General features: G+C 68.7%; 56 protein-coding genes, 3 tRNA genes and 1 riboswitch (2 of these 60 cut by a window edge). Of the genes, 28 read left to right on the top strand and 31 right to left on the bottom strand.

Translation table 11 applies throughout. The annotated features are described in order from the left end of the window. From ACIA58_RS10160 to ACIA58_RS10135, 6 genes are all read right to left on the bottom strand, one after another. Positions 1-1,142, bottom strand: partial view of a DUF5682 family protein gene (locus tag ACIA58_RS10160; RefSeq protein ID WP_396403238.1) — the 5' portion only. It extends 1,021 nt beyond the left edge of the window; the window shows 1,142 of its 2,163 coding nt (coding positions 1-1,142); its start codon is at positions 1,140-1,142; its stop codon lies off the left edge, out of view. Further along, positions 1,139-2,221 (bottom strand): AAA family ATPase, encoded by a 1,083-nt coding sequence (locus ACIA58_RS10155; RefSeq protein WP_396403237.1) that lies wholly within the window; start codon positions 2,219-2,221, stop codon positions 1,139-1,141. Before ACIA58_RS10155 ends, ACIA58_RS10160 begins: the two co-directional genes overlap by 4 nt. After that, the gene (locus ACIA58_RS10150) at positions 2,218-3,621 is read right to left on the bottom strand and encodes a DUF5691 domain-containing protein (RefSeq protein ID WP_396403236.1); all 1,404 of its coding nucleotides are present in this window, start codon (positions 3,619-3,621) and stop codon (positions 2,218-2,220) included. The genes ACIA58_RS10155 and ACIA58_RS10150 overlap by 4 nt, the downstream gene beginning before the upstream one ends. Next, positions 3,618-4,916 carry an SWIM zinc finger family protein gene (locus tag ACIA58_RS10145; protein ID WP_396403235.1) on the bottom strand — a complete coding sequence of 433 codons (1,299 nt, stop codon included), beginning with the start codon at positions 4,914-4,916 and terminating at the stop codon, positions 3,618-3,620. Before ACIA58_RS10145 ends, ACIA58_RS10150 begins: the two co-directional genes overlap by 4 nt. Before the next feature lie 201 nt (positions 4,917-5,117). After that, positions 5,118-7,583 carry an MFS transporter gene (locus tag ACIA58_RS10140; protein ID WP_396403234.1) on the bottom strand — a complete coding sequence of 822 codons (2,466 nt, stop codon included), beginning with the start codon at positions 7,581-7,583 and terminating at the stop codon, positions 5,118-5,120. A 269-nt stretch (positions 7,584-7,852) separates the two neighbouring features. After that, positions 7,853-8,725, bottom strand: coding sequence for a LysR family transcriptional regulator (locus tag ACIA58_RS10135; RefSeq protein WP_396403233.1), 873 nt, complete (start codon positions 8,723-8,725; stop codon positions 7,853-7,855). A gap of 78 nt (positions 8,726-8,803) precedes the next feature. Between ACIA58_RS10135 and ACIA58_RS10130 the strand changes: the two genes are divergently transcribed. Then, positions 8,804-9,703: a TIGR03564 family F420-dependent LLM class oxidoreductase gene (locus tag ACIA58_RS10130; protein WP_396403232.1), complete on the top strand. Its 900-nt coding sequence runs from the start codon at positions 8,804-8,806 to the stop codon at positions 9,701-9,703. Positions 9,704-9,742: 39 nt separating this feature from the next. Continuing rightward, the gene (locus ACIA58_RS10125; protein WP_396403231.1) at positions 9,743-10,804 is read left to right on the top strand and encodes a serine hydrolase domain-containing protein; all 1,062 of its coding nucleotides are present in this window, start codon (positions 9,743-9,745) and stop codon (positions 10,802-10,804) included. A gap of 23 nt (positions 10,805-10,827) precedes the next feature. Here ACIA58_RS10125 and ACIA58_RS10120 read toward each other — a convergent pair whose 3' ends face one another. Then, positions 10,828-11,004, bottom strand: a complete 177-nt coding sequence (locus ACIA58_RS10120) for a hypothetical protein (protein ID WP_396403230.1) — start codon at positions 11,002-11,004, stop codon at positions 10,828-10,830. Positions 11,005-11,233: 229 nt separating this feature from the next. Here ACIA58_RS10120 and ACIA58_RS10115 point away from each other — a divergent pair, with 229 nt between their 5' ends. Continuing rightward, positions 11,234-11,725, top strand: coding sequence for a DNA polymerase ligase N-terminal domain-containing protein (locus ACIA58_RS10115; protein ID WP_396403229.1), 492 nt, complete (start codon positions 11,234-11,236; stop codon positions 11,723-11,725). Here the strand turns inward: ACIA58_RS10115 and ACIA58_RS10110 are convergent, their stop codons facing one another. The 4 genes from ACIA58_RS10110 to ACIA58_RS10095 form a co-directional block, all read right to left on the bottom strand. Next, complete coding sequence (locus ACIA58_RS10110; protein ID WP_396403228.1) at positions 11,726-12,373, bottom strand: nitroreductase family protein; 648 nt, start codon at positions 12,371-12,373, stop codon at positions 11,726-11,728. A 23-nt stretch (positions 12,374-12,396) separates the two neighbouring features. Further along, entirely contained in the window at positions 12,397-13,014 is a 618-nt protein-coding gene (locus tag ACIA58_RS10105) for an L-threonylcarbamoyladenylate synthase (RefSeq protein ID WP_396403227.1), read from the bottom strand. 17 nt (positions 13,015-13,031) lie between these two features. Continuing rightward, a complete protein-coding gene (locus tag ACIA58_RS10100) occupies positions 13,032-13,610 on the bottom strand; it encodes a class F sortase (RefSeq protein WP_396403226.1) in 579 nt (192 codons plus the stop codon). 71 nt (positions 13,611-13,681) lie between these two features. Further along, the gene (locus ACIA58_RS10095) at positions 13,682-14,497 is read right to left on the bottom strand and encodes a DUF4397 domain-containing protein (RefSeq protein WP_396403225.1); all 816 of its coding nucleotides are present in this window, start codon (positions 14,495-14,497) and stop codon (positions 13,682-13,684) included. Positions 14,498-14,712: 215 nt separating this feature from the next. Between ACIA58_RS10095 and ACIA58_RS10090 the strand changes: the two genes are divergently transcribed. After that, positions 14,713-15,498 (top strand): hypothetical protein, encoded by a 786-nt coding sequence (locus ACIA58_RS10090; protein ID WP_396403224.1) that lies wholly within the window; start codon positions 14,713-14,715, stop codon positions 15,496-15,498. A 4-nt stretch (positions 15,499-15,502) separates the two neighbouring features. Then, entirely contained in the window at positions 15,503-17,005 is a 1,503-nt protein-coding gene (locus ACIA58_RS10085) for an MFS transporter (RefSeq protein ID WP_396403223.1), read from the top strand. A gap of 15 nt (positions 17,006-17,020) precedes the next feature. Here ACIA58_RS10085 and ACIA58_RS10080 read toward each other — a convergent pair whose 3' ends face one another. Then, a complete protein-coding gene (locus tag ACIA58_RS10080) occupies positions 17,021-17,794 on the bottom strand; it encodes a DNA alkylation repair protein (protein ID WP_396403222.1) in 774 nt (257 codons plus the stop codon). After that, positions 17,746-18,489, bottom strand: coding sequence for an SDR family oxidoreductase (locus tag ACIA58_RS10075; protein WP_396403221.1), 744 nt, complete (start codon positions 18,487-18,489; stop codon positions 17,746-17,748). Before ACIA58_RS10075 ends, ACIA58_RS10080 begins: the two co-directional genes overlap by 49 nt. A gap of 232 nt (positions 18,490-18,721) precedes the next feature. Here ACIA58_RS10075 and ACIA58_RS10070 point away from each other — a divergent pair, with 232 nt between their 5' ends. Together ACIA58_RS10070 and ACIA58_RS10065 are read left to right on the top strand one after the other, a co-directional pair. After that, positions 18,722-19,072 carry an STAS domain-containing protein gene (locus ACIA58_RS10070; protein WP_396403220.1) on the top strand — a complete coding sequence of 117 codons (351 nt, stop codon included), beginning with the start codon at positions 18,722-18,724 and terminating at the stop codon, positions 19,070-19,072. A gap of 56 nt (positions 19,073-19,128) precedes the next feature. Next, a complete protein-coding gene (locus tag ACIA58_RS10065; protein WP_396403219.1) occupies positions 19,129-19,854 on the top strand; it encodes a polyprenol monophosphomannose synthase in 726 nt (241 codons plus the stop codon). Here ACIA58_RS10065 and ACIA58_RS10060 read toward each other — a convergent pair. Both ACIA58_RS10060 and ACIA58_RS10055 read right to left on the bottom strand, forming a co-directional pair. Beyond that, complete coding sequence (locus tag ACIA58_RS10060; RefSeq protein ID WP_396403337.1) at positions 19,851-20,198, bottom strand: metallopeptidase family protein; 348 nt, start codon at positions 20,196-20,198, stop codon at positions 19,851-19,853. The two genes, ACIA58_RS10065 and ACIA58_RS10060, sit on opposite strands and share 4 nt — an antisense overlap. 20 nt (positions 20,199-20,218) lie before the next feature. Next, positions 20,219-21,139 carry a hypothetical protein gene (locus ACIA58_RS10055; protein ID WP_396403218.1) on the bottom strand — a complete coding sequence of 307 codons (921 nt, stop codon included), beginning with the start codon at positions 21,137-21,139 and terminating at the stop codon, positions 20,219-20,221. A gap of 119 nt (positions 21,140-21,258) precedes the next feature. Here ACIA58_RS10055 and ACIA58_RS10050 point away from each other — a divergent pair, with 119 nt between their 5' ends. The 5 genes from ACIA58_RS10050 to ACIA58_RS10030 all read left to right on the top strand — a co-directional run bounded on the left by ACIA58_RS10050 (position 21,259) and on the right by ACIA58_RS10030 (position 23,531). Continuing rightward, positions 21,259-22,443 carry an ImmA/IrrE family metallo-endopeptidase gene (locus ACIA58_RS10050; protein WP_396403217.1) on the top strand — a complete coding sequence of 395 codons (1,185 nt, stop codon included), beginning with the start codon at positions 21,259-21,261 and terminating at the stop codon, positions 22,441-22,443. A 180-nt stretch (positions 22,444-22,623) separates the two neighbouring features. Then, positions 22,624-22,696 (top strand) — tRNA-Glu (locus tag ACIA58_RS10045). Between the two features lie 59 nt (positions 22,697-22,755). Then, positions 22,756-22,832: transfer RNA gene (locus ACIA58_RS10040), tRNA-Asp, on the top strand. Positions 22,833-22,878: 46 nt separating this feature from the next. After that, a tRNA-Phe gene (locus ACIA58_RS10035) sits at positions 22,879-22,954 on the top strand. Between the two features lie 322 nt (positions 22,955-23,276). Continuing rightward, a complete protein-coding gene (locus ACIA58_RS10030) occupies positions 23,277-23,531 on the top strand; it encodes a hypothetical protein (protein WP_396403216.1) in 255 nt (84 codons plus the stop codon). Positions 23,532-23,848: 317 nt separating this feature from the next. On the opposite strand, the gene ACIA58_RS10025 is transcribed toward ACIA58_RS10030, so the two are convergent. Further along, positions 23,849-24,100, bottom strand: a complete 252-nt coding sequence (locus ACIA58_RS10025; protein WP_396403215.1) for a hypothetical protein — start codon at positions 24,098-24,100, stop codon at positions 23,849-23,851. Between the two features lie 233 nt (positions 24,101-24,333). Next, entirely contained in the window at positions 24,334-25,074 is a 741-nt protein-coding gene (locus ACIA58_RS10020) for an aminoglycoside phosphotransferase family protein (RefSeq protein WP_396403214.1), read from the bottom strand. Between the two features lie 362 nt (positions 25,075-25,436). On the opposite strand from ACIA58_RS10020, the gene ACIA58_RS10015 reads away from it, so the two are divergent. Together ACIA58_RS10015 and ACIA58_RS10010 are read left to right on the top strand one after the other, a co-directional pair. Then, entirely contained in the window at positions 25,437-26,567 is a 1,131-nt protein-coding gene (locus ACIA58_RS10015; RefSeq protein WP_396403213.1) for a hypothetical protein, read from the top strand. After that, on the top strand, positions 26,564-27,793 hold the full coding sequence (locus tag ACIA58_RS10010) for a hypothetical protein (RefSeq protein WP_396403211.1): 1,230 nt from the start codon (positions 26,564-26,566) through the stop codon (positions 27,791-27,793). The genes ACIA58_RS10015 and ACIA58_RS10010 overlap by 4 nt, the downstream gene beginning before the upstream one ends. Here the strand turns inward: ACIA58_RS10010 and ACIA58_RS10005 are convergent. The 4 genes from ACIA58_RS10005 to ACIA58_RS09990 all read right to left on the bottom strand — a co-directional run bounded on the left by ACIA58_RS10005 (position 27,728) and on the right by ACIA58_RS09990 (position 31,631). Beyond that, positions 27,728-28,216, bottom strand: a complete 489-nt coding sequence (locus tag ACIA58_RS10005) for a GNAT family N-acetyltransferase (protein ID WP_396403209.1) — start codon at positions 28,214-28,216, stop codon at positions 27,728-27,730. The two genes, ACIA58_RS10010 and ACIA58_RS10005, sit on opposite strands and share 66 nt — an antisense overlap. A 174-nt stretch (positions 28,217-28,390) precedes the next feature. Then, positions 28,391-29,467: a serine hydrolase domain-containing protein gene (locus ACIA58_RS10000; RefSeq protein ID WP_396403208.1), complete on the bottom strand. Its 1,077-nt coding sequence runs from the start codon at positions 29,465-29,467 to the stop codon at positions 28,391-28,393. 78 nt (positions 29,468-29,545) lie between these two features. After that, on the bottom strand, positions 29,546-30,166 hold the full coding sequence (locus ACIA58_RS09995) for a tyrosine-protein phosphatase (protein WP_396403207.1): 621 nt from the start codon (positions 30,164-30,166) through the stop codon (positions 29,546-29,548). Positions 30,167-30,206: 40 nt separating this feature from the next. Then, the gene (locus tag ACIA58_RS09990; protein ID WP_396403206.1) at positions 30,207-31,631 is read right to left on the bottom strand and encodes a DHA2 family efflux MFS transporter permease subunit; all 1,425 of its coding nucleotides are present in this window, start codon (positions 31,629-31,631) and stop codon (positions 30,207-30,209) included. A 92-nt stretch (positions 31,632-31,723) separates the two neighbouring features. Here ACIA58_RS09990 and ACIA58_RS09985 point away from each other — a divergent pair, with 92 nt between their 5' ends. Beyond that, positions 31,724-32,386: a TetR/AcrR family transcriptional regulator gene (locus ACIA58_RS09985; protein ID WP_396403205.1), complete on the top strand. Its 663-nt coding sequence runs from the start codon at positions 31,724-31,726 to the stop codon at positions 32,384-32,386. A gap of 80 nt (positions 32,387-32,466) precedes the next feature. Beyond that, positions 32,467-32,652, top strand: a complete 186-nt coding sequence (locus ACIA58_RS09980) for a YegP family protein (protein WP_396403204.1) — start codon at positions 32,467-32,469, stop codon at positions 32,650-32,652. A 62-nt stretch (positions 32,653-32,714) separates the two neighbouring features. On the opposite strand, the gene ACIA58_RS09975 is transcribed toward ACIA58_RS09980, so the two are convergent. After that, positions 32,715-33,077: a YciI family protein gene (locus ACIA58_RS09975; RefSeq protein ID WP_396403203.1), complete on the bottom strand. Its 363-nt coding sequence runs from the start codon at positions 33,075-33,077 to the stop codon at positions 32,715-32,717. Between the two features lie 101 nt (positions 33,078-33,178). On the opposite strand from ACIA58_RS09975, the gene ACIA58_RS09970 reads away from it, so the two are divergent. Continuing rightward, positions 33,179-34,135 carry a pyridoxal-phosphate dependent enzyme gene (locus ACIA58_RS09970; RefSeq protein WP_396403202.1) on the top strand — a complete coding sequence of 319 codons (957 nt, stop codon included), beginning with the start codon at positions 33,179-33,181 and terminating at the stop codon, positions 34,133-34,135. 271 nt (positions 34,136-34,406) lie between these two features. Then, a riboswitch (cyclic di-AMP (ydaO/yuaA leader) is annotated at positions 34,407-34,598 on the top strand. Beyond that, complete coding sequence (locus ACIA58_RS09965; RefSeq protein WP_396403201.1) at positions 34,598-35,449, top strand: C40 family peptidase; 852 nt, start codon at positions 34,598-34,600, stop codon at positions 35,447-35,449. Its footprint overlaps the riboswitch before it by 1 nt. A 161-nt stretch (positions 35,450-35,610) precedes the next feature. Here the strand turns inward: ACIA58_RS09965 and ACIA58_RS09960 are convergent, their stop codons facing one another. Further along, on the bottom strand, positions 35,611-36,267 hold the full coding sequence (locus ACIA58_RS09960) for a response regulator (RefSeq protein ID WP_396403200.1): 657 nt from the start codon (positions 36,265-36,267) through the stop codon (positions 35,611-35,613). After that, a complete protein-coding gene (locus ACIA58_RS09955) occupies positions 36,264-37,475 on the bottom strand; it encodes a sensor histidine kinase (RefSeq protein WP_396403199.1) in 1,212 nt (403 codons plus the stop codon). The genes ACIA58_RS09960 and ACIA58_RS09955 overlap by 4 nt, the downstream gene beginning before the upstream one ends. A gap of 143 nt (positions 37,476-37,618) precedes the next feature. Here ACIA58_RS09955 and ACIA58_RS09950 point away from each other — a divergent pair, with 143 nt between their 5' ends. The 3 genes from ACIA58_RS09950 (at position 37,619) to ACIA58_RS09940 (ending at position 39,736) form a co-directional block, all read left to right on the top strand. Next, entirely contained in the window at positions 37,619-38,509 is an 891-nt protein-coding gene (locus tag ACIA58_RS09950) for an ABC transporter ATP-binding protein (RefSeq protein ID WP_396403198.1), read from the top strand. Between the two features lie 27 nt (positions 38,510-38,536). Then, complete coding sequence (locus ACIA58_RS09945; RefSeq protein ID WP_396403197.1) at positions 38,537-39,346, top strand: ABC transporter permease; 810 nt, start codon at positions 38,537-38,539, stop codon at positions 39,344-39,346. A gap of 204 nt (positions 39,347-39,550) precedes the next feature. Further along, complete coding sequence (locus ACIA58_RS09940; protein WP_130387089.1) at positions 39,551-39,736, top strand: DUF3073 domain-containing protein; 186 nt, start codon at positions 39,551-39,553, stop codon at positions 39,734-39,736. A gap of 174 nt (positions 39,737-39,910) precedes the next feature. On the opposite strand, the gene purM is transcribed toward ACIA58_RS09940, so the two are convergent. Both purM and purF read right to left on the bottom strand, forming a co-directional pair. Further along, a complete protein-coding gene (purM, locus tag ACIA58_RS09935; protein WP_396403196.1) occupies positions 39,911-40,984 on the bottom strand; it encodes a phosphoribosylformylglycinamidine cyclo-ligase in 1,074 nt (357 codons plus the stop codon). Positions 40,985-41,067: 83 nt separating this feature from the next. Then, on the bottom strand, positions 41,068-42,630 hold the full coding sequence (gene purF, locus ACIA58_RS09930; RefSeq protein WP_396403195.1) for an amidophosphoribosyltransferase: 1,563 nt from the start codon (positions 42,628-42,630) through the stop codon (positions 41,068-41,070). Between the two features lie 264 nt (positions 42,631-42,894). Here purF and ACIA58_RS09925 point away from each other — a divergent pair, with 264 nt between their 5' ends. Then, on the top strand, positions 42,895-43,875 hold the full coding sequence (locus ACIA58_RS09925) for a LuxR C-terminal-related transcriptional regulator (RefSeq protein ID WP_396403194.1): 981 nt from the start codon (positions 42,895-42,897) through the stop codon (positions 43,873-43,875). A 463-nt stretch (positions 43,876-44,338) separates the two neighbouring features. Here ACIA58_RS09925 and ACIA58_RS09920 read toward each other — a convergent pair whose 3' ends face one another. From ACIA58_RS09920 to ACIA58_RS09905, 4 genes are read right to left on the bottom strand one after another with little or no spacing between them, the layout of a single operon-like run. Further along, positions 44,339-45,709, bottom strand: coding sequence for an NAD(P)(+) transhydrogenase (Re/Si-specific) subunit beta (locus ACIA58_RS09920; protein WP_396403193.1), 1,371 nt, complete (start codon positions 45,707-45,709; stop codon positions 44,339-44,341). Then, entirely contained in the window at positions 45,706-46,011 is a 306-nt protein-coding gene (locus ACIA58_RS09915) for an NAD(P) transhydrogenase subunit alpha (RefSeq protein ID WP_396403192.1), read from the bottom strand. The genes ACIA58_RS09920 and ACIA58_RS09915 overlap by 4 nt, the downstream gene beginning before the upstream one ends. After that, positions 46,008-47,132: an NAD(P) transhydrogenase subunit alpha gene (locus tag ACIA58_RS09910; protein ID WP_396403191.1), complete on the bottom strand. Its 1,125-nt coding sequence runs from the start codon at positions 47,130-47,132 to the stop codon at positions 46,008-46,010. Before ACIA58_RS09910 ends, ACIA58_RS09915 begins: the two co-directional genes overlap by 4 nt. Before the next feature lie 43 nt (positions 47,133-47,175). Continuing rightward, on the bottom strand, positions 47,176-48,510 hold the full coding sequence (locus tag ACIA58_RS09905) for a dipeptidase (protein WP_396403190.1): 1,335 nt from the start codon (positions 48,508-48,510) through the stop codon (positions 47,176-47,178). Between the two features lie 117 nt (positions 48,511-48,627). Between ACIA58_RS09905 and ACIA58_RS09900 the strand changes: the two genes are divergently transcribed. Then, positions 48,628-49,563, top strand: coding sequence for a hypothetical protein (locus ACIA58_RS09900; protein ID WP_396403189.1), 936 nt, complete (start codon positions 48,628-48,630; stop codon positions 49,561-49,563). Here the strand turns inward: ACIA58_RS09900 and ACIA58_RS09895 are convergent. Then, the gene (locus ACIA58_RS09895) at positions 49,560-50,975 is read right to left on the bottom strand and encodes a serine/threonine-protein kinase (protein ID WP_396403188.1); all 1,416 of its coding nucleotides are present in this window, start codon (positions 50,973-50,975) and stop codon (positions 49,560-49,562) included. The two genes, ACIA58_RS09900 and ACIA58_RS09895, sit on opposite strands and share 4 nt — an antisense overlap. A gap of 168 nt (positions 50,976-51,143) precedes the next feature. On the opposite strand from ACIA58_RS09895, the gene ACIA58_RS09890 reads away from it, so the two are divergent. The 5 genes from ACIA58_RS09890 to ACIA58_RS09870 all read left to right on the top strand — a co-directional run. Next, complete coding sequence (locus ACIA58_RS09890; RefSeq protein ID WP_396403187.1) at positions 51,144-52,328, top strand: hypothetical protein; 1,185 nt, start codon at positions 51,144-51,146, stop codon at positions 52,326-52,328. Positions 52,329-52,523: 195 nt separating this feature from the next. After that, complete coding sequence (locus tag ACIA58_RS09885) at positions 52,524-53,549, top strand: hypothetical protein (protein ID WP_396403186.1); 1,026 nt, start codon at positions 52,524-52,526, stop codon at positions 53,547-53,549. 55 nt (positions 53,550-53,604) lie between these two features. Then, positions 53,605-54,336 (top strand): metallophosphoesterase family protein, encoded by a 732-nt coding sequence (locus ACIA58_RS09880; RefSeq protein ID WP_396403185.1) that lies wholly within the window; start codon positions 53,605-53,607, stop codon positions 54,334-54,336. 17 nt (positions 54,337-54,353) lie between these two features. After that, positions 54,354-55,478 (top strand): histidine kinase, encoded by a 1,125-nt coding sequence (locus tag ACIA58_RS09875; RefSeq protein ID WP_396403184.1) that lies wholly within the window; start codon positions 54,354-54,356, stop codon positions 55,476-55,478. A gap of 9 nt (positions 55,479-55,487) precedes the next feature. Continuing rightward, positions 55,488-56,029 carry the 5' portion of a LytR/AlgR family response regulator transcription factor gene (locus tag ACIA58_RS09870; RefSeq protein WP_396403183.1) on the top strand. Its footprint extends 205 nt past the window's final position, so only the first 542 of its 747 coding nucleotides appear in the window; the start codon lies at positions 55,488-55,490; its stop codon lies beyond the right edge, outside the window.

Genomic DNA, 56,029 nt, shown 5'->3' with positions numbered 1-56,029 from the left:
TCGTTCGGCTTGCGCAGGTCGAGCTCGATCACGCGCTCGGTCGCGTCCCGTTTCATCCGCAGGTGCCGTGCCTGTGCGGCCAGGTCCGCCGCGACGGGTGCCTGCGGCGTCTCGCCCGGCACCGACCCGAGCAGCTCGCCGACGACCGCCTCCCGCGTCACGAGATCCAGCAGTACGTCGTTCCCTCCGCACAGCACTGCCCGCGTCGCCTCGGTCACTTCGCTCAGCCCGGCCAGCGGCCGTTCCCTCAACGCTGCAAGGGTATCCGCGAGTCGGACCGCTTCGATCACATGCGCGCTGGAGACCGGCAGATCCTCGTCCCGCAGCACCTGAGCGACCTTGGACAACCACCGCGTGGTGATCTGATCGGGCGCGGTGAACAGGTGGTGATACCAACCGGGAGAGGTGATGCCGGCGCCGTACCCGCTCGTTGCCGCGAGCCGGCCGTGCGTCCACGGCACCCAGGTACACGCGATCTTCCGCTTCGGCAGGCCCTTCAGGATCCGTTGATCATGCGTTGCCGGGGGCAACGGCAGTTCGAGCGCGGGAACATGCCAGGCGCCGCAGACCACCGCGATCCGTTCGAAGCCTTCCCGGATGGCCTTCCGCAGCACCGTCCGCATGTACGCCTCACGCTGCGCCTCGCGGCCGGTTGCCGCTTCGCCGTGGCGCAGTTCGCGCATCGCGTCGGCGATCACGGTGAACGGCTCGGCGCCGTCACGCCGCGACTCGATCACGTCGTCCCACCAGCGCTCGGGATCGTCGTACCCGCCTGCTTCCGCCAGCGTCGCCAGTGGATCCATCGACACGGACCGCCCGCCGCTGGAGGCGAACTGCTGTGCCGCGGGCAGATCGCAGAACCGCACCGGCACCCCGGCCGCCAGACCGTACTTGATCGCCTGCCATTCGGGACTGAACACCGCGAACGGCCAGAAGGCAGCCCGCGTCGAGTCGTCGACGGCGTACGCCAGCAGGGCGACCGGCGGCTCCATCTCGTCGGAGGCCGCCAACTCGACGATCTTGTCGGCCTCCGGCGGTCCCTCGATCAGCACAATGTCGGGCTGGAGCTCGGCCAGCGCGGTCGCCGCCGCGCGCGCCGATCCCGGCCCGTGGTGCCGGATCCCGAGCAGGTGAACGGTCATCCGGAAATCTCTCGGCAGGCCCGGTAGAACGGCGCCCAGTCGTCGCGCTCGCGCACCACGGTCTCCAGGTACTCCGACCACACGACCCGGTCCGCGGCCGGATCCTTCACGACCGCACCGAGGATGCCGCCGGCCACATCGGTCGGCCGCAGTACGCCGTCGCCGAAATGGGCCGCGAGCGCGAGACCACCGGTGACCACGCTGATCGCCTCCGCGGTCGACAAGGTGGCCGACGGCGACTTCACCGCGGTCCGGCCGTCCTCGGTCCGGCCGGACCGCAGCTCGCGGAAGATCGTCACCACCCGGCGGATCTCGTCGAGCGCGTCGTCCGGCTGCGGCAACTCCAGCGCCGAACCGAGCTGCGCGACCCGGCGGGACACGATCTCCACCTCGTCGTCCGCGGACTCGGGCAGCGGCAGTACGACGGTGTTGAAGCGCCGGCGCAACGCGGACGACAGCTCGTTGACGCCCTTGTCGCGATCGTTGGCGGTGGCAATGACATTGAATCCCTTGCGGGCCTGGACCTCCGTGCCCAGCTCGGCGATCGGCAGCGCCTTCTCGGACAGGATCGTGATCAGCGCGTCCTGTACGTCGGACGGCATCCGGGTCAGCTCCTCGATCCGGGCGATCTTCGCCTCGGCCATCGCGCGCTGCACCGGACTCGGCACGAGCGCGGCCTCACTGGGGCCCTGGGCAATCAACTGGGCGTAGTTCCAGCCGTACCGGATCGCTTCCTCCGCAGTACCCGCCGTACCTTGCACGAGCAGCGTCGAGTCCCCGCTGATCGCCGCGGCGAGATGCTCGGAGACCCAGGTCTTCGCCGTGCCCGGTACGCCGAGCAGCAGCAGGGCACGGTCCGTCGCGAGCGTGGCGACCGCGACCTCGACCAGGCGTCGCGGCCCGACGTACTTCGGTGAGATCTCCGTGCTGCCCGCCGTACCGCCGAGCAGGTAGGTGACGACTGCTGACGGCGACAGCCGCCAGGCCGGTGGTCGAGGCTTGTCGTCGGCGGCTTCGAGCGCTCGCAACTCGTCCGCATACTCCACTTCCGCGTGCGGTCGAAGGACCTCGGTCGTCATGTCAGCTCCTCGTACATTTCGCGGCGGAAGGTCAGGGTCTCGACCAGGCGACGACGCCAGGTGTCTTCCTCGCCGGTCGGTTCGCGGGTGATCGGATGGTTGAGTACGCCGGGCGGCGCCGCGCGGGCGGCGATGCTGGCGAGCCGGGCCCAGGCGCGGTTGGAGCCGACCTTGGTGAGCTGGTCCAGGATCATGGTCGCGAGCGACTCCGGCCACGGCACGGGCAGCCCGCCGACAAGCTCGGTGACGTCCACGGTCTTCCGCAGTACGTCGACCGCCCGGGCCCACTCGTCCGCCGGCAACAACCGCAACAACTCCGCCGGGCTACGGCTGCCGGTGTCGGCGCCCCGCGCCAGCAACTCCCTGGCCCACTCGGCGGAGCCTTCGCGAATGGCCGCCTCACTCCAAGCAGCTTGCAGGATGCTCGGTGAGCAGCCCTCCACAGTTGCCTGCAGCCAGGACAGCTCCATCTCGGACAACGGTGTGTTGGCAATGATCTGCAGGAACCACCAGGCTCGCTTGCCGATGCCTTCCGGGTTCTGCGAGTCGATGCCGTCGCGCTCCATCGACTGCGTGAGTCGCTTCGGCAGATCGACCGCCAGCACGCCCTGGCCCGGAAGAAGGTGCGAGTGCAAACGCTCCGTCATCCGTTTCCCGTACTGCGATCCCGGTACGCGGGCGAGCAGCCGCGCGGCGCCCCGGCGTACCTCGCGGGAACGGTCGTCGAGCGCGGACTCCAGGAAATCCTCGTCCTGCGAGGACAGTCCGTCCGCGAGAAGCCCGATGAAGTCGGCTCGGGTGGCCGCGGACTCGGTCGGCCAGACCTCGGCCAACGCCTCCCGGGCCGCGACGGGATCCTGCCGACGGAGCGTACGCAGCCAGGTGCGCCGCTGGACGGCATTGCCGTGCGTCCACAACTCCGGATCATTGCTCTCGGCAACGGCAGCGTGCAGGTACCGCCATTCGGGGTTGAGGTCTGCCAGCCAACGCGCGCGGCGGCCGGCGGCCGCGATCACGAGTGGGCGGTACTCGGCGCGGTGGCGGGCGTAGTCCGCGAGCGCAGGCAGGTGCTCGGGCGGCACACCCCAGCCGTGTGCGTCGGCGGCGCGCAGCCACTCACCGAGCGCCGAGGTCTGGAACCCACCGAGCATCGCCGCCAGCCGACGGATCGCCACCGGACGCGGCAGCGGGCGATCCTCACCGGGCGCGGCCGGGATCGGCTCGAGTTCGCGGAGCGGCCTGCGGCCGGCGCGTTTGTAGACGGTGGCGAGCGCGGCCGCGTCGAGGAGGCCGCCGTCGCCGAGGCGTTCCTGGATGTGCTCGGGAAGCTCCTCGAAGTGTGCGGGCCTGCGGTCGGTGCCGAGGAGCGCCGAGCTGACGAGACCGTCCCAGCCCTTCACAGGATCACCGGTCGATCGTGGTGCCAGCAGGTCATCGGGCGAAGGCCCGCGCGATTCCACTCGCCGGCGACCGTGATCGGGTCGCCGCCAGACACCGCGAGCAGCTTCCAGGCATCCCAGCCCGGCAACAGCTCGAGCGCGTCCCCGGCAGCATCCACCAACGCCCACCCGTCACCGTGACGAGCCGGTCGTACGTCCTGCAGCACCAGTGGCCAGCGTTCGTTCCAGGGGTCGGCGGCGAGGGATTCGACGTTCGACGCCAGCGCTTGGCGCGCCGACGATCCGGCCGGGCGCGGTGCTGGCTGGCGCGGAGCGGTCTGCGTGAGCAGGGCGCGCATCGGAAGCGCTCCTGGATAGAACGAGAGGTCGCCGGGGACGTACTCGCCCGGCCTCGCCGGGAGTGGATCGAGCGGACGGCCCGCGGCGGCGAACGTCAGCAGCAGGCCGAGCCGCCCGGTTGTTGCCCCACGCAACCAGACCCGGCGGACGGTGAGGCGGTCGTCGGGCTCGACCACGCGACCGAGGACGAGCCAGTCGTCCGCGACCTTCTCGCCCTCCGCGAGCACCCGGGCCGTCTCGGTCGACCAGCCGATCCTGGTCTGCACGGTGTCGGCGAGCGACGGCGGCAGGTCGGCGAGGCGATCGTGTGCGGAGACGATCAGGTGGACGAGGGACAGCTCCTCGAGCAATTCGCCCGGCCATCCGTGACCGCGTCCGACCACGCCGGCCGCACGTCGTACCGCTCCGGCGACTCCCGGCGCCTGTGCGTCGACCATGCGCGCGGCCAGGCGGCTGAGCTCCGTGTACGCCCGCTGGTCGAACCCGCCGAGCCCGACCCGGACCTGGTCGTCCAGCCAGCCTTTCAGCTCGGCCATGCCGCTCGACACCCGATCAGCACGACGCGATGCACGCTGCTGGGCCGCGATCGGGTCCGCGACCTCGCCCGGCTTCCGCTCCGGCCGGTCGGCGCGGGCGGCACGCTGATCCACCCAGGTCGTCACCCACTCAGGCTCATCACCCGGCTGCACCTCACCGGCGGACCACAGCAGCAACAACCCGAGCGCGTGCTTGCACGGGAACGTCCGGCTCGGGCAGGAACACTTGTACGCCGGTGCGCTCAGATCGACCGTCGTTTGGTACGGCTGCTTGCCACTGCCCTGGCACAGCCCCCACACCGCGCGCTCTGACGCGCCCGTCCCGGTCCACTTCGCGGAGCGGGCCAGCCCCTGCCCAGCCTTCGCGGACGCAGCATCAGGCGCCAGCCCCAGCACCTGCTCCGCGTCCCACAACCCCACACCACTCCCTCACCACCGGCCCTACCCGAAGCATGCCACCCACCCCCGACACCCCTCCCACCCCCACTCCTTCCGCCCAGTCGTGCAGATTGGCGCCCAGGCCGTCCGCCGAGTCGTGAGTTCAGGCTGTTTTCCGCAGCCTCGATCCACGACTCGGCGGACGGTCCAGGCGCCAATCGCCACGAGTCGGCGGCGAGGGGGTCAGCCGAAGGGTTGGCGCTGGGGGTCGGCGGTGGCGTCGGGGTAGCCGTTGCCGGTGGCGTGCGGCAGGTACGGCGACGAGCCGTCCGACGGGAACGGCGGCAGGGTGCTCGACGCCGGCCCCGTCGCCGTGGACTGAGCCCCCGCCGCGCTCCCCACAGCCGCAGACCCAGTTGCCGGCGCGGACCCGGTTGCCGACGTGGGGTCGGTACCCGGCGCGGACCCGGTACCCGCCGCGGCCCCGGCTCCCGGCGCCGAGACGGTTGTTGGCGTGGGGTCGGTGGTCCGGGTGGGGGGTGTGCCCGTGCCGAAGGGCGGCGTGGGTGGGGGTGGGGTGGTGGAGAGGGTGTCTCGGACCGTGCCGAGGAGGCGTTCTTCGACCAACTCGAGTTCGGCGATGCGGGTGCGGATCTCCTGTTCTTCGGACTGGGCTTCGGCGAGGAGTTGGTCGGCCTCGGCGCGGGCGGTGGCGCGGAGGTGGTCGGCGGTGCGCTGGCTGGCGCTGAGGACGCTCAGTTCGTACCGGCGCAGCTCGTCGACGAGCTCGCCCTGGGGCCGTTGGGAGTCGAGGATCGCGGCGGCGGGTTGTGGGATGCCGGCGCCTGGGAGGGTGTCCTCGAGGTCGGCGATCTGCTGGTCGACGCGAGTGAACAGGTCCTTGACGTCGGTCCGCATCTGCCGGATGACGGTCGCGGCCGCCTGAACACGCTCGTTGGCTTCGCGCTCTCGTTCGCGTGCCGTTCGTTCGGCCGACGTGATGACGTCGAGCGCTACGACCGCCGCCCGTTCGGCGGGATCATCGACAACTGTCTCCTGCACAGGCTCCTCCGCAGTACCCTCGGCCGCCATCGCGACGGTGCGCCGGAGCGGGACCTCGCGGATGAACAGCACCGCCAGCAGGCTCACCACGGCCGCCCCGGCCGCGATCACGAAGATCCGCCCGGTCGCATCGCCGTACGCCTGCCGCACGATCTCCGCGACCGGCGCCGGCAGCGAGTTCACGTCGAGCACACTCCCCGATCCACCCTGCGCCGCAGCGGCCGCCGCCGGACCGAGCTGGCGAAGGTGTTCGGTGATCAGATCCGTCACCCGGGTCGCCAGTACTGCGCCGAGGACCGATACCCCGACCGCACCGCCGAGGCTGCGGAAGAACGTCACCGATGCGCTCGCCGCCCCGACCTCGCTGACGTCGACGGTGTTCTGTACGGCGAGCACCAGGTTCTGCATCATCATGCCCATGCCGATGCCCATCGAGAGCATCCCGAGCCCGATGTACCAGTACGGCGACGTGTGGTCGATCGTCCCGAGTACGCCGAGCCCCGCGGTCAGGAAGAATCCGCCGAGCACGAGGTACCGCTTCCACTTCCCGAACCGGGTGATCAGCTGCCCGGACCCGACCGACCCCAGGAACGACCCGAACATCATCGGGATCGTCAGCAGCCCCGCCTCGGTCGCGCTGTACCCGCGCGCCACCTGGAAGTACTGCCCGAGGAACACCGCGCTGCCGAACATCGCGATCCCCACCGAGAGGCTCGCGAGGATCGCCAGCGCCGTCGTCCGCTCCCGCACGACCCGAACCGGCACGAGCGGCTCACGGGCATGGACCTCGACGATGACGGCCAGCAGAGCGAGCAGCGCCGTACCGCCGAGGTAGGCGCCGGTCTCCCACGACCACCACGGGAAGTGCTCGCCCGCGAACGACACCCAGATCAGCGGCAGGCTGGCGGCTCCCGCGATCAGCAGCGCGCCGAGGTAGTCCATCTTGACCTTGCGCTTCACCACCGGCAGGTGCAGGAACCGCTGCAGAACGATCAGCGACAGGACGGCCAGCGGCACGCACACGTAGAAGCACCAGCGCCATCCGAGCCACGAGGTGTCCACGATGACGCCGCCGACGAGCGGCCCGGACACGGTCGCCAGCGCCATCACGGCACCCATGTAGCCCGAGTACCGGCCGCGGCTGCGGGGCGGGATCGCCGCACCGATGATCGCCTGCGCGAGCGCCATCAGCCCGCCCATCGCGAGGCCCTGCAGCACCCGCGCGCCGATCAGGAACGGAACGTTCTGCGAGGCGCCGGCCAGCACCGAGCCGGTGACGAACATGATGATGGCGAGCTGCACGAGCAGCTTCTTGCTGATCAGGTCCGACAGCTTGCCCCACACCGGCGTCGACACGGTCATCGCGAGCAGGCTGGCGGTGACGACCCAGGTGTACTGCGTCTGCGAGCCCTCGAGGTCCGCGATGATCGTGGGCAGCGCGTTGCTGACGATCGTCGAGCTCAGGACCGCGGTGAACAGCGCGGCGAGCAGCCCGGCGAGGATCTCGAGGATCTCCCGGTGCGACAGCTCCGCGGCGGCTGTCGGAGGGGTCGGTGGGGTCGGTGGAGTCGGCGGCTCGGACGGTGTGGTGTCCGGCTCGCCCTCGGCATACCGGGAGCGATAGCGGGTCTGGGTGGTGGCAGACATCAGTTTCCGTTCGTACGGCGGGATCGCGACGACCGGGGCAGCGACGCACGCTGACCCGGGGCGGAAACGGCTGACTTGTCCTCACACCAGCCCGATATTTTGGTTGCAACTACCAACAATATCCCCGCAGTGTCAGCAACCGCTCACCGGGAGCCACGAACCGTTCACCGCAGAGCGCGGCGAATTATGAGACGAGCCCTCCTCGGAACAGGCTTTCCGCCGTACGATCCGGTGCTTGTTGAGTAATCAACACACCCCCGGCGGAGCTGTCAGGGCCCGCTGGGGGGCTCACTGCCGAACGCCGAGACGAGCACGCGGACACACTCCGACGTGCCCGGGCCCGTCACCAGGTTGCCCGGCGCCGTCGCGGGCGGGTTGAGCAGGCCCATCCAGAGCGCACCCGCGGCGGCTTCGCACGCGGTCCCATAGACGACGGTCCAGGCCGGCGAACCCGTCGACATCTCGACGACCGCCGACTCGAAGTCGTCGATCGGCCGACCGATCAGCGGCTCGAAGCCGGCCTCACGGCACGCGGACTCCAGGCGTCCGCGCAGCCAGGCGTCGTCGGCGGGCAGCCGGAGCAGCAAGCCCGCGAGGTCGATCAGCTTGACGCCGTCGTCCGAGCGGTACGCCGCCGGGACCAGAACGGACAACGGATCACGCCAGAGCTCGACGACCCGCAGATCGGCGGCCGCGACCTCACCTCGGACGAACGCGAGGTCCAGCTCCCCTGACCGCAGGGCGCTCAGATACTCGGCCGTGGTCCCTGAGCTGAGCTGGACGTCGAGGTCCGGGGTGTGGGCGCGGAGGGCGGTCAGGCCGCGTTCCAGCCGGTCCCGCAGCCCCGGTGCGGTGCCGATCCGCAGTACGCCGGAACGCCCGGAGGCAAGCTCGGCGGCGACCTCGCCGGCGCGGTCGGCCGCGGAGAGGACCGCGCGCGCCTCGCGCAGCATCCGTTCACCGTCGCCGGTCAGCCGGACATGCCGGGACGACCGGTCGAGGAGCTGCAGGCCGAGCTCGCGTTCGAGCCGGGCGACCTGCTGGCTGACCGCGGGCTGGACGATATTCAGTCGCTCGGCGGCCCGGCCGAAGTGCAGTTCCTCGGCGACGGTGACGAAGTACCGCAACTGCCGCAGCTCCATCAGCGATCACGACTCCTTATCGCTGTACAGCCTAACTGCGTCTGGGTCGGCGGCCTCGAGTCTCGTTGACTGGTGGACATGAGGATCGGACTGTGGATCGACGAAGAGGGCAAGACCATCGACGAGATCGGCGCCGCCGCGAAGGCCGCCGAGGACAGCGGCATCGACCGGGTCTGGTTCAGCCAGCGACTCGGCTGGGACGCGCTGACGCTGATCGCCGGCGTCGCGCCGTACACCTCGACCATCGGGTACGCCGTGGGCGTCGTGCCGGTGTACCCGCGCCACCCGCTCGCCCTCGCGGCGCAGGCGCTCAGCGTGCAGGCGCTGACCGGCAACCGGCTGACGCTCGGCGTCGGCGCGAGCCACCCGCACATGGTGGAAGGCATGTTCGGTCTCTCGATGGACCGCCCAGCGGCGTACGTCCGCGAGTACATCGAAGCCCTCGGCCCGCTGCTCGCCGGTGAGCCGACCGACTACGCGGGTGAACGCCTGACCGCCCGCGGCCAACTGGAGATCGCCGGAGCCGAGGCACCCGAGCTCATCCTGGCCGCGCTCGGTCCGCGGATGCTGAAGACCGCCGGCGAACTGACCGCCGGTACGACGACCAGCTGGGCCGGCCCCGAGGTCATCGAGAGCTTCATCCGCCCGACGATCGACGCAGCGGCCACCGCCGCCGGCCGACCGGCGCCGCAGGTGGTCGCGGGCGTCTGCGTCGCGGTCACGGGCGATCCCGACGCGACCCGGAACTGGATCGGGTCGCACTACGGCGCGGCCGGCGGCATGCCGTCGTACCGCGCGGTGCTCGATCGTGGCGGCAAGGCCGGACCGGAGGAGACCGCGGTCCTGGGCGACGAGGAGACGGTGGCCAAGGAACTCCAGCGGTTCGCGGACGCCGGTACGACGGAATTCCTGGTCTGCCCGGTCGGGACGGAGGCGGAGGTGGCGCGCACGCTCAGGTTCGCGTTGGACTATGCATAGATGGTGTCAAAGGTCCCAGACCCGCTCCGACGTAGCCATATGGAACTCCAAGAGATAGTGCAGAGGCGGATCGACGAACTGGTCGAGACGGAACTCGGGCTGCAGGTAGCCGTGTACCGGCACGGTGAGCTGCTGGTTGATGCAGTCGCCGGCGACGGCGTGACATCGGAGTCCTTGTACTACGCCGCCTCGACCGGGAAGGGTGCCTCCGCGACCGTCGCGAATGTGCTGGTGGATCGCGGGGTGCTCGACTACGACCAGCCGATCGTGGAGATCTGGCCCGAGTTCGGGGCGCGTGGGAAGGACAAGGCGACGCTGCGGCATGTGCTGACGCATTCGGTCGGCCTGCCCGCGCTGCCGCCGGACGCGACCCACGAGTCGTTCCCCACGATCCCGGCGTACCTCGCCGCCGCGGAGCCCTGGTGGGAGCCGGGGACGAAGATGACGTACCACGCGGAGACCTTCGGCCTCCTGGTCGGCGAGATCGTGCGGCGCGCGACCGGCCGGTCGATCTCCGACGTACTGCGGGAGCTCATCACGCCGCTGGGTATCGAGAACGATGTGTTCTTCGCGCTCCCGTCCGGCCAGCGGGACCGGCTGATCCCACTGGTTGAACCCGAGGGCGCTGCCGAGACCTTCACGATGCTGGCCGGGATGTTCAGCAAGGTTGTGCCGCCGTCGATGCAGCCGCGGGCGGCTGGGCTCAACCGGCCCGAGCAATTGGCGATCGAGGACGCGTCGAGCGGGATCCTCACCGCTCGCGGCATCGCCAAGTTGTACGCCGGTCTGATCGGCGAGGTGGACGGGGTCCGGCTGGTCCGGCCCGAGGCGGTGCCGGTGATCACCGGTCCGGCGCTGGTCGCGCAGGACGAGTTGCTCGGCAACGAGGCCACGATGGCGCTCGGCTACTCGATCGGCCGGCTGGGATCCACGGCAGAGGAGAGCCCGGCGACGTTCGGGTGGCCGGGCATGGGCGGCAGCATCGCCTGGGCGGACACGCGCTCAGGCGTCGCGTTCGCGCTGACCAGGACGTTGTTCGACCCGACCGGTTCGGCGTCCGCGGTCGAGATCGGCAACCTGGTTGCGAAAACTCTTTGCTGAAAACCCTTTAACGGTAAGGGCTTTCAGGACTCGCGGACCGAGCGCTGGTCGACCCAGACGAGATGGCCGTGGTGGCTGACGAGAACCTCGTCAGTCCCGGCCGTCCCGATCCGTCGACCCAGCTCCTGGCCTGCGATCCAGCGTCCGCCGATGAGGACCTGGACGGCGATCGGCCGCGCCGGTGAGGGGGCTACGGGCATGGCACCTGCTTCTGGACAGGGGCGGATGTGATGGGAAGGTTGTGGGGGCTGGTCTCCCAACCAGACGCAAGCCTACAACCGCTACATCACAGACCGTTAGTTGTAGTTCAAAAACTTCCAGGAGCCCCATGACGGTACTGATGCCGCGCCTCCGGCGCGGTGGGTCATGGGGCTGTGACTCCCGTCCTTCCCTCGTCGCTCCGCTCCTCGGTCCAGGACGGGAGGCCCCATGACCAGGCCGATCTTCGTCGTGCAACTGCACGACGCGCGCCGGCTGCACTACGACGTACGGCTCGAGGTGGACGGGGTGCTGAAGTCGTGGGCGGTGCCGCGGGGGCCGTCGCTGGACCCGATCGTGAAGCGGCTCGCGGTGTTCACCACGGACCACGATCTGGAGTACGCGTCGTACGAGGGCGTGCACCGCGACGCGCAGTACGGCAGCGGCGCGGTGATCGTCTGGGACGCCGGCGTCTACACGAACCTGACCCGCGACGACCGGCGCCGGCTCGTGGATCCGGCGGAGGCGATCGAGCGCGGGCACTTGAAGGTGCAACTGCACGGCGTGAAGCTCAACGGCGCCTGGGCCTTCACCCGGACCGGTGCGGACTGGCTGCTGGTCAAGGTGAAGGACGCGGACGCCGACCCCGGCCTGGACCTGACCGTCACCGAGCCGCGCTCGGTGCTGAGCGGCCTGACCATCGAGGAGATGGCCGCCTCCTGATCACCAGCTGTCGACGTGGAGAACTTCGTCGAGCGGCTGCCGCGCGGCCGGCTTGAAGTCGGTGCCGATCGTGTACGCGGTCGGGATCAGGACCGTCTGGCGGATGTCCTCCGGTAGGCCGAGCAGCTCCGACACCTCCTGCTCGTAGCTGAGGTGCAGCGTCGTCCACGCCGTACCGAGGGCACGGGCCCGGGCGGCGAGCATATAGCTCCACGCCGACGGCAGGATCGAGCCCCACAGACCGGCCTGATTCCCGGCGGGCAGTGAGTGGACCTTGAGGCAGGGGATCACCAGCACGGGGACCTGCCCCATCCGCTCGCCCAGGTAGGCCACGCTGTCACCGACGCGGCGCTGGACCGGACCGCGCTCGGGGTCGTCGGCATGCAGCTTGCCCGCCGCGCCCGGACCGGCCAGGTACTGCTCGACGGACCGCCGGTAGTACTCACCGATGGCTGCGCGCTTGTCGGCGTCCGTGATCACCAGCCAGTGCCACGTCTGCCGATTGCTCCCCGACGGGGCCTGCAGAGCGATCTCGATGCACTCCCGGATCAGCTCCATCGGCACCGGTCGCTCGAGGTCGAGGCGCTTGCGGACCGTCCGAGTGGTCGTCAGCAGCTCGTCGGGGTTCAGATCCAGGGTGAAGGTCACGCCGAACAGTGTGTCCTAAGGCCTCACTCGAACGGGGTCGGGTCTCCCGCGCCCACCCGGACGAGCTCCGGGGCGTCCTCGGAGAAGTCCACGACCGTGGTCGGCTCGACGCCGGCCTCGCCCTCGATGACGGCGTCGATCTGGTTGTCGAGCTCTTCCTTGATCTCCCAGCCCTGCGTCATCGGCTCCTCGTGGCCGGGAAGCAGCAGGGTGCTGGAGACCAGCGGCTCGCCGAGCTCCGCGACCAGCGCCTGGGTGACCACGTGGTCCGGGATCCGCACACCGACGGTCTTCTTCTTCGGGTGCAGCAGCCGGCGCGGGACCTCTTTGGTGGCCGGCAGGATGAACGTGTAACTGCCAGGCGTGGCCGCCTTGATCGAGCGGAAGACCGCGTTGCTGATGTGCACGAACTGCCCGAGCTGCGCGAAGTTCTCGCAGACCAGCGTGAAGTGGTGCCGGTCGTCCAATTGCCGGATGGTCCGGATCCGATCGATCCCGTCCCTGTTCCCCAGTTGGCAACCGAGCGCGTAGCAGGAGTCGGTCGGGTACGCGATCAGGCCGTCCTCGCGGAGCAGGTCCACCACCTGCCCGATCGACCGCCGCTGGGGGTTCTCGGGATGGATGTCGAAATACCTGGCCATGACCGGGCAGCTTAGCCCTATTTGGCCAGCCCGATCGGCGTCGCGGTGACCACCAGGTTGTCCTCGTAGCCGCCGCGCGATGCGTTGTACGCACCCGTGCAGGTGATGAGGATCAGCCGGTGATCGACAGCCTGGTCGAACGCACCGCTCTTGGTCGCGAGCGCATCCTTGCGTACCGACGCGACGGACACCACCCGGTACGACGCCGTGTGGCCGGATCCGTTGAGCACAACGGTCTCGCCCGGCCGCACATCGAGTAGACGGGCGAAGAAACCTATCCCGTCGTTCTTCGAGTCGACGTGACCGGCCAGCACCACCGCACCGAACGGATCACCGGCCTCGGCGCCGCCGTCCCACCAGCCGACCCGCTGCGGTTTGGCCGGCACCTGGAGCTGCCCGTTGACGGTAGTTGCCGCAAGCACCGGTGCGTCCTTGCCGTCCGGCAGCACGACCTGCTGCGGGACGAAGCGGATCCGTTGACTCGGAGCCGGCGTGCCGATCCGCCCCGGCGGCGCGGACATCGCCACCGTCGGGGTGGGCGCCACGGACGGCGTACCGGAGAACGTGAAGCCGAACGTGGGCGTCGGCGAAGGCACCGCGCCGTCCGCCCCGGCGGAACAACCCGCCAGGGCGAGACAGCACAGCGCCGTACCGAGCAGGCCCCGTCTCAGCGGCGGACCACCTTCCGGGCCGTGACTACCGCGACACCGAGAGCGGCCAGGAACACCACGACCCACAGTCCGGACTGGCCGGCGGGGCTCTGCGCCTGGTCGAGCCCTGCCACCTGTCCACCTGTACCGGTGTTCACCACACCCGGCTTCGCCGACCCGGTGGCCGGCACCTTGATCGTGCCGAGCGCGACCGTCATCGTCTTCTGGCTCGGCGCGCCGATCGCGAACACCCGGGTCAGGTAACCGGCCTTCACCGGCAGATCCAACGGACCGAGAACGACCGGTGACGTCGCGCCGGTGGGCACGATCGAGACCTTGTAGGTGGCGGCCGGAACGACCACGTCGAGTGATTCCCCGTTCGCCACGTTACGGAATAGCACCTTTCCGTTGACCAGAATGTCGGCCGGCCCGACGGCCGCGTCGTGCGCGACCCGCAACCCGGCCTTGTCCGTCGGTACCGCCGTCAACTTGTTCGCGTACGTCGTGATCAGCGGCGCACCCGTCGGCGACACCGGTTGGTGGATGACGACATCCAGGCTGGCGCCGGAGCCGGCCGACACCTCGCGCTGGATCACCACCTTCCCGCCTTGCCTGGCAGTGATCATCCGCTTGCCGGAAGCAACGCCGAAGGGTCCGACGAGTTTGCCGCCGGCCACTCCTGCGGCGACCTGGTGGCCGTCGATGCTGATGTCCAGACTGCGCCCGGGCAAGCCCTGGACGAAGTACAGGTTGGCTCCCGCGGCTGCCTCGGCCGGTGCCGTCAGTACTGCCGGCGCGGCCGCGACGGTCACGGCGAGCAGCAGCGACAACACCCTGCGAATTACCGGACCGCGAATTCTCGAAATGCTCAGGTATACCGCCCGGAATTGTCCGGACACGCTCCGTTCCCGCATTTTCTCCCCCTCCGATGTTCGCCGGAAAATAACGCAGCTATTTCCCTACCCCACGAATTCGGGCGTATCGTATGCGCAAGTCCGATCTGTCCGCCAGGGGAAACGGCCAGGTCCGTATTGGGGGGCGGTGGACTGTGTCAGAAACTGACTCGCCCGAGCGCCGTACCCGGTTCCTCCCCGACACCACATCGGGGGTGGAGGAGCCCCGGCGCGCGGGCGTGCGATTTCTGGCGGCGGTCGCGCTGGTGCTGGGATACAGCGCGACCGTCGCCTGTTCCGGCAACGCCGCGCTGCCGGTCGCCCCGAGTCCGGGACTGAACAGCACACGAGCGCCGGTGAGCACCCCGGCGGCCACGCAGACCGCGCAGACCTCGCCCGGTCCGGGCGAGACCAAGCCCGGCATCCAGTTGATCGCCGTGCCCCAGCGGGACGGATCGTTCAACATGACCGAGAACGTGATGTTGCCGGCGGCCACCGACATCCTGCCCCTGCAACTGCCGACATCCGGCGACCATCTCCCGGGCATGATGTCCCGGACAACGCCCCGGGTCACCGACCTGAAGGTGGTCGCCGACGACCAGACCGTGCCGATCCAGAACACCACCGTCACTGCCGCCGGCGACCTGCCGCTGACCGTTTCGGCCACCAGGATCCAGCTGACGTACAAGCTGACCGGATCGACCGTGCTCGCCACTCCCTCGACCTCGACCCGGGCCGGCTCGGCGATCCGGCCGCTGACCGCCGGTGCCGAAGGGACCCTGCCGACCGACGTCACCGTGACGAGCGGTCTGCTGAACGCGATCTGCCCGCTACTGACCGAGACCCGTTGCGCGGTCGGCGATCCGCCCATCCTCGGCATCCAGCCCGGCATCCCGGCAAGCAAGGCCCTCGTCGTCCTCCAACTGGATCTGCCACGCTGACTACATGACGGACGAGCGGATCGCTCTGGGCACGGCCCGGGGCCGGTGGGTGCTGGCGGCGACGGCTCTCGGGTCGGGGATGGCGTTCCTGGACGGAACGGTCGTGAACGTCGCGCTGCCGGCGATGGGTGAGGACCTGAACGCGGATGTCGCCGGCCTGCAGTGGATCGTCAACGGCTACATGCTCATGCTCGCCTCGCTGGTGCTGCTCAGCGGTTCGATCGGCGACCGGCTGGGGCGACGCCGGACGTTCGTCGTCGGGGTGATCTGGTTCGCCGTCGCCTCGGTGGTGTGCGCGATCGCGCCGACCCTCGAGGTGATGATCGCCGGCCGGGTCCTGCAGGGCATCGGCGGTGCGCTGCTGACACCGGGCAGCCTGGCGATCCTGCAGACCTCGTTCCAGCACTCCGACCGCGGCAAGGCGGTCGGCACCTGGTCCGGCCTCACCTCGGTCGCGGCGGCCGTCGGCCCGTTCGTCGGCGGCACCCTGGTCGACAGCGGTTACTGGCAGCTGATCTTCGTGATCAACGTTCCGATCGCCGTCGTCACCGTCCTGGTCACGCTCCGGCATGTGCCTGAGAGCCGCGACGAGAGCGCGGGCGGCAAGCTCGACGTCAACGGCGCGATCCTGGCCACCGTCGGCCTGGCCGGCCTGACGTACGGCCTGATCAGTGCAGGGGACCGCGGGTTCGGCGATCCGGTCGTGCTGACCAGTCTGGCGATCGGCGTACTGGCCTTCGCGGGGTTCATCGAGGTCGAGCGCCGCAGCTCGCACCCGATGCTGCCGCTGAGCATTTTCGCCAACCGGCGCTTCACCGGCGCGAACCTGGTCACCGTCGTCGTGTACGGCGGGCTCGGTACGGCGACATTCCTCCTCGTGGTCTACCTGCAGACCGCGCTGCACTACTCCGCGTTGTGGGCCGGCGCCTCGCTGTTGCCCATGACCCTGCTGATGTTCTTCCTGTCCGGGTACGCCGGTGGTCTGTCGGACCGGATCGGCGCCCGGATCCCGATGACAGTCGGACCGGTGCTGATGGCCTGCGGGTTCCTGCTGATGCTGCGGATCGACGACGAGTCCAGCTACGTCAGCGCCGTACTGCCGGCCGTCGTCGTGCTCGGGCTCGGTCTGGTCTCGACCGTCGCACCGCTGACCGCCACCGTCATGTCATCGGTCGCGGACCACCACGCGGGGATCGCCTCCGGGGTGAACAACGCGGTCGCCCGGTCCGCACAGCTGATGGCGGTCGCCGCGATCCCGGTGGCGGCCGGCATCACCGGCAACGCCTACCGCGATCCCGTTGCCTTCCACAACGGATTCGGCAAGGCCCTGTGGATCTCGGCGATCCTCGCGGCGGCCGGCGGCCTGATCGCCTGGGTGACCCTGGGCGATCGCTCCGGGAAGCCGTCGCACCATGTCCTCCCGGCCGAGCATCACCACCACCGGCATTGCGCACTCGAGGCGCCGCCCCTCGCCGACGCGCACGCCGACCTCCCGCGTCCGAGCTGATTTGTCGACTTTTGCCTAGCGCAGCGCGAGGTAATGCTTGCGGCTGACCTGGTCGAGGCGCTCGATCGCGTAGCGGAGCATCGTGCGCGGCATCCGGGTCGCGTGCTCGTCGAGGAAGTCGCGGAGCTCGGCCTCGGAGACCCGCTTGCCGGCCTCACGCAGCATCCAGCCGGACGCCTTGTGGATCAGGTCTTCCCGGTCGTCCAGGACCTCGGCGGCCAGCCGGAAGGTGTCATCGATCTGGCCCTGGCCGATGAGGAACTGCGTGGCCACCAGAGCGATCCGGCGTTCCCACAGCAGGCCGGAATGGATCAGTGTGTAGAGCTCGTCCCGGGGCTTGTCGAGCAGGTAGCCGCCGACGATCTGCGGAGCGCTGCAGTCGACCAGATCCCAGTTGTTGATGTACGCCGTACTGCGCAGGTACAGATCGTGGATCGCGCTGAGTTCGGCCGGGTCCGCCGTACGCGGCTTGAGGGCTCGGGACGCGCGATCGGCCAGCAGGCAAAGGATCGCCAGGCGGTGCTCGTGGACCGGACTGGTCAGGGCCTGCTCGAGCTCGTTCAGCGGCAGGCCGGCCCGCAGGTACGGCTTGAGGATGCCGCGGATCGTCGACAGCTTCACGCCGACCATCTGGTCGCCGTGACCGTACCCGCCGGGCTGGAGCTGGAAGTAGCGCGCCAGCACCTGCGCCACGGCCGGGTCGGCTGCGGCGTCGATCGCCTCGAGCAGATCCCTGGTGATCAGACCAGCATCCCTCCGGTCGCGCGAAGGTTCTGACCGGTCATCCACCGGGCGTCCGGGCCGGCCAGGAACGCGACCACGTCGGCGACCTCGGCGGGCTCACCCATCCGGCCCAGCGCGGTGATGCTGACCAGCGCGTCCTCGACCTGCGGCGGGTTGTGGTCGTGGAACATGTCGGTGTCGGTCGCGCCCGGGGACACCGTGTTGACGGTGATCGCGCGCGGTCCGTACTCGCGGGCGGCGATCTTCACGAACTGCTCGAGAGCCGCTTTGCTCGCGGCGTACAGCGAGATGCCGGGACCGGGCATGACGGTGTTCAGGGTGGACAGCGCGACGATCCGGCCGCCGTCGGGCAGGACCCGGCCGGCGCGCTGGATGGCGAAGTACGGTCCTTTGACGTTGGTCGCGAACAGTTGGTCGTAGTCGTCGACCGTGACGTCGTCGATCCGCTTCACCATCGCCTGGGCCGCGTTGCAGACGAAGATGTCCAGCGTCCCGGTCGGCTCGGCCGCGCGGTCGAACAGTCCGTCGATCGCGGACAGGTCCGACTGATCGGCTAGTACGGCGATGGCCTCGCCACCCGCGGCTTCGACCTCGGCGACGACCTTCTCCGCCGCGTCCGCACTGCTCGCGTAGGTGAAGGTGACCACGGCGCCGTCCGCCGCCAGCCGCCGGACGATCGCCGCCCCGATGCCCCGCGAACCGCCCGTGACCAGTGCCGCCTTGCCGTCGAGAATGCCCATACCGCCTTGTCTATCACCGCCCTGGGTCTGACGTTTGCTTTACTCTGACAGCGCTTACAGCCGTGAGGTCACGCTCCGGGGTCGATCATCGCCAGACCCGTTGTGACGCTTGCGGGTTGGGGCATACGGTGAGGACGAAGGGCAGTCCCATATCCGCCAGGACCCGCGTTCGTGGCGCTACCCCGGGGGAGATACCCGCGTGACAAGCCACCCAGACCCGCGGGACGGGGAGATGATTCGCACCACCTTCGAGGCTGTCACCGAAGAGTTGGAGCCGGGCGTACTGCTGGTCCGGATGTCCGGTGAGATCGACATCGCCACCAGCGACTTCGCCGCCGAGTCGATCCGTGCCGCGGTCGCGCCGCCGACCCGGCTCGTGCTGATCGAGCTGTCCGCGGTCACCTTCTGCAGTTCGGCCGGCCTCGGCAACCTTGTCGAGGCGCGCAACCTGGCCGGTGAGCACGACATCACGCTGGCCCTGGTCGGCGTCGGCCGCCCGGTGGACCGCCCGCTCAGCATCACCGGTCTCGGCGGCCAGTTCCGCATCTACAGCACGGTCGCAGAGGCCCTCTCCGAACTCTGAGATCAGGCTTGGTCGGCGGATACGGTAGCTTTCGGTGTCTCCGACAAAGGAAAGTCATGGGTGAGCTAGCCAAGATCGTGGTCGTGGTGCCGACCTACAACGAGCGGGAGAACCTGCCCGTGCTGGCCGGACTGCTGTCCGACCTGAACCTGCCCGGCCTGGAGCTTCTCGTTGTCGACGACAACTCCCCCGACGGCACGGGCGATATCGCCGACGAGCTGGCGAAGGAATCGCCGGAGCAGGTCGGCGTACTGCACCGGACCGTCAAGGACGGCCTGGGCCGCGCGTACGTCGCCGGGATCACCCGTGCGCTCGACGAGGGTGCCGACATCGTCATCCAGATGGACGCCGACCTGTCCCATCCGGCATCCGTCGTCCCGACAATGGTCGAGATGCTGCGGACCACGGACGCGGCCGTGGTGATCGGGTCGCGGTACGTCCCGGGCGGCTCCGCGGCGGCCGAGTGGGGCTGGCACCGGCGGGCGCTGTCCGCCTGGGCGAACTTCTACGTGAACGCGATCCTGCGGCTGCACGTGAAGGACGCCACGGCCGGCTTCAAGGCGTGGAAGGCGGACACCCTGCGCTGGATCGACGTCGCGTCGATCGCGAGCAACGGGTACTCGTTCCAGGTCGAGATGAACTACCGGACGGTCAAGCGCGGCCTGAAGATCGCCGAGACGCCGATCCGCTTCGAGGAGCGCACCGAAGGCGTCTCGAAGATGTCGCTGAAGGTGCAGCTCGAGTCGGCCCTGATGCCGTGGAAGCTGCTCTTCAAGCGTTAGCCGTATCCCAGCTGGTGGAGACGGGCGTCGTCGATGCCGAAGTGGTGGGCGATCTCGTGCACCACTGTGACGTTCACCTCGTCGAGAACGTCACCGAAGGTTTCGCAGATCGCCAGCGTCGGGTTCCGGTAGATCGTGATCCGGTCCGGCAGTACGCCGCCGTACTCGTGCCCGCGCTCGGTCAGCGGGATGCCCTCGTAGATCCCGAGCAGCTCCGGACCGCCGGGCGGTGGATCGTCCTCGACGAACACCGCCACGTTCTCGATGAACGCCGCGAGCTCCTCGGGTATCTCGTCCAGCGCCTGCGAGACCAGCGCCTCGAAGTTCGCCCGGCTCATCTCCATCACGGTTCCAGCGTAGTGACCTACAGCCAGCCCTGACGGGACGCCTGCACGCCGAGCTGGAACCTGGTCTGTGCGCCCAGCGCCTCCTGCAGCCGACCGATCCGGCGGGCGATCGTCCGCTCGCTGACCCCGAACTCCCGCGCGATCGACTCGTCGGTCAGCCCGGCGCTCAGGTACGTCAGCAGCCGCTTCGCGTCCAGGCTCGGTCCGGCGGTCACGTCGTTCAGCTCGGTCGTGTTCGTGATCGGTACGGCGATCCGCCACAGCGCCTCGAAGATCCGCGCGAACCCGCTGAGCAGCGGGGAGTCGTGCACCACCAGAGCGACGAACCCCGGGCCTTTCTGCCCCTCCGCCCTGGCCCCGACGAGGGCCCAGCGGTCGTCGACGATCGTGATGTTGAGCGGCACGTGCGGGAACACCCGGGCCTGCTCACCGGCCTCGATACAGGACTGGACCAGGTGCAGCGCATTGGCGTCCTGCAGGACGTGCGCGCCGTAGATGACGTCGTACCGGACGCCGCGCTCGAGCGCCTCGAACATGCCCTCGACGATCCGCAGTTCGCGGGCGGCGAGGTTGCCCATCGTCATCGCGCGGACCTGCTCGTGCGCGTCGGCCTGGACGCTGTTCAGGACCGCTTGGGAAGCGGCGTACGTCGGGAGGACCTCCAGGTAGTCCTGCCTGCCCGCGGCGGCCTTCCAGAGCTCGTTGAGCAGCTCAGCGCTGTCGCGCGCGAGCTCTGCCTGCCTGGTGTGCCGCTCGGCGAGCGCGTCCATCGCCCGTCGTGGCGGGCGGATCACGAGCTCGCCCTCGGACCGCTCGACCAGGCCGAGCGTCAGCAGCTCGTCGACGGCCGCCTCGTCGTCCACCGGCTTGTCGTGCAGGAGGTCGACGTACGCCGTCTCCGCCTCGGCCGACAAGCCCAACGCCCGCAGCGGTTCCATGCCCCTGTGTACCACCGGGCGACAGATTCCCGCCATGCCGGATTCTGACAGCGTCGAGCGCTCGTAGCGGGCTTCCGGGGCTGCTGATACTGAGGCCTCCCCCGTCCCTAGGAGTTTGTATGAGGAAGAGCATTGTCTGGTCGGCCGTCGCCGGTCTGGGCCTGTCGCTCGGCCTGCTGACCGCACCGGCCTCCGCGGTCGATGTCGCCGCACCGGTTGCCGCTCGGGCCGCGGCCGGTGGACCGGTGTCTGTCGAGGCGCAGCAGGTCATCGACCACCTGCCGGAGATGCGCGCGCAGGCCGACGCTGTCCGGGAGCGGCTCGGGCTCCCCGACAACCCGGTCCGCGACGCGGTGCTGAACGCGATCGACCCCACGCAGTACGAGTGCTCCGACGCGACGCCCCCGGTGCTCAGCGCGATCCTGCCGGACGTGGCCTCGATGACGACGGACCAGCTGACCGCCCTGCTGACGATCGTGATCTACGACGTCCCGTTGATGGATGCGCTGTACTTCCCGCAGCAGGGTCCGTTCACCTTTGGCGCGCGAGGTGAGTTCACTCACACGGTGAACAAGACGTTCAAGGACCTGAAGGGGTTCTGGGACATCCCGTCGCGCAATGTCGAACTGGTGCCGGCGCACGGGCGGATCATGCTCGACGCCGAGCGCGACTACCGCGTCTTCACCGTGCTGTACGGCGCGAACCCGGCGCAGTCGCGGTTCTCCGCCGACCTGATCGCGCGAGAGCTCCGTAGCCCCGTGCTCGGCTGGGGTGACCTGCCGATCTTCTCGTTCAACGCCTTCGCGGCGCCCGGCGGCGAGGACGTTCCGGGGTACGGGACGTCGCACCGGCGGATCGCGTACGGCGACGGCGTACTGGACGGGTTCGCCCTGGTGGGACTGTCCGATGTGGCGCCGTCGGCGATCCTGGCGCACGAGTTCGGCCACCAGGTGCAGTTCTCCGACGGGCTCATGCGGCCCGAGCTGCCGGCACCCGAGGCGTCGCGGTGGGCCGAGCTGGAGGCGGACGCGTTCAGCGCCTACTTCCTCACCCACGCGCGTGGCGAGTCGATGAACTGGAAGCGGGTGCACGACTTCGGCCAGATGTTCTACCAGCTGGGCGACTGCGGCTTCACCGCCGCCGGCCACCACGGCACACCGAACCAGCGGATGCGCTCGGCTTTGTGGGCTGCCGGACTGGCCGCCGCACTCCGGCCGCGCGGGCACATCCTGCCGTCGCGGACGTTCAACGACTTCTTCACCGCGCAGTACCCGCAGCTCATCGCGCCTGACGCAACCACCTGACGTCAGGCGCTTCCGGGCCGGTCCCCTGCCCCGGCCCAGGGCGCCGTACGCCGGCCTTTCCGGCGTACGGCGCCCCCGTTCCCGTCGCGTCCGGCACCCGTCCGGAACTCGTTTTGGACAGGCGGCCCAACTCCTCTATGCTTACGGCTGTCCCTGGAGCTTCGGCTCCCGCGGGTCCGAGTCCCCATCGTCTAGTGGCCTAGGACGCTGCCCTTTCAAGGCGGTAACGCGGGTTCGAATCCCGTTGGGGATACGGCCGAAAGGCCGGTGCAAGAAGTACCTCGAAGATGCTGTACGATCGTCGAGTCATTTGGCCCAGTGGCGCAGTTGGTTAGCGTGCCGCCCTGTCACGGCGGAGGTCGCGGGTTCGAGTCCCGTCTGGGTCGCCAGGAGAAGGCGGCGGTGTCCACAACACCGCCGCCGCCGTTTCTCCCCGGTCAGGTAGCTCAGCTGGTAGAGCGTCCGCCTGAAAAGCGGAAGGTCGGCGGTTCGAGACCGCCCCTGACCACCACCACCCTCTCCGCTTCAGCCGGGGAGGGATTTTCTTTCCCACGCCCCCTCCGGCTTAGCGCTGGCAAACCTGCGAGCTATCGCTCACGTCTGCGGGCTTATCGCTCCCCGCGCGCGTCTGTCGCGCATCAACCGCCGGCGATGACCGCAACGGTGACCGCAACAGCTGTCCAGCAATCAACTCCGAGAGCGGTTCGAACGCCTTCCGCTTGTCCACTTGGGAGGCGTGCACATCGATCGTCAAGCGCAACTCCCCAGCCAGCGACGGGAGCTGATCCCCGGACTAGCATTGTTGTGTCGGCCTGGGGTTCGGGAGGGGCAGCGTGGCCGATCAGCAGAACTCAACGAGCCGCATCGTCGAGAGCGTCGTCGCCGCGATCATCCTCGCCGCGGTCACCTGGGCCTGGAAGCGGTCTGCCGTCGGCACGCTCTGCATGTTCGTCGCCGCCGGCTGCGTCTACTACCTGATCAGAGGCGCCCGGGAGTCCGGCAACAGCAAGGCCTTCTGGCGTGCCGGCATTCCGTACTTCGTCGTCGGCCTCTTCGCGGCTGTCGTCCTCATCCTCTTGTTCCCGTAGCACTCGCGGGTCCCTGAAGGATCGTCGTACCTGCGCCGCCCTCAAGCGGCAAGCTATCGTCCAAGACGGCGGCCGCCTGGTGCCATGGGGTGCTGTGAACTGAACGCAGAAGGTCGACGGTTCGAGACCGCCCCTGATCACCTTCCGACCTGCGGTCTCCCACGGCCCAGCGACAAGTCCAGCAACGTCCGGTGCCCGGCCACGACCGCAGTACGACGACATGGTTGCGTCTGATTCGAGATCGGACGCCGATGGTCTCTATCGCAGGGCGTTTGCGTGGGTCGCAGGGTTCGGGGTGGGTCTTGGCTTGTCGTCTGTCAGGTTGTGATCTTGTCCGCCAACCATCTCAGCCAGAATTCGTGGAGGGTGGGTGCGAGGGGTTGTGCTTGCTGCTCGATCGGGGACCAGGTGACGATGGTCGGTTCGCCGTTGAGGGCAATGCAGAAGGGGGCTCCGGTGCCGTCGTCGCCGAAGGTAAGGAATGTCCGGCGAGTCTGCGATTCCCAACCGTTCCAGGCTTCGACGTTTCTGACCGCGACGTCTTTGAGGCGCCACATTACGAACCACATACCCTGCTTGTGAAAGACGCCATCGGTTGCCTCATATAGGCGGCGCGGTCGGCTGGGAGCTTGACGCCGAGACGGAGCTCTGTTGCCGCGATCTCGCCAGCTGCCGCAGGTGACTGTAGATCCAGGTCGCCGCTAGCTTGCAGTGTTTGTCGCCAGGTCGACGGTTCCATGGCAGGCAGCGTCCCATGCCAGCCTGGGCTGCTCGCAGCGACGGTCCTGGTGGGCCGGCGAACTCACATGCGAGCTCTTAGGACGTCGAATTCGCAGCCTGGGGAATTGGGGTCGAAGCCGTGTTGGACTAGCCAGCGGGAGGCTTGGAGGCTTCTTAGGGACCACCAGCCTTGGATGATGTCTACGTCTACGTCGGTGGCGTAGCCGGCGAGGAGGTCGGGGAGGCATTCCTCGTGGCCGAGGGTCAGGATGGCTAGGTCGTAGAGAGGGTCGCGGCGGCTTGCCTCGGACCAGTCGATGATGCCGGTGACCTTGTCGTCGTCGTCCACGAAGATGTGGGTGATCTGGAGATCGCCATGGGCGAAGACCGGGATCCACGGGCGGAGGGCAGCTTCGGCTACCTCGCGGTTGCGGGTGACCAGGTCGGCGGGCAGGGTGCCGCTCTTGATGAGCCAGTCGCATTCGGCGTCGAGCTTCGAGGTGATCTCGTCGAGGTTCGGGCCTTGCCAGGGTGGCAGCGGTGCATCGTGCAGCGTACGGATGGCTTCACCTGCCGCGGCCCAGGCCGCTGGCGATGCGGGTGACGGCTTACCGAGGACGCCGAGTGCAGTGCCAGGGACGGCGGCGATCGCGAGGACGGGCGGCTTGCGCCACAGGACTTCCGGGGTCGGGACAGGCGCGAGAGCCATCGCCTCGACCTCGACGTCGATGTTCGTCTGATCAGCATCGATCTTCAGGAACACGTCACCGACGCGCAGAGTCGCACGCTCGCTATGGGCCACAACGACCTCGACCTCATCCACGTCGGCCAGTATCGAGGGGATGACCACCGCCCGTCACCGGGTTATCGGGTCTGCACCGCCGCGTCGTGACGTTCCGTTGCCCGAGCGGTGTCCGCGAGTGAGAAATCTGGCGGATCTCGGTCTATTGTTCGAGTTCAGTTGGATTCAGGTCGAGTTCGGTACTACGGTAGAGCGATGGTGTACTGCGGCTGGCTGTGCGCGGACCGTGATCGGGGAAACGCAGGGAGTCGACGAATCTGAGCGTGCGGGGGATCCGAATGATCTTCGGTCCGAAGTTCAGATGTAGTCAGTGGAGTCGAGTAGAGCGGGTATAGGATCAGCCGGATCCGTGGCACCCGTCGTTGGCTGACCAGATTTCGGGAGTGACAGTGGCCCCCTCACCAGAGGCCGTACGACTCGCCAGGAGGCTTCGGGAGCTCCGGGAGTCGCAGCGACTGACCCAGAAGGATCTGTCGCATGCGCTCAGCTCGGACACGCGCGTCGCGGTGGCGACGATCAGCTCGTGGGAGTCACAGACCAATCCAAAACTGCCGCCGGAAGAGCGGCTGCGTTCGTATGCGCTGCTCTTCACGAAGGCCGTCGTACCGGCAGGCACGACGCTGCCGCGTGAGCAGGACCTGAGCGCGGCGGAACGGGAACGCTTCAACTCCCTCCACCGGGAGCTGATCGGGCTGCGCGACGGTATTCGGCAGCAGGCGACCTCATCACCGGTCGGTGGGTCGTACACCTTCGACTTCGAGTCCGGGCCGATCACACTGATCTGTCCGGAAGCTCCAGTGGACGGACGTTCCCCGCTCGCGGAAGAGGACAACCCGAACTACACCCGGTTGTACAGGTACGCGGACCTCGACGCACTGATCGAGATGTGGGGCCACGTGCGCGCCTCCAACCCGGAGCTCCGCGCGCACCACCAAGTTCCTTCCGAGGTGACCGCGGACCACCTGTCCGGGCACCTCATTCTGCTCGGCGGCGTCGCCTGGAACCAGGTCACCGGCCGTCTGCTCCGAGTGCTTGACCAGTTGCCGATCCGGCAGATGACCGTTGAAGACCTTGCCGACGGCGAGATCTTCCGGTCGCGCGACGGCCGCGAGTACCGGCCGCTGTGGGAAGAGCTCAAAGAGGCCGACCCGGATGCACCATCGAAGGCGGAGCTCGAAGCCTTCCAGGCCCAGGATGCCTGGATGGGCGAGACTCCGCGTGAGCTCGTCGAGGACGTCGCTCTGCTCGCCAGATTGCGCAATCCGTTCAACCACAGCCGAACCATCACCATCTGCAATGGCGTCTACAGCCGCGGTGTCCTGGGCGCAGTTCGCACGCTCACCGACAACGCCGTCCGGGAACGCAACGAGGCCTATCTGGCCAACAGGTTCCCGGGCGGGATTTTCGGTCTGCTCCTGCGAGTGCCAGTGATCAACGGTGAGGCCATTACCCCTGACCTGGAAATCCCGGAGAACCGCCTGTACGAGTGGTCCCCCGAGGAGGAGGACGAATGAGCCGTCAGCTTACGCACGGCCCGTCCCACGAGTCGCTGCTGCGCGATGTCTCGGCCGCCGCGGCTCCGGCGGCACGCAGCCGGCTGGACGCGATCGTGGTCCCGGCCGCGCGCCCGGCATCGGCGCTGCAAGACGTCATCACGCTGTCCGCGACGCTGTCGGTCCCGCTCGTCGTTCTGTGCAGTCGCCAGGCACAGGTCGGGCAAGTTGTGCGCCGTGTAGAAAGGACTTTCGGCGCCAGAGCACTCGTCGTCGAGGTGCCTGACAACTACAGGCTTCCGTACGACGCGCCGCTCACCTCCGGTCCGGAGTTCAGGATGGCCTCGGCCGGCCGCTCCAGCGATCTCAGCGCGAAGCGGAACATCGGGCTGCTCCTCGGCCGGATGCGCGGGTGGAACAAGATCCTGTTCGTCGACGACGACATCAGCCAGTTCAATGCCTGGGATGTCGAGCGCCTGTCCGGGACGCTCGACCGGTACCCGGTCGCCTCGATGGTCAGCCGGTACTTCCCCGACAACTCGGTGGTCTGCCACGCCCGGCGGCTGGCCGGGTTCAAGCAGGACGTGTTCGTCAGTGGCGCCGCTCTCGGGGTCAACCTCCAGCACCCTGGGTTGTCGTTCTTCGCGGACGTCTACAACGAGGACTGGTTCTTCTTCGCCCGGCACGCGGCGGAGCGGTCGTTGCCAAGGATCGGAGAGGTCCGGCAGGCGAAGTACGCGCCGTTCGCGGATCCGGGACGCGCGGATCGCGAAGAGTTCGGCGATCTGTTGGCAGAAGGTTTGTATGCGCTCTTCGAGAGCACTCCCGATTGGACCTTCAAAGAGCAGTTGGCGGCCGCGACCCAAGCAAGTCTTTGGCGTGAATTCACCGATGTCCGGCTGACGACGATCGAGGAAACGATCCAGGCGCTGTCTCGCGCCCAGCTGTCGGCCAACCCGGTCGACTACCTCAAGATGCTGGACGCGCACGAATCGCTGCTGACCGCAGAGAGGCGTTCCGCGAGCATCAGCCCGGACCTCTGCGTCGACTTCATCGAGAAATGGCAAGAGGACGAGCTGCGGTGGGAGCAGGTGCTATGGCGCTACACGTCCGAGCTCTCTGACCGTGATGCGTTGGCCGAGCTCGGGCTGCAGACGTGGGCCTCGTGTGGGTACGGCGTGTCAGCCCGGCCGTTGCGGCGCGTCAAAGCGCAGGCGGATCTCGAGCCGTCCGGAGCCGTCGGATAGCGGTTGGCGTTCGCCGGTGGGGCGGAAGCCGAGGCGGTCGTAGACCTGTTGCGCGATCCAGTTGGTGTCCAGCACCCAGACGCGCCATTCGGAGACGTCTGGCTCGACGGCGCCGAGGTGGGTGAGGATCGCTCGCAGTACTCCGGTGCGGCGGTGTCGCGGATCGACCCACACGGACTCGATGTGCCGCTCGTACGGTGGCCGGCTCACGACCCGGACCGAACTTGCCATTCCGATGATCCGGGCCTCGTCGCGGGCGACGACCCATCGCATTCGGGTGAATCGCTCGCGCCAGGCGGATTCGTCGACGGACACCTCGTCTTCGTACTCCGAGATGTAGGCCGAGGGGGAATCCTTGAGGGCCCGGAGGCGGACCTCGCGGGCTAGTGGCCAGTCGTCGGCATCGAGCGTGGCGAGTTCCAAGGTCCCGGACCCCCTCGGTCGACGGCAGCAACGCATCCATCCCAGTGTCGCCGTTTCACCCGAACGCCAAACCGATTGCCGGACAATCTCACATTCGCAGCACGTCCCTAAGAAGCTCCGGGCGGCCTGAATCCGGGAGGTGTTCACCCCGGCCCGGAGGCCGGGGTCAACGTGTCACGAGCAGAAGGCCTTGTCGAGGAAGGCGTTGACGGTGTCGTCGGGGTTGGTCGGCAGGTGCGGTGTCACGGCGATGGTTGCCTGGCGGCGCGTGTCGGCGGTGGAGAAGGAATAGGCCTGGTACGCGAGGGCATCACCATCGTTGCCGTAGACAGGGATATCGCACACCGTGTTGTGCCACGACAGGCCGAGGCCGTACGTGCCGTCCTCGGTTCCCGCCTGCTTCATCTCGTGCAGCAGGCGGGCCGGGAGTAGGTCCCCGCCGAGCAGAGCGGCGAAGAAGCGGTTGAGGTCGTGGGTCGTCGAGATGATGTCGCCGCTCGCGCCGAACAGGGTCGGGCTCATCTCGGTCCAGTCGAGCTGCCCGCCGTCCTTGGGTACGTATCCATGCGGATGCGGCCCCGGGATGCGCGTCGACGTACCGGGCAGCGTCGTGCCGTGCAGTCCGAGCGGGCGGATGATCCGGCGCTCGATCTCGTCGGCGTACGTCCGGCCGGTCACCTTCTTGATGATCTCGCCGACCAGCAGGTAGTTGGTGTTCGAGTAGTTGTACTGCGAACCCGGCTTCTTGAACACCGGCGGATTCGCCAGCGCCCGCTCGATCTGCTCGGTCGGCGTCCAGGTCCGGAACCGCAGCGCGTAGAAGTCCTCGCTCGGCGGCATCGGCAGAGTGTTCTTGAAGTCGTACAAACCGCTGGTGTGGTTGAGCAATTCGCGCACGGTGATGTGCTCGCCGTTCGGTACGACGCCCGGCAGCCAATGCTCCACCGAATCGTCGAGCCGGATCCGGCCTTCGGCAACCAATTGCAGTACGACGGTGGCGACGAACGTCTTCGTGATGCTCCCGGCCCGGAATCGCCCGTCCACCGGGACCTTCCGCGAGGTCCCCAACTCAGCGACACCGCTGCTCCCGCGCCAGACCTGCGCGCCGTTGCGTACCTCGGCGAGCGCGCCGATCGACGCGACCCCGTCGAGCCCCTTCTGCAAATCGCCGCCCTTAGCAGGCGACGCCGCCGCCGGCACCACCGCCGTCATCGCGGCCGTCACCAATGCAACCATTCCCCGAACGAGCATCCCGATCTCCTCTTGTGTGTCCGAGCCTCCAACCCTTCCGGCGACGGGCAACACAAACATCGGGGATCGCCCCGGGAATCACCCCGTGAGCCGCCCGATCAATCCATCCAGTTGATCAGTGGTTGCCCCCGAATTCCGCAGGTACGCAGACGTTCCGCCGTGCTGCGTCCGCACATGGTCGAGCAACCGGACCATGACGTCCGCCGACGCCCCGGAGGCTTCGTAGTCAGCGGCAACCAATTCACCAGGCACCCCGACCAGATCGAGCGTCAGGGCAACGACGACCCCGGTCCGGTCCTTGCCCGCGTGACAACTCACCACCACACACCCGGCGGGCGCCTCGGCGATCGCGACAATCGCCGCCGCAACCCGCTCGGCGTAGTCGTCGACGAGAACTCGGTACTGCTCGAACAGCCCAAGCTCCTCCGGCACATCAGGGTCGCCCGGATCCCAGAGCGGGACATTCACCAACCGCGGATCGTCGGCGTACGGGGATCGGTACTTCCCGCATTCCCAGGCGCTGCGCAGATCCACGAACCGGCTGATCCGGGCAGCGTGTACGGCGGCCAGGCCAGCGGCGGCGAGCTGATCGAGATTGTCGCTGCGGATCAGTCGCCCCGTCCGGAGCTCACCGCCTGTCGCCGGCAATCCCCCGAGATCCCTTACATTACGGCAGTCCGGCCAGGTCAAGGGTTGCATGGCAACCACGGTAGCCTGGCCGGACGTTGCCTCAAGCAACTTACGCGGCGGCGGTCGCCTCGGCGAGCTGTTCCGAGGTCGGCTGCAGCTGCGGCGTCGCCAGGGTCAGCAGGACATTGGCGACGGCGAAGGCAGCAGCTGCCAACAGACCACGCTCGTACCCCGACTGCAGCGCCTGCAGCTGAGTCGCGCCGTGCGTGAGCTCGTTGGTGGTGTGGCTGATGGAGAGTGTGGTGACGATCGCCAGACCCAGCGCACCGCCGACCTGGTACATCGCGTTGACCACACCGGACGCCGCACCGGCCTCGACGGGACGAACCTCGGAGACCGCGTTGATCTGACCAGGTACGCCGACCCCGATGATCCCGAACCCGAAGATGATCAGACCGGGCAGGAGCTGCGAGCTGTAGCTACCAGTGGCGTCGGCCTGCGACAGAAGGAGCAGTCCGGCGACGCTGAGGACCGCACCGGCCAGCTGGACGGTCCGAGTGCCGAACCGCTGCACCAGCTGGGACGCCAGCACCGCACCGACGATCGCTGCGCCACCCATCGGCAGGAAGTGCACGCCGGCCTGGAGTGCACTGTCGCCGCGCACCTGCTGCAGGTAGATGGCAGTCAAGAAGAACATAGACAGGAAGCCAGCACCGTTCAGTGCCAGCGATGCGCCCGAGACACTCAGCGCACGGGAGCGGAACAGCCGCAGCGGCACCAGCGGAGCCGCAGACCGCGACTCCACCACCACGAACGCCGCGAGCAGCAGCACACCGGCAGTCAGTACGCCGACGACCTCGAACGATCCCCATCCGGCCGGCTCCGACCGCACCACGCCGTACACGACCGACATCAGCCCGGCCGTGCCGAGCAGTGCGCCGAGGGTGTCGAACGTACGGCGACCCGTCGCGTGCCGCATGTCCGGGACGAACACGGGGATGAGCGCGATCAGTGCGATCACGATCGGCACGTTCACGAAGAAGACCCACTGCCAGCTGAGCGAGTCGACGAGCACGCCGCCCGCGACCACGCCGAGCGTGCCACCGAGGCCGGCCAGCCCGCCCCAGACGCCCATCGCGATGTTGCGTTCGCGTCCGTGGGCGAACGTCATGGTCAGGATGGCCAGCGCCGCGGGTGACAACAGGGCTCCGCCGAGGCCCTGGACCGCACGGGCGCCGATCAGGAACTCGGGTGAGTTGGACAGACCGGCAACAAGGCTGGTCGCGCCGAACAGCACCAGACCCGCGGTGAACACCCGGCGCGGGCCGAGCAGGTCGGCCATCCGCCCGCCGAGGAGCAGGAAGCCGCCGAAGAGCAATGTGTAGGCGTTGATCACCCACTGCAGGGAGTCGGCGGAGAAGTGCAGATCCGCCTGGATGTGGGGCAGCGCGACGTTCACGATCGTCACGTCGAGCACCACGATGAACTGCGCGAGAGCCAGCACCGCCAGGGTGGCCCAAGGGCTGCGTCGCATTTGTCTTACCTCACTCGCTGAGAGTCTACGCTGTATGTATACGCCGTAAGCTTACGTAGTAGACAGTAGGTCTACGGTGTAGACTTGTCAACGTGATCACCAAAGAGACCTCCCGCCGCCTCGACCCGGAGAAGGTCGTCGACAGCGCACTGGCCATCGCCGACGACGAGGGACCGGCCGCGGTCTCGTTCCGGAAGCTGGCCGCGCAGCACGACGTCACCCCGATGGCGCTGTACCGGCACTTCAAGGACAAGGACGACCTGCTGGCCGCGCTGGGCGACCGGCTGCTGGCGGACGTCGTACTGCCGGAGCCGACCGGCGAGCGGTGGGACAAGCAGCTGCACGCGGTGCTGACCGCGTTCGTGACCGCGCTCCGCGGCCACCCGCGGCTGGCGGATCTGACGCTGAGCCGGATCCTGATCGCCGAGCCCGGGCTGGCGTTGTCCGAGCGGGCCCTGGAGCTCCTGGTCAAGGGCGGCTTCGCCGTCGACGACGCGGCCGAGGTCGGGCGGCAGGCGATCTGCTCGCTGATCTCGCTGGTGACCACCGACCCGATCGCCCGCGAGGTGAACGACCCGGAGGCGCGCGAGGCCTCCCTGCGGCGGAAGCGGGCCTCCCTGGGCGCGCTGTCCCCCGAGCGCTACCCGCTGATCACCTCCGCCGCCGGCGCACTGATCTGCCCGGAGTCGCGAGAGCGGTACTACGACATCGGCATCGACCTCGTCGTCGCGGGCATCCGCGGCGTACGGGACTAGGGCGTGTGTTCACCCACCCACGGGCCCGGGAGGACTACGCTCCGAAACGGAGCGATACCACTCTCTATGGAGGTACACCGATGGCGGGGAAGTTCGAGCTGTACAAGGACAAGTCCGGCGAGTTCCGGTTTCGCCTGAAGGCCGGCAACGGCGAGGTGATCGCGACCAGCAGCGAGAGCTACACGACGAAGGCCTCCGCGCTGAACGGGATCGACTCGATCAAGCGGAACGCCGGAGACGCGAACATCGACGATCAGACCGACTGAAACGTCAACAAAACAAGGGGGTTCTCCACAGTCTGTGGAGAACCCCCTTCGCGTCGGAGCGGTCAGAGACCGTCCGCGAACTCGACCCCGCGGACCTCGACGCCGAGGCCCTCGATCGCCGCGTCCGGGATCATCGCGGCCAGCTCGCAGGCGCGTTCCCGGGACGCGACGTCGACCAGGTAGTAGCCGCCGAGGAACTCCTTCGACTCCACGAACGGCCCGTCGGTCACCGCCGGGAGCCCACCCCGGACGGTGACGACCGCCGACTGGGCCGGCTGCTGCAGCGCGACCGTGCTGTGGAACTCGCCGGACGCCTTGATCGTGTCCATGAACTTCTGGTGCCCGGCGCCGATGGCCTGCTGCTCCTCCTCGGGCAGCGCGGCGAGCACGTCGGGGTTGACATTCAGGACCAGTAGGTACTTCACGGTTTCTCCTTCACCCGCGGCCCCCTGGAGTGGGCGCCTCTCGTCCATCAGTACGGAGCGGGCGGGCGCACTTTGACATCGCCCGCGGATAAGTTCAGATCGTGCTGAGTCTCACAGATGTGCGGGCCGCCGCCGAGCGCCTCGCCGGGGTCGCCCACCGTACGCCGGTCCTGACGTCACGGACCCTGGACGAGCGGGTCGGGGCGGAGGTGTTCCTGAAAGCGGAGAACCTCCAGCGGATCGGCGCGTTCAAGTTCCGGGGCGCGTACAACGCGATCAGCCGTCTCGGCGCGGAGCAGCTCCGGGCCGGCGTCGCGGCGTACTCGTCCGGAAATCATGCGCAGGCGGTCGCGCTGGCGGCGCGGCTTGCCGGGACGAGCGCGGTCATCCTGATGCCCGAGGACGCGCCCCCGACGAAGGTCGCCGCCACCCGCGGGTACGGCGCCGAGGTCGTCACGTACGACCGGTACACGCAGGACCGGGCAGCACTGGCGCAGGAGCTGGCGACGGAGCGCGGGCGGACGCTCATTCCGCCGTACGACCACTACGACGTGATGGCCGGGCAGGGGACGGTGGCGCTCGAGCTGCTCGAGGAGGTCGGGCATCTCGGCGCGCTGCTGGTCCCGGTCGGCGGCGGTGGGCTGATGGCCGGTTGCGCGACCGCAGCCGCGCTCATGTGTCCCGGGATCCGGATGATCGGCGTCGAGCCGGCCGCCGGCGACGACCATGCCCGCTCCCTGGCCGCGGGCGAGCGGGTGGAGATCGCCGTACCGCGGACGATCGCGGACGGGCAGGCGATCTCGACGCCCGGCGAGCTGACGTTCGAGGTGAACCGGCGGCTGGTGGAGTCGTTCGAGCTGGTCAGCGACGAGGAGATCGTGGCCGCGATGGCGTTCGCGTTCGAGCGGCTGAAGATCGTGCTGGAGCCGAGCGGGGCGAGCGCGCTGGCCGCATTGCTGGCGGGACGGATCCACGGGCTGCCCGAGCGCGTCGGAGTGGTGCTGTCAGGCGGGAACGTCGGCCTGGAACGGTTCCGCGAGCTGCTCGGGGATAGCTGAATTCGCAAGAACTTTAGGGTGCCCTGACCACCCTCTGTGCCCGTTGTCACAGATAGCCACCATGAATTGTGACCGAGGTCACACCAAAGCGCTCATTCGCCGCCTACGCCCCGCTCAGATGCGCTCAGGACACCTGGTGTTCACCCAGGCTTGCTGATCCGTCAGAGGCCCCCTCAGCGCCATTCGGGAGGGACTTTGTGGATCTGAGGGTTTGCGTCGTGATCGTTCTGTTATACAGTCGTCGGCGGTTCGGTAAACAACACGAACCGCACACGGGTCAACGCCGAGCCCTGCCAGGGCCCATGTGCTCCCCTCGAACACCATGGCAGGGGTGGGGGACCCAGGAAGTTGGGTCTCGACCGTGAGTGGTCGAAACCCTGGGGTGAAGTCCGCGGGAGCGGACCGGGCTATGAATCCCAGCCCGAACCCGACAGCTAACTTCACAGGCGTCGGGAGACAACCATGCCCGTCACTGCCCGACGGACGTCGCTTTCGCGCGCCGTCAGCCAGCTCGCTGAGCCCAGTACCGACCGGCCTACCGGCCGGACCCTGGCGAAGCACCGCAGGACCAGCAAGCCCGCGGCGCCCCGCGCCGCAGCCGCCGTCCTCTCGGTCGGCCTCGCTGTCGGCGGTGGAGCCGCCCTCAGCCTCAGCACCACCCCGGCGACCGCCTCGGCGGCCACCATGACCGCAGCCCAACTGCGTGGCCACACGAGCATCCCGAGCCGGCCGTTGCTCCGGTTCCGTGACTCCGGCCCGACCGTCAAGTACGTCCAGCGCGCCCTGCACCTGGGGCCGGATGGCTACTTCGGCACCAGCACCGTCCGGGTGCTGAAGAAGTTCCAGGCATCCTGGGGCCTGAAGGCCACCGGCTACATGGACAAGAACACCTGGGGACGGCTGACCTGGGCCGCCAAGCACAAGGTGCTCTACGGCAAGCACGGCGCCAGCAGCGGCACCACGACCTTCCGGGCCAAGGTGCTCCGGGAGGCGGCCAAGCTCAAGGGCACGCCGTACCGCTACGGCGGCACGACCACCCGCGGCTTCGACTGCTCGGGCTACACCGGCTACGTCTACAAGAGGGCCGGCCACAAGCTGCCGCGCACGTCACGCCAGCAGTACAGCGCGACCAAGCACATCAGCCGCAAGGCCGCCAAGCCGGGCGACCTCGTGTTCTTCCGCAGCGGTGGCGGCGGTGTGTACCACGTCGGCATCTACGCCGGCGGGAACATGCTGTGGCACGCCTCGAAGCCGGGCCGCCCGGTCGCCAAGGCGAAGATCTGGACCAGCAGCGTGGCCTTCGGCCGCATCTGAGTCCTGACCGGTCGGCGCCCCTCCCCCCATCGGGTGCCTACCGGTCGTCAGCGTCCTATCCCCCCAGGCACGCTGGCTGTTGAAACCGGCTCGAGCCGTCGATCCCCCACCCCTCCGACGGCCGGGCCGGTTTCCTGTTCCCGCACCTGATGTCGTGGACGTCAGTCGTCGAGGAGGCCGGCCTCGTAGGCCAGGATCGCGACCTGGACGCGGTTGGTCGCGTCGAGTTTCACCAGCGCCCGGGAGACATGCGCCTTGACGGTGGCCTCGCTCATGAAGAGCTTCCTGCCGATGTCGGCGTTCTGGAGGCCTCGACCCACCTCGACCAGGACCTCGCGCTCCCGCTCTGTCAGCTTGCTGATCCGCTCGCGCGCCACCCGCCGGCGGTCCGTGCGCGGGTCCCCGGCGAAATGCCCGATCAGCCGTCGGGTCACCGCCGGCGACAGCATCGCGTCGCCGGCCGCGACGACCTTGATCGCCTGCACCAGCTCGCGTGGCGGCGTGTCCTTGAGCAGGAACCCGCTGGCCCCTGCCTGCAACGCGCGGAACACGTAGTCGTCCAGATCGAACGTCGTCAGGACGACGATCTTCGGCGGATCCGGCAGCGCCTGCACCTCGCGCGTCGCGGCCAGCCCGTCCAGCCGGGGCATCCGGATGTCCATCAGTACGACGTCGGGCCGGTGCTCCTTCACCATCGCCGCGGCGTCCGCGCCGTCCTCGGCCTCGGCGACCACCTCGAGTTCGTCGTCCGACTCGAGGATCATCTTCAGCCCGGCCCGCACCAGCGCCTCGTCGTCCACGATCAGCAGCCGCGTCATACTTCCCCTTCATCGCGATTCAGCGCAGTGTCCACGAACACAGGCTCGGATTCCGGCCGAGGGTCGTCCCACGGCAGCCAGGCTTCGACCCGCCAACCGCCTTGTGTCGTCGGCCCGGTGGTCAGCCGGCCGCCGACCAGCTGCACCCGCTCGCGCAGCCCGACCAGGCCCGCACCGGCGCCAGGCAGCAGTGAACCAGCGGCCACCGGCCGCACGTTCGTCACCCTCACCGTCACGCCCTCACCCCGAGCGCCATGGACCCGTACGTCGGTCGCCGCACCCCGCGCATGCTTGTGCACATTGGTCAGCGATTCCTGCACCAGCCGATAGACGGTCCGCCCGACCGAATCCGGTACGTCGTCCGGCAGCACAACGTCGTACCCGACGGTCACCCCAGCATCCCGTGACGCCTCGATGAGCCGCTCCAGATCGGCCGCCTGCGGCACCGGGGCGAGGTCGGCGCCCGCGACGCTGACGTCGGACCGCAGTACGCCGAGAACCTCGCGGAGGTCCTCCATCGCCTGCCGCGCCGTTTCGCGGATCAGCCGGGCCGATCCTTCGACCTTGTCCGCGCCGACGCCCGGATTCACCTCGAGGCCGCCCGCGTGCAGCGCGATCAGCGAGACCTTGTGGGCAAGGACGTCGTGCATCTCCTGGGCGATCCGGGAGCGTTCGCCCAGCCGCGCCTGCTCGCTCCGCAGTTCGCGCTCGGCCTCGGCGCGCTCGGCCCGGTCCCGCAGCGAGGCCATCAGGTCCCGGCGGGCGCCGACGTACGCACCGACCGCGACCCAGGTCCCGACCAGGAACGGCCCGGTGAACACGGGCACCCAGATCGGTCCCTCGCCACCACCCCAGGTGTTCAGGACGTAGGCGGCGTACGACGCGAGTCCGAGGATCACCAGCGCGAGGTCGCGGCGGCGGATCGACAGCGTCAGCAGCGCGAGTCCCATCGGGACGAAGATCCCGCCGGTCAGCATCGCGACGACGGCGATCGCGGTGACCGTGATCGGGAACCGCCGGCGCCAGAGCAGCGCGACCGAGGCGACGATGCCGGCGCCGAGGACGTACCAGTCCTTCGGTCCCCAGCTGCCTCCGCCGGACGCGGCCTGGGCGACGATCGTGAGCAGGCTGAAGCCGAGATACAGGAAGTCGCGCACGCGCGGGGCATGCCTGACCCACCAGGCGTACCACCGGCGCAACCGTCGCATTCCGTCACTGTAGTTCGACGGCCGACGCCATCACGTCCCCCTTCCGGGTGGGTTCCGGGGTCGTCCCGGACGACTTTCGTAGGGGGTGGCCGCAGCCGCTCGTCCGATGTGGAGGAGGGGGTCCGGACGGTTGACTCGCTGTCATGATCACCGTCGAGAACCTGACCAAGCGCTACGGCAGCACCACGGCTGTCCAGGACGTGTCGTTCACCGTCCAGCCCGGCAGCATCACCGGCTTCCTCGGCCCGAACGGCGCCGGCAAGTCCACCACGCTGCGGATGCTCACCGGCCTCACCCCGCCGACCTCCGGGGCCGCCACCATCACCGGCAAGCGGTACGCCGACCTGCCGAACCCGGGCCGGGTCGTCGGAGTCATGCTCGACGCCGCCGCGCAGCATCCGGGCCGGACCGGCCGCGAGACCCTGCTGCTGAACGCCAGCCTCCTCGGCGTACCGAAGGCGCGCACCGACGAGATGCTCGAGGCGGTCGGTCTCAGCCACGCCGCGAAGCGCCGCGTCGGTCAGTACTCGCTCGGCATGCGCCAGCGGCTCGGTATCGCGAGCGCACTGCTCGGCGACCCCGCCGTACTGATCCTCGACGAGCCCGCCAACGGGATGGACCCGGAGGGCATCCGGTGGATGCGCGGGCTGCTTCAGGACTTCGCGGCCCGTGGCGGCACGGTCATCCTGTCCAGTCACCTCCTCGGTGAGGTGCAGGCCACGGTCGACCGGCTGGTCGTCATCGGCGGCGGCCGGATCGTCGCCAACGGCTCGCTGGACGAGCTGCTGGCCGGGACCGGCACTCTGGTCCGCGGCCTCGACCCGATCGGCCTGAACGAGGCCCTGACCGCGGCCGGCCTGGACCTCGAGCCGCTCGCCGACGGTTCGCTGCGCGTCGACGCCACCGCCGAGCAGGTCGGGCGGGCCGCCGCCGCTGCCGGTCAGATCCTGCTCGAACTCCGCCAGAGCGACGGCGCCGGCCTGGAGGACCTGTTCTTCCAGCTGACCGCTGCGCCCGCCGCCGTGGCCGCCTGATCACACCTACTTCTGGAGCTCATCGCTATGACCACCATCACCGAAGATGTCCCGACCACCGCGCCGGCCAAGCACCGGGCCGAGGTGGCGACCGCACTGCCACCGGCTCGCGGCCAGTCGTTCCTGAAACTAGTCGCGATCGAACTACGCAAGTCCGTGAACACCCGCAGCGGCCGGGTCCTGATCGCCGCGATCCTGCTGATCGCACTGGCCGCCATGGCCTGGCAGTTCACCCACCTGCCTGCCGGGAACGCCGGATTCGACGGCTTCCTGGGCGCCGGCTCTACCGGGGCGATGCTGTTGCTGCCAGTGATCGGCGTGATGGCGATGACGTCGGAGTGGACGCAGCGGACCGCCCTGACCACGTTCACGCTGTCGCCGCGCCGGGTCCGGGTGCAGCTGGCGAAGTTCGTGTCCGCTGTGGTGCTGAGCGCGGTCGTGATGACCGGAGTCGTCGCGCTGGCGCTCGCCAGCACCGCGCTCGCGGGCGGAGTCACCGACCACGCGGCGTCGTACGCCGGACTGGGCGGGCAGCTCGCCGGCGCCTACCTGACCATGGGGCTGAACGTCGTCATGGGTGCCGCGTTCGGTGCGGTGATCCCGCAGACGGCGGTCGCGATCCTGGCGTTCTTCATCGCGCCGACCGCCTGGTCGCTGGCCGGGCCGGCGCTGTTCAAGGACAACGCGAACTACCTGGACGTGTTCGGCGCACTCGGCCGGATCGCGGAGCGCGACCTGCACGGGATGCTGCCGGAGACACTCACCGCCGTGGGGGTCTGGATCGTCCTGCCGACCATCGTCGGACTGTGGGCAAGCTCACGTCGAGAGGTCAAGTAACCAGGTCGGACGCGGCGGGGCGGGCCGGTTCGAGGGGACCGGGCCGCCCCGCCGATGCTGTGATCGGACCTCTCCGGGGTCCGGGCCGGGGGCGGTGCGTGTGTCGATCCTCCGCTCCGGGTATCCTTGAACCACGATTACTGACGACTGATCCGTGGGCGCCACGCAGCGTACCCGGTTGACTTGTGCGAGGGGGTCGACGCTATGGGGCGCGGCCGTGCAAAGGCCAAGCAGACGAAGGTCGCACGCGACCTGAAGTACCGCACCTGGGACACCGACTTGGACCAGCTCAAGCGTGAGCTGTCCGGTGACCAGGGTGGCGACCGTTCTGCGAACGGCGAGAACGACGGCGACGGAGACGACGCCGACGACTACCACCCCCGTCGGTAAGCAACATCAGCCCGGCTGAGCTGCTCAGCGCCCCTCCGGGTGCCTGAGCAGTTCACCGTGCGTCCGACGAGAACCACCACACCAGCACCACCTGTGGCGGATCAGCGGTCGTAGCTGCCCGAGGCGTCGGACAGCTCGTTCCAGAGCCGCTCCCAGGTGGTGCTGGATGCAGGCCTACTTGGCGTATGCGCCTTCGAGGGTGACGGTGCCGCCGGGAGCCGCGGTGACTTCGCCGCACACCCACGCGGGGATGTCACGCGCGGCCAGCGCCTGGATCGCCGCGTCGGCGGCCGACGGGTCGAGTACCGCGACCATGCCGGCGCCCATGTTCAGCGTCTTCTCCAGCTCGGGCAGCGCCACGTCGCCCAGCAGGCCGACGAGCCCGAAGATCGGCGCCGGCGTCCACGTCGACCGGTCGATCCGGACCGACAGCTCATCGGGGATGACGCGCGCCAGGTTCGCCGCGAAGCCGCCACCGGTGACGTGCGACATCGCGTGCAGCGGCCGCTCGTCCCCGTCGTTCAGCTCCTGGATCAGCTCGAGGCAGTGCTTGGCGTAGACCCGCGTCGGCGTGAGCAGCACCTCGCCCAGCGTCGTACCGAGCTCCGGCACCTCACGGTCAAGGGTCCACTTGGCGCGCTCGAAGAACACGTGCCGGACCAGGCTGTACCCGTTCGAGTGCAGTCCCGAGGACGCCATCGCCAGTACGACGTCCCCTGCGCGCACCCGCTCCGCGCCGAGCACCTCGTCCGCCTCGACCACTCCGGTCGCCGCACCCGCCACGTCGTACTCGTCCGGCTCGAGCAGCCCCGGGTGCTCCGCGGTCTCGCCGCCGACCAGCGCAGTACCGGTCTCGACACACGCCTCGGCGATGCCCTTGACGATCTGCGCGATCGTCTCCGGGACGACCTTGCCGGTGCAGATGTAGTCGGTCATGAACAGCGGCTCCGCGCCGCACACGACCAGGTCGTCGACGACCATGCCGACCAGGTCGAACCCGATCGTGTCGTGCTTGTCCAGCTTCTGCGCGATCGCGACCTTGGTCCCGATCCCGTCCGTCGAGGTCGCCAGCAGCGGCCGCCGGTACGACGTCAGGGCGGTCGCGTCGAACAGCCCGGCGAATCCGCCGAGCCCTCCGACCACCTCGGGGCGGGTCGCCTTCGCCACCCACTCCTTCATCAGCTCGACGGCGCGGTCACCGGCCTCGATGTCGACCCCGGCGGACGCGTAGCTCGCGCCTTCGCTCACGTTCTTCTCCTCGGTACGGCGGTACTCCGGGCGTCCGGCGTACCGCCGTCTTCCCGGGGGACTGGATTACGGGCGGGTCGGCATCACGGACGGCTCAGGGCGTCGGCCGCGCCGCCACCGCCGGCGACCGTGGCCAGACCGTCGGCGTCGGTGCTCACCGGCAGCTCGAGCAGGTGCTTGCCGAGGTGCTCCGGGTCGGGCAGGGCGACCGGGTAGACGCCGTCGAAGCAGGCCCGGCAGAGCCGGTCCTTCGGCACCGTCGTCGCCTCGACCAGGTTGTCCAGGCTGATGTACCCGAGCGAGTCGGCGCCGAGCGAGCGGCAGATCTCCTCGGTGTTCAGCCCGTTGGCGATCAGCTCGGCCCGGCTGGCGAAGTCGATGCCGTAGAAGCACGGCCACTTCACCGGCGGCGCGGTGATCCGGACGTGGATCTCCTTGGCGCCGGCCTCGCGCAGCATCCGGATGACGGCGCGCTGGGTGTTGCCGCGGACGATCGTGTCGTCGACCACGACCAGGCGCTTGCCCTCGATCACCTCGCGTAGCGGGTTCAGCTTCAGGCGGATGCCGAGCTGGCGGATCGTCTGGCTCGGCTGGATGAACGTGCGGCCGACGTACGCGTTCTTGACCAGGCCGGAACCGTACGGGATGCCGGACTCCTCGGCGTACCCGATCGCGCCCGGCGTGCCGGACTCGGGGGTCGCGATGACGAGGTCGGCGTCGGCCGGGTGCTCCTTGGCGAGCTTGCGGCCGATCTCGACCCGGGTCGAGTAGATCCGCTGGCCGGAGATCTGGGTGTCCGGCCGGGCCAGGTACACGAACTCGAACAGGCAGCCCTTCGGGTCCTGCTCCGCGAACCGGGTCGACCGGAGCCCTTCGGCGTCGATCGCGACGATCTCGCCCGGCTCGACCTCGCGGATGAAGGAGGCGCCGACGATGTCGAGGGCGGCGGTCTCGCTGGCGATCACCCAGCCGCGCTCGAGCCGGCCGAGGACCAGCGGGCGGATGCCCTGCGGGTCGCGGGCGCCGTACAGGGTGTTCTCGTCCATGAAGATCAGGCTGTACGCGCCCTTGACCTTCGGGAGGATCTTGGCGGCGGCCTGCTCGATGGTGAGGTCCGGATACCCCGCGAGCATCGAGGTGAGGATGTCGGTGTCGCTCGACGCGCCGTGCTTCGCGTTCGCCTTGGCGTGGTCGACGTCCGCGTCGAGACCGAGGTCCAGGTCGCCCTCGCCGTTAAGGCTGGCGGCGAGCTCGCTGGTGTTGGTCAGGTTGCCGTTGTGGCCGAGCGCTATCGAACCGGTCGCCGTGGACCGGAACGTCGGCTGCGCGTTGGCCCACACACTGGAACCAGTGGTCGAGTACCGGCAGTGGCCGATCGCGATGTGCCCTCTGAGCGACGCCAGGGTCGCCTCGTCGAAGGCCTGGCTGACCAGCCCCATGTCCTTGTAGACCAGAATCTGCGACCCGTTGCTGACCGCGATCCCCGCCGACTCCTGCCCCCGGTGCTGCAAGGCGTAGAGCCCGAAGTAGGTGAGCTTGGCAACCTCTTCACCAGGCGCCCACACCCCGAACACTCCACAAGCATCCTGCGGACCCAGATCCTGCGGGTCGAGTCCATGAGTAAGCCGACCATCGCCACGAGCCACGCCGACAGTCTACGGGACGCCGAAGTGTGTCGCTGCCGCCGGCTTCACCAGCAGACGGTGATCGGGCATGCCGGCTCGCTGCCGCTGCCGGCCGACGCGCTCAGCGGGCTGGCGATGGCCAGAAGCAGCGCAACACCGACTACCGTCAGCAACTTCTTGATCACGACTCGTCCCTTCGAAATAATCCAGAACCATCTATTGTGTGCTCTTTGTCGACGCTGTCTGTATATGGTCGGTTCCGACAAGTTCTGGAGGAGAAGGATCGTGCTCGAGCCGCTGGGGGTGGACGAAGCCACCTTTGCGGTCTATCACGCCCTTCTGAGCCACCCAGACAGTACGCCGGAGCAGATTGCCGCGCTAGTAAATCGCCCGCTGAGCGACGTTCATGACCTGATGAACGACCTTCGCAAGCTGGAACTTCTGGTGCCGACCTGGACCAACCCTGAGGGGGAGCACGCGGTCCATCCGCGTGTCGGCCTCACCGGTCTCGCCGAGCGGCGGCGGACCGAGCTCAACAAGATGCTCGGCGAGCTGCAGGCGGCGGAGGTATCCGCTGAGGTGATCGCGGAGCAGTACAACGAGCTCCTGACATCCCGGAGCACCGGCGATGTCGAGGTGCTCAAGGGCCGCGCCAACGCGTCGCGCCGGATCGAGGAGCTCGCCCTGAAGGCGAGGGAGTCGTTCTGGGGGTTGATCCCGGCGCACTTCGACGACTCACTCCCGCAGGCATACAAGTCGCCGGACTTCGCCCTGCTCGAGCGCGGTATCCGGATGAGGACCGTCTACCTCCAGAGCATGGTCGCGTCGAAGCAGGCGCAGGAGTACGCCGCGACGATGCATCGGCTCGGAGGTGAGGTACGCGCCACACCGACCCTTCCGATGCGGCTCCTCATCCTGGACCAGGAGCTGGCGATCATACCGATGGATCCGCAGAGCCCGACCGATGGCGCGGTGATCCACCGCACCCAAGCCGTCGTCGCACTCGCGGTCGCGCTTTTCGACGCCTACTGGTCCCGCGCGAGCGAGATGTTCGACCCCGACGACCGCGACGACAACCCGCTCACCCCCCACGAGGCAGAGGTACTCCGCCTCCTCGCCGGCGGGGCGAAGGACGAGCAGGTCGCGCGCCTGCTCGGCATCTCCCTCCGCACCGCGCGCCGCATCACCGCCACCCTCTCGGAGCGCCTCGACGCCGCCAGCCGCTTCGAGCTCGGCGTGGCCGCAGCCAAGCGCGGCTGGGTCTGACGGGCTCGGACTCAGACTGCACGGCCGCGATCGCGCTTATCCGAGAATGCACCATTTCCACTCGGCATAATTCGTCCGGGAATTGCCGCGAGGAAATCCGGAAAATCAGGACCGGGGTCCCAGCGATTTAGCAGACATTCCTCTGTCCCAACCATGCGTGGAACGCCAATCCATTGATCCCTCAAGTCCGCCCTCGGATGGTTGGGTTAGCCCCAGCCTCAGGCTCGGAAACGGGTGCGCCACCCCGGCCTGTCGTCGGGATGTCAAACAGAGGGGCGGATCGGGGCAACGGGAGCGGGTGACCGGTGTAGATCGTTGACCGGGGCGGCCAGGGCGTGCGCATCTTCTTACCGGCCTTGACTGGCCGCGGTGAATTTCGGGCAGGAAGGTGTCAGATGCTTGCGCGGAAAGGTTGTGGTGTGGTTTAGTACCCGGCTTTTCACATGACAACGTTTTCCCGGGGTCAGACCGTCTTCAATGCCGCCAGGAGCTTCGTGAGGGAGTCCCGGGCGTCGCCGAAGAGGAGGGTTGTCCGGGGGTCGTAGAGGAGTTCGTTCTCGATGCCGGCGAAGCCGGGGCGCATGGAGCGTTTGAGGAAGATGACTCGCTGGGCCTCGTCGGCGTTCAGGATCGGCATGCCGTAGATGGGGGCCGACGGGGTGTTGCGGGCGGCGGGGTTCACGACGTCGTTCGCGCCGACGATCAGGACGACATCCGTGGACTTGAAGTCGCCGTTGATGTCGTCCATCTCGCGGAGCTGGTCGTACGGGACCTGGGCCTCGGCGAGCAGGACGTTCATGTGACCGGGCATCCGGCCCGCGACCGGGTGGATCGCGTAGTCGACCTTCACGCCGCGGGACTGCAGCTCCTCGACCAGGTCACGCAGGATGTGCTGCGCCTGGGCGACCGCGAGGCCGTAGCCGGGCACGATGATGACCTTGTTCGCGTACCCGAGCAGGATCGCGACGTCCTCCGGCCCGCCCGAGATCACCGGCCGCTCCGACGCCGTACCGGCACCGAGGGTCGACCCGCCACGGATCGCGCCGAAGAGGATGTTGAACACGGACCGCCCCATCGCGTCCGCCATCAGCTTGGTCAGCAACGTACCGGCAGCGCCGACGAGCGTGCCCGCGACCAGCAGGAGCGTGTTGCCGAGGACGTATCCGCTCGCGGCCACCGTCAGACCGGTGAATGCGTTCAGCAACGAGATCACGATCGGTACGTCGGCGCCGCCCACCGGCAGCACCAGCATCACCCCGATCGCGAGGCCCACGAGGCAGAGCAGTACGCCGACCCACACCCGCGGATCCGACACCAGCCAGACGGCCAGCGCGACCCCGCCGAGGATCGACGCGATGAACAGCACCGGCAGCCCCGGGAACGTCACCGGCCGCGTCGTCATCAGCTCCTGCAGCTTGGTGAACGTCACCACCGATCCGGAGAAGCTCACCGCCCCGACCAGGATCGTGAACGCCGAGGCGATCGCGGCCACGGTCGCATCGGAGGAGACCTCGTCGAGCTCGAGCAGCGCGACGAGTGCGGCCGCGCCGCCGCCGACACCGTTGAACAGGGCAACGAGCTGCGGCATCTGGGTCATCTGGACCCGCCGCGACCCGACCACACCGCCGATGGTGCCGATGATCAGGGCGATCAGGATCGGCGCCAGGTGGTCCGGCTTGTACGCCGCGAACGTGATCAGGACCGCGAGCACCGCGCCCGCGGCGCCGATCAGGTTGCCGGTCCGGGCGCTGCGTGGCGACGAGAGTGCCTTCAGCGCGACGATGAAGCAGACCGCGGAGACCAGATAGCCGATCTGGGCCCAGGTGGGGATCACTTGTGCAGCTCCTTCTTACGAGCCCCCGGACCTTTGAACATCTCCAGCATCCGGTCCGTGACCACGAACCCGCCGACCATGTTCACGGTCGCGAGTACGACGGCCAGCAGCCCGACGATCACCACGACCACGGAGTCGGCCGCGCCGGTGACGATGATGGCGCCGACCAGGATGACGCCGTGGATCGCGTTCGCGCCGGACATCAGCGGCGTGTGCAGGGTCGAGGAGACCTTGCTGATCACCTCGACCCCGACGAACGCCGCCAGCACGAAGATCGTGAGTAGCGCGATAGATTCCGTCACTGGACGGGTCCTTCCAGGAGCTGCCGGGTGGGCTCGTGCAACACGCTGCCGTCGTGGGTGACGCAGCAGCCGCGGACGATCTCGTCGTCGAAGTCGGGGTTGAAGGCCGCGTTCCGGGTCATCAGGCGGATCAGGTTCGCGATGTTCTGACCGTAGAGCCGCGACGCCGGTCCGGCCATCTGCGAAGGCACGTTGGCGCCGCCCCAGACCAGCGCGTCCCCGATGGTCAGCTCGGTCCCGGCGACGGATCCCTCGACGTTGCCACCCTGCTCGGACGCCAGGTCGACGACAACCGATCCCGGCTTCATCTGCTCGACCATCGACCGCGTCACCAGGAGCGGGGCAGTCCGGCCCGGCACGGCGGCCGTGGTGATCAGCGCATCCGCTGCCGCGATGTACGGCGTGAGCAGTTCTCGCTGGAGTTGCGCGCGTTCCGGCGTCATCTCGCGTGCGTAGCCGCCCGGGCCGTCCAGCGTGCCCAGCTCGAGCTCGATCGGTACGGCGCCCATCGAGGCGATCTCCTCGGCGGCCGCGGTGCGAACGTCGTACGCCTTGACCACTGCGCCGAGACGCTTGGCGGTGGCGATCGCCTGCAGACCGGCCACCCCGGCGCCGAGGACGACGACCTGGGCCGGCGGAACGGTGCCGGCCGCGGTCATGTTCAGTGGGAAGAAGCGCGGGAGCCGCTCGGCTGCGACGATCGCGGCCCGATAGCCGGCGACCAGCGCCTGCGAGGACAGCGCGTCCATCGACTGGGCCCGGGAGATCCGCGGGATCAGCTCCATCGCGAACGCGGTCAGCTTCGCCCGCATCGCCGTACGGACGACATCCGGCGGGTTGGTCGGCAGGAACGACATCAGCGCCGTACCGGCGTGCAGCCGCTGCAGGCGCTCGCGCTCGAGTGGCTGGACCGACGCCACGATCGTGGCCGCGTGGTCCGCACCCCAGGCCACTTCGGCGCCGGCGTCGCGGTACTGGTCGTCGGAGAACAGCGCGCGCTCACCGGCGGCCGGCTCGACCGCGACCTCGTAACCGAGCTCGATCAGTTTCGCGACTTGCTCCGGCACCAGGGCGACCCGGCGCTCGGCCGGTCTGGTCTCCCGTACGACTGCGATCTTCACTCGCCGAAACCTATGCCAAACACTGGGTCGCCGGAAAGCCCGCTCACGCTTGGTTCGCCAGGTTCTGAAGCAATAACGCTTCTGCCAGGCATACCTTCGAGAACTCGGCGAGGTGGAGGCCCTCGTCGATTCCGTGGGCGCGGGTGTCCGGGTCCTCGACGCCGGTGACCAGGATCGCGGCCTCCGGGAAGGTCTGCTGGAACTCCGCGATGAACGGGATCGAGCCGCCCATCCCCATGTCGATCGGGTCGACACCCCAGGCAGTCCTGAACGCCGACCGGGCCGCTTCGTACCCGGCACCCCGGGCGTTCACGCTGCACGGCTGGCCGGTCTGGCCCTCCGTCACCGTCACCTGTGCACCCCAGGGCGCGTTGCGCTCCAGGTGCTCGGCCAGCGCGGCACTGGCCTTCACCGCATCGTCACCAGGGGCCACCCGCAGGCTCACCTTCGCCCGTGCGACCGGAATGAGCGTGTTGCTGGCCTCAGCCACCGACGGCGCGTCGATGCCGACCACGGAGATCGACGGCCGGGTCCACAGCCGGTCCACCAACGAGCCGGTGCCAGTCAGGCGAACAGAGTCGAGGACGGACGACTCCGCACGCAGCCGGGCCTCTCCGTAGTCCACGTCGGCCGCCCGCGACGCATGCAGCCCGTCAACAGCCACATCGCCCTTGTCGTCGTGCAGCGTGGCCAGCAAACGACACAGTGCGGACAGCGCGTCCGGGATGGGCCCACCGAACAGACCAGAGTGCACAGCGTGCTCGAGGGTGCGAACCTCGACGTACGACTCGACCAGCCCGCGCAGTGAGACCGTCAGTGCCGGCCGACCGATTTCCCAGTTGCCGGAGTCCGCGATGACGATCGCGTCCGCGGCGAGCTCGTCGGAGTACTCCTCCAGCAGCTGCAGCAGGGTCGGCGAGCCGATCTCCTCCTCGCCCTCGACGAACACGGTCACGCCCACCGGCAGATCGTTGCCGAAGGCCCGTACGGCGGCGAGGTGCGCGGCGATCCCGGCCTTGTCGTCGGCGGCGCCCCGCCCGTACAGCCGGTCGTCGCGCTCGGTCGGCTCGAACGGGTCCGACGTCCACTGCTCGACCGGTCCGGTCGGCTGGACGTCGTGGTGCGCGTACAGCAGGACGGTCGGCTTCCCGGCCGGGGCCGGCTTCTTCGCGATGACCGCCGGGGCGCCGTCGCCGGCGCGGACGATCTTCACCGTGAAGCCCTCGGCCTCGAACAACGCGGCGGTCGCCTCGGCGGACCGCTGGACGTCGGCCGCGCGGGCCGGCTCGTAACTGACCGACGGGATCCGGATGAGGTCCTCGAGGTCGGCACGGACGCTGGGCAGAACGCGGTCGATCGCCGCGGACAGATCGGTCATGCGACAACCGTACGGCGTCCGTTCGCCGATCTGCCGCCCGGTGAGCCCTGGCTCGTTACTCACTGCCGATTTACTCTGAAGATCTCGTAGGTTTCCGCCCAACCTCCGGAGGTCATCGTGCGCTTTCTCGCCATCTCGACCGCCCTCATCACGACAGCGACCGCCCTCACCGCTGCCCTGCCGGCCACCGCCGCGATCAGCTGCGACACCGCCACCACCGGCGGCTCCACGTTCTACGACGGACCGTCCGCATCGAAGAAGTACGACGCCCGGTTCAGCAACAGCGCGAGCATCCCGAACCTGAGCACGTACACCCCACAAGGGGCCGGCACTTGGTACAACTGGGACGGCTCCGGTAAGAACCTGCTCCTCGTCGCGGCGTACCGCGCAGGCGCCGACTCCGAGATCTACGGCATCGACCCGTCGACCGGCTCCACGGTCGGGGTGGTCGCGATCGCCGAGTCCCACGTCGGTGGGATCGCAGTGAGCAAGGGCTGGGCGTTCGTGTCCGGTCAGGGCAGCAGCATCCGCAAGTACCGGCTGACCGAGTTACGCGACGCACTGAAGGCAGCTGGTACGCCGTACCTCGGACAGGTCGGTACTGCGCGGGACGTGGCCGGGTCGTCGTTCATCGGGAGCTACGGCGACTCGCTGTTCTCCGGGACGTTCAACGACACCGGTCGCGGGACCATGTACGAGTACAAGATCGCGGACGACGGCACGCTGACCACTCAGTCCGGTGCGTGGGAGATCCCGACCAAGACGCAGGGGCTGACCGTCACGGCGAACCACTTCATCTACACCACGTCGTACGGTCGTGGGAACCGCAGCAACATCTACGTGGTGAAGCGCGGCCAGAAGGACCTGGACGCCGCCGCACTGAGCTGCTTCCGCGCCCCGAGCATGACCGAGGGCATCACGGAGTACAACGGGACCGCGTACGTCGTCTACGAGTCCGGGTCGTACCTGTACGCGTCGGACCCGGCCACGCTGAACGTCATCCCCCGCATGCACAAGGCATCCATCTCGTCACTGACGTCGCTGGTGCCTTAAGGCAGGTACGTCGCGGAGTCGAGCACGCTGGTCCGGGTCTTCTCGTCGGTGGCCCGCACCTGGACCCGGAGCAGCGTGTTCCCGTTCACCACCCGGTACTGCTCGACCACGGCCGGATCGGCGCCGCAGGTGTACTGGAACGTGACCGTCGACTGCGCAGAGTTGGTCGGACCCGTAGTACAGCCGGCGGGTGCGGTGCCGCTGGTCGGCAACTTGGTCGCGCCCACCAGTCCGACGAAGACGCCCTCGACCTTCGGGTCGGTCTGCCACGCCGACGTCTTGGTGCTCACCACGAGCGCCGGCGTGGAGTCGACAGCCTTCTGCTTCCAGGAACGTGGCACCTCTACCGACAGCGGCTTGTCCACCACCTTGATCGGGCGGGTCAGGACGTACTCGTACCCGCCGTAGCCGCCACCAGCTGCCAGGACAACAGCAGCGAGCGCGGTGATGACCGCAACCCGCCGGCGACGCTTCGGCTTCGCAGCGACAGTCGGCTCGTTGGAGCTGGCCAGCGCGGTCGCCTGGTCGACGGGAGCGGACGCGGCGACCGGTGTGGGCATCTCCGCGGCCGGAACCAGCCCGGCCGGCACCTTGCCCGTCGTGTGCGCTTCTCGGAGCGCATTGAGGAAGCTGTCGAGGTCAGGCCAGCGCTGGTCGCGGTCAGGCTCCAGAGCACGCCGTACGACGACGTCGATCGCGTCCGGCACGTCTTCGCGCAGGGTGGTCATCGATGGCGGCGGCTTGTCGATCTGCATCACCGCGCCGAGGCTGACCACGCCATGCGGCGCCTGCCCGGTGAAGGCGGCGTACGCGACCGCGCCCAGTGAGTACAGGTCTGCTCGGTGGTCCAGCCGGTCGCCCATCACCTGCTCCGGAGCGACGTACGCCGGGGTGCCGCCAGGCATCGTGATGCGTGAGACCTCGGCCAGCGACTTGCCCAGTCCGAGGTCGGACAGCATGGCGCGGTCACCGGCAGCGGAGTCGGTGCGGAAGAGCACGTTGGCCGGCTTCACGTCCCGGTGCAGTACGCCGCGTGCGTGCAGGTGCTTCAGGCCGCGGCCGACCTGCGTGATGATCCGGACCGCCTCGCCGAACTCGAGCGGACCGGCCTTGATCCGCTCCGCGAGCGTGCCGCCGTCGGCGTAGGTGAGGACCATGAACGGCCGCCCGTCGTCGGCCTCGCCGATGTCGTGTACGCCGACGACGTACAGCGAGTCGACCTTGCGCAGGAACCGGCCCTCGGCCAGGAACCGACGGCGGACGTCCTCGTCCTCGACCCAGTTCTCGGACAGGATCTTGACCGCGACCTCGGCGTCCAACTGCTCGTCGCGGGCCAGCCAAACGGTCGCGAAACCTCCGGCACCCACCCGGCGGACCAGGGAGTACCGGCCGATCCTGGGTGGCTGGTCCATGGCGCAATTATGCTCGATCCGTCGTGCGACCCGTTCGCTGGAGTGAACAAAGCGGTGTTTCCCGACGTCATATCTCCCGACAGCGGGCCCTGAGCCCCTCGGCCGTGGTCCGCCGCACGGTCCTCACCAGCCGTGCCATGACCATGTTCGTCAGGTTAGGAGATCGCCATGCGAGTGCAGAACGGCCGCTTGGTCGGCCTCGTCGCAGCTGTCGCCGTCGCCGCCATCGCCGGCGGCGGAGCTCTCGCGTACCGCCAGGGCCCCGAGACCGCCGCGGCCGAGGCAGCTCCCCTGTCCAGCTCCCCGTCGCCCGTCACGAGCAGCCCGTCGCCCGTCACCAGCAGCCCGACGTCGGCCAAGCCGACCCCGACGGTGTCCAAGTCGTCGACTCCGGTCCGCACTCCGGCGTCCACCAGCCAGGTGAAGACGAAGATCGACCTGACCAAGCTCCCCACCGGCAGGGCGCCGCAGATCGCGTACCTGACCGGCCGGACGATCCGCGGTGGCGCCGGTAACGACATCAAGGTCCCGGGCACCGCCCAGATCCAGTCGGTCGCCCGGCTCGGCTCGTCGGGCCTCGCCGTCGTCACCAAGGGCTACGGCACCGAGATGCTGACCATCGACACCGCCGGCAAGGTCACCGCGCGGACCCCGGAAATCACCCAGATCATCACCACCGACGACGGCCTCGGGGCGGCGTACGTCGGCTCACCGCAGAAGGACTCCGGTGAATCGACGGCCGGCGCGACGCTCTACGCGGAGCAGGCCCGGGGCCAGAGTGGCGCCAAGAAGATCACTGTGCCGGACATCTGGAACACAACACTGCTGGCCTACCTCGACGGCAAGGTCTACTTCGACGCATCGTCTACTCAGGCCGGTGACTCCACACTGCACGTGTGGACCCCTGCCGAGTCGAAGATCATCACTCTCGACTCGGTCCCGAGGGCGATGGCCGTGTCCAGCGTCGGTACGGCGGGCTCGCTGACCATGCTGTCCGACCAGAACGGCTGCAGCAGCATGCTCACGGTCCCGGCCGGCACACGACTGTGGCGCACCTGCGACTACCAGATCGTCGGCTTCACCCCGAACGGCGCCACCGCGATCGCCGGTCCGATCTACCAGGACGGGTACGGCAACGGCATCGCAGCTGTGCTGGACGCGAAGAAGGGCACACTGCTGCACGAGTGGTCCGGCGTCTTCCGGCAGTGGATCCCTGAGGACGACCAGCACCTGCTGCTGCTTGCGGACAACGGCCCAGAGACGCCGGCTTCGATCATCCGCTGCACAATTCCTACCGGCGCCTGTGAGCGCGCCACGCCCCTTGCCAAGGGTGCGCTACTGATCGGGGACTGAAAGTTGACGACTCCGCCAGCGCGGTCGTACACGGGCCGCTTGGTCGGTGTCGTGGCGGTAACGGCCGTGGCCGCTGTAGCCATCGGTGGGGCTCTGGCCTCCCGGCAGGGACCAGCGTCCGCGTCTTCACTGGACGCCGCGCCACTGGGTGCCACAACCAGCCCCACACCGACTCCGTCGCCGAAGCCGACCGCAATGCCGGCGACGACCCCCACGCCGACCTTCACGCCGCCGCCGAGGCTGACGCCGACCACCGCGAAGTCCACTCCGTCGGCACCGACCGGCCCGGTCGCGCTCGAGGCGGCTAGGCTGACGCAGGGCGGGGATCCACGCCTGACCTATCGGTTCGACCGAACTGTGCTCGGTGCCGGCAAGGAGTTGAAGGTCCCCAGCAGCGGAAGCCTCATGGAGGTTGCCCGCCTGGGCACCAGCGTGCTCGCAACGACCGCGGCCGGCGAGTTGGTGAAGGTCGACTCTGCCGGAGCAGTGGTTCGCCGTACTCCGCACGTCATGACCCTCACCGGGACGGCTGACCAGTCCGCCGTGGCGTACGCGACCACTCCAGCAGTGGTTGTCGGACAGCAGACGTACGGCGCGACGCTCTACGCGGAGACTGGCGGCTCACCGAAATCCGTGGAGCTTCCCGACGTCCAGAGCATCTATGTGCTCGCGTACGCGAAGGACAAGGTCTACTACAAGGCTTCCGTCAAGGGCGCTGAGACAACTCTGAAGCTCTACGCCTGGACACCGGGCGCAGCCAAGCCCGTCCTGGTGAAGACTGTCGTCGGAGACACGCTGGCTGTCTCGAGCGACGGCCGCCTGGCGTCCTCGCTACCCGCGAACAACAAGGGCGACGGCTGCTCCACAGTCGTCGAGATCGCCACCGGCAGGAAGCGTTTCAAGACCTGCGACTACCGGATCTCCGCGTTCACGCCCGACAGCGCCGTCGCGATCGCCACCCCGGCGTACGGCGACAGCTACTGCAGCAACATCATCACCGCGCTGGACTCACGCAGTGGCGCCATAGAGCATCAGTGGAGCGGCTGCTTCTACCGGGCCGTCGCGGAGGACGACCAGCATGTTCTGATGGTTGCGGTCGTGGCAGGCGGCGGCCAGGATCCGAACACCAAGAGCACGGTGGTGCGCTGTTCCCTCGACACCGCTGCGTGCGAACGGGCAACCGAGATCGTCACCGCCAAGCAGATCGACTTCGCCCGGTAGTCTGCTCTGGGCAGATGTCCCTTCACCGCAAGGGTTTTCGGGGCAGACTGCGGGTATGACGACGGTTGCCGTGCTGGCTGACATCCATGGGGTGCTGCCTGCGCTGGAGGCGGTGCTGGCCGACGCTCGGGAGGCTGACCTGATCGTGCTGGCCGGGGACATCGCCAGCGGGCCGCAGCCTGTGGAGACGCTGGATCTGCTGACAGCGTTAGGTGATCGGGCGGTGTGGGTGCGCGGCAACGCGGACCGGGAGCTGGTGGAGATGGCTCGCGGGACGTACGACGCTGAGCCGCCGGATCCGGTCAGTCCGTGGGCTGCGGAGCAGCTGCGGCCGGACCAGGTCGAGCTGCTCGCCGGACTGCCTACAACGGTGACGATCGGGGATGCGCTGTTCTGCCACGCCACTCCGCGCGACGACGAGGAGATGGTGCTGGTCGACAGTCCGATCTCTCGATGGGCACAGGTCTTCGACGGACTGCCCGACCCCGTCAGGACAGTCGTCTGCGGTCACACCCATATGCCGTTCGCCCGTCAGGTCGATCGGCGGCTCGTGGTGAACGCGGGCAGCGTCGGTATGCCGTACGGCGCACCTGGCCCTAGCTGGGCGCTCCTCACCGCAGACGGCGTACAGCTGCGTCGATCCGCGCTGGACGCCACGGCGGCAGCGGAGCGGATCGTCAGCGAGTCGACGTACCCAGGACGTGAGGAGTGGGTGGCGGAGTACCTCCTGAGCACGTACTCCGACACGGAGGCGCTGGAGGCGTTCAGGCCGCGCGCGGAGGGCTGAGCGGTTACCGTCAGGGCATGTTCGCGCGGCGGCGGAAGCATTTCGGGACTCCGGCCGACAAGGCGACGTATGCGACCCTGCATACCGCCTCGTTGGCCAGCCCGCACCTGCGCGAGGGCCTGACTCCCGCAGCGGCAGGCAAAGCGAGCCGCCACCTCAGGGACCTCCTGGGTACGGCGGCGATCGCGATCTGCGACTCCTCCGGCGTACTGGCGTGGGACGGCGTCGGCGGACCGTACGAGAGCAATCACCGTCGTGACGCGAAGGATCTTGCCGCACCGACGCTCCGCTCCGGCCGGACGGCAGTACTAGGTGCGCACGACGTGGCCTGCGGCGATCCGCAGTGCCCTGTCCGGACCGCAGTGGTCGCACCGATCGTCACCGAAGAGCGCGTGGTCGCCGTACTGGTCGCGTACAGCAACAACACCTCGGCTGCACTGGTCAGAGCGACCGAGGAGGTCGCCCGGTGGGTGTCCGGCCAGGTGGAGCTGGCTGAGCTCAACAAGGAGCGCACCCGGGCCATGGAGGCCGAGTTGCGGGCGCTCCGCGCGCAGATCAGCCCGCACTTCATCTACAACGCTCTGGCCGCTATCGCGTCGTTCGTCCGCACAGACCCCGAGCGGGCACGTGAGCTACTGCTGGAGTTCGCTGACTTCTCCCGGTACGCACTGCGGCGTGGTGGCGAGTTCACCACGCTGGCCGATGAGCTGCGCAACGTGGAGCGCTATCTGGTGCTGGAGCAGGCTCGCTTCGGCGATCGGCTCAAGGTGTCGCTGCAGATCGCCCCAGAGGTGCTGCCGGTGGTCATCCCGTTCCTGGTCGTCCAGCCGCTGGTGGAGAACGCAGTACGGCACGGTCTCGAGGCTGGGGCCGGATCGATCACCATTCGCGCGCGGGACCGGATCAACGAGGCCGAGATCAGCGTGGAGGACGACGGGGCCGGCAGTGACCCCGAGGTGATCCGGGCCGCCCTGTCCGGCGAGACCGGCTCCGACTCGGTCGGCCTCGGCAACGTCGACGCCCGCCTGCGCCAGGTGTACGGCGACACGTACGGCCTGGTCGTGGAGACCGCCGTGGACGCCGGCACGAAGGTAACTTTCCGCATCCCCAAATACTCCTCAGGTGTGCACGCGTCCCCTTAGTGTGAGGGCATGGCCGACACTCCGCTGCGCGCGCTGGTCGCGGACGACGAGGAGCCCGCGCGGAACGAGCTGGTGTACCTGCTGCGTCAGGACCCCCGGATCGGCGACATCAAGATCGCGTCCGACGGCCCGGAAGCGCTGAAGATCCTGCAGGCTTCCGACTTGGACGTGGTGTTCTGCGACATCAAGATGCCCGGTCTGGACGGCATCGACCTGGCCAGTGTGCTGTCCAAGTTCCGCCAGCCGCGTCCTCGGATCGTCTTCGTCACCGCGTACGACGAACACGCCGTAGCCGCCTTCGAGCTCGACGCGGCCGACTACGTCATGAAGCCGGTCCGGGCCGAGCGCCTGGCCGAGGCCGTCCGCCGGGTGGTCACTGCGGGCGCACCGGCGGCGCTGCAGTCGCCGGACGACACCGAGGACGAGACGATCTCGGTGGAGCTCGCCGGCGTCACGCGGTTCGTCCAGCGCTCCACAGTCCGGTATGTCGAAGCGCAGGGCGACTACGCCCGCCTCCACACCGGCCAGAACTCGCACCTGGTCCGCGTTCC

The organism is Kribbella sp. NPDC051586 (assembly GCF_044453965.1).
In the GTDB taxonomy this organism is placed as follows: Bacteria; Actinomycetota; Actinomycetes; order Propionibacteriales; family Kribbellaceae; genus Kribbella.
This window is presented reverse-complemented; position numbering and strand designations above follow the sequence as displayed.

Coding starts and splice junctions, on each gene's coding strand:
- ACIA58_RS10025 (WP_396403215.1), bottom strand. CDS start 24,100: ATGTGGTTCGTAATGTGGCGCCTCAAAGACGTCGCGGTCAGAAACGTC.
- ACIA58_RS09955 (WP_396403199.1), bottom strand. CDS start 37,475: ATGCGACGGTTGCGCCGGTGGTACGCCTGGTGGGTCAGGCATGCCCCG.
- ACIA58_RS10130 (WP_396403232.1), top strand. CDS start 8,804: ATGAGGATCGGACTGTGGATCGACGAAGAGGGCAAGACCATCGACGAG.
- ACIA58_RS10155 (WP_396403237.1), bottom strand. CDS start 2,221: ATGACGACCGAGGTCCTTCGACCGCACGCGGAAGTGGAGTATGCGGAC.
- ACIA58_RS10050 (WP_396403217.1), top strand. CDS start 21,259: ATGAGGAAGAGCATTGTCTGGTCGGCCGTCGCCGGTCTGGGCCTGTCG.
- ACIA58_RS09905 (WP_396403190.1), bottom strand. CDS start 48,510: ATGACCGATCTGTCCGCGGCGATCGACCGCGTTCTGCCCAGCGTCCGT.
- ACIA58_RS10070 (WP_396403220.1), top strand. CDS start 18,722: ATGATTCGCACCACCTTCGAGGCTGTCACCGAAGAGTTGGAGCCGGGC.
- ACIA58_RS09885 (WP_396403186.1), top strand. CDS start 52,524: ATGCCGGCGACGACCCCCACGCCGACCTTCACGCCGCCGCCGAGGCTG.
- ACIA58_RS10115 (WP_396403229.1), top strand. CDS start 11,234: ATGACCAGGCCGATCTTCGTCGTGCAACTGCACGACGCGCGCCGGCTG.
- ACIA58_RS10125 (WP_396403231.1), top strand. CDS start 9,743: ATGGAACTCCAAGAGATAGTGCAGAGGCGGATCGACGAACTGGTCGAG.
- ACIA58_RS10140 (WP_396403234.1), bottom strand. CDS start 7,583: ATGTCTGCCACCACCCAGACCCGCTATCGCTCCCGGTATGCCGAGGGC.
- ACIA58_RS10085 (WP_396403223.1), top strand. CDS start 15,503: ATGACGGACGAGCGGATCGCTCTGGGCACGGCCCGGGGCCGGTGGGTG.
- ACIA58_RS09960 (WP_396403200.1), bottom strand. CDS start 36,267: ATGACGCGGCTGCTGATCGTGGACGACGAGGCGCTGGTGCGGGCCGGG.
- ACIA58_RS09890 (WP_396403187.1), top strand. CDS start 51,144: ATGCGAGTGCAGAACGGCCGCTTGGTCGGCCTCGTCGCAGCTGTCGCC.
- ACIA58_RS09965 (WP_396403201.1), top strand. CDS start 34,598: ATGCCCGTCACTGCCCGACGGACGTCGCTTTCGCGCGCCGTCAGCCAG.
- ACIA58_RS09895 (WP_396403188.1), bottom strand. CDS start 50,975: ATGGACCAGCCACCCAGGATCGGCCGGTACTCCCTGGTCCGCCGGGTG.
- ACIA58_RS09945 (WP_396403197.1), top strand. CDS start 38,537: ATGACCACCATCACCGAAGATGTCCCGACCACCGCGCCGGCCAAGCAC.
- ACIA58_RS10010 (WP_396403211.1), top strand. CDS start 26,564: ATGAGCCGTCAGCTTACGCACGGCCCGTCCCACGAGTCGCTGCTGCGC.
- ACIA58_RS09995 (WP_396403207.1), bottom strand. CDS start 30,166: ATGCAACCCTTGACCTGGCCGGACTGCCGTAATGTAAGGGATCTCGGG.
- ACIA58_RS10055 (WP_396403218.1), bottom strand. CDS start 21,139: ATGGAACCGCTGCGGGCGTTGGGCTTGTCGGCCGAGGCGGAGACGGCG.
- ACIA58_RS10060 (WP_396403337.1), bottom strand. CDS start 20,198: ATGGAGATGAGCCGGGCGAACTTCGAGGCGCTGGTCTCGCAGGCGCTG.
- ACIA58_RS10105 (WP_396403227.1), bottom strand. CDS start 13,014: ATGGCCAGGTATTTCGACATCCATCCCGAGAACCCCCAGCGGCGGTCG.
- ACIA58_RS09875 (WP_396403184.1), top strand. CDS start 54,354: ATGTTCGCGCGGCGGCGGAAGCATTTCGGGACTCCGGCCGACAAGGCG.
- ACIA58_RS10065 (WP_396403219.1), top strand. CDS start 19,129: ATGGGTGAGCTAGCCAAGATCGTGGTCGTGGTGCCGACCTACAACGAG.
- ACIA58_RS09950 (WP_396403198.1), top strand. CDS start 37,619: ATGATCACCGTCGAGAACCTGACCAAGCGCTACGGCAGCACCACGGCT.
- ACIA58_RS09990 (WP_396403206.1), bottom strand. CDS start 31,631: ATGCGACGCAGCCCTTGGGCCACCCTGGCGGTGCTGGCTCTCGCGCAG.
- ACIA58_RS09980 (WP_396403204.1), top strand. CDS start 32,467: ATGGCGGGGAAGTTCGAGCTGTACAAGGACAAGTCCGGCGAGTTCCGG.
- ACIA58_RS09940 (WP_130387089.1), top strand. CDS start 39,551: ATGGGGCGCGGCCGTGCAAAGGCCAAGCAGACGAAGGTCGCACGCGAC.
- ACIA58_RS10135 (WP_396403233.1), bottom strand. CDS start 8,725: ATGGAGCTGCGGCAGTTGCGGTACTTCGTCACCGTCGCCGAGGAACTG.
- ACIA58_RS10120 (WP_396403230.1), bottom strand. CDS start 11,004: ATGCCCGTAGCCCCCTCACCGGCGCGGCCGATCGCCGTCCAGGTCCTC.
- ACIA58_RS10000 (WP_396403208.1), bottom strand. CDS start 29,467: ATGCTCGTTCGGGGAATGGTTGCATTGGTGACGGCCGCGATGACGGCG.
- ACIA58_RS10075 (WP_396403221.1), bottom strand. CDS start 18,489: ATGGGCATTCTCGACGGCAAGGCGGCACTGGTCACGGGCGGTTCGCGG.
- ACIA58_RS09880 (WP_396403185.1), top strand. CDS start 53,605: ATGACGACGGTTGCCGTGCTGGCTGACATCCATGGGGTGCTGCCTGCG.